We start from the raw sequence: 57671 nt of genomic DNA on the forward strand, positions 1-57671 counted from the left end.
GCATAGACCAGCAACGCGACCGTGAATGAGAAAATGTAAACGAGATAATTACGAACCGAGCCATTCATATAGGCTTCCGTCCATTTGCGTGCATAATGCTGAAGATTATCCAGCACAACATGGTACATATTGTTAATTGTTAATCCTTGTGGATAATGCTCATAAATATTCCTCCATCGTGGCAACAGCTTGTAGAGAGTGATTCCGAGAATTACAACTCCGATTGTCATGATTAGTTCCGGAGTCCATCCATGCCACAGGGAGAAATGTACATCGAAGCGCTCATTCCCATTCAAGAGGGATGGAAGCACAGCGGCCATTGCCGGTTCAATCAGTGATCCGGCCAGCAGATTCGGGAAGAGTCCGAATACAACGACAAGAACACCTAGAACAACAGGCGGAATGAGCATGCCAGCGGGCGCTTCGTGCAGCTTCTCGGCAGGGATCTCGCTTTGGCTACGACCGAGGAATGTTTTGAACACGATAATAAGCGCATAGATCAGGGTAAACACACTTGCAAGCCAAGCGAATACCGGCAATAGAACACTCCAGGACCCAAGTCCAAAGATTCGTAGATGCGTGACTCCCACCATCGCCTGGAAGAATAACTCCTTGCTCAGGAATCCGTTGAAGGGCGGGATACCCGCCATGGCAAGTGAGCCGATCAATGCCACGGTGAATGTGATTGGCATGAATGAAGCAAGTCCACCGAGCTTCCGTATGTCACGTGTACCCGTTTCATGATCAACAATCCCTACGACCATGAACAGAGCGGCCTTGAAGGTTGCATGATTAAACAGGTGAAGTAGCGCAGCGGTTATTGCAACAGTATACATCGCAGAGGATTCGCCATATCCGAAGTAGAGAGCAGCAGATCCAACCCCTAAGAGGGACATGATCAGACCAAGTTGAGAGATGGTCGAATAGGCAAGAATCGCTTTGAGATCGTTTTTTTTCACCGCCAGGAATGATCCATAACACAAAGTCAGAAGACCAACGCCGGTAACGAGCCAGAACCAGAGTCCCTGTCCACCGAAGATTGGTGTAAACCGTGCTACAACGTACAGTCCGGCCTTGACCATGGTGGCTGAGTGAAGATAGGCACTCACAGGTGTCGGAGCTTCCATGGCATCCGGCAACCAGATATGGAACGGGAACTGAGCTGACTTGGTGAAAGCTCCAATCAGGATCAAGATAAGTGCGGGTAGAAATAGTGCGCTTTCCTGAAACTGACCCAATCCTGTAATGGTTGCACGAATACTGAATGTTCCGGTAATGAGATACATCATCATGAATCCGGTAAGCATGGCGAAACCGCCAAATACCGTAATCAGGAATGATTTTTGTGCTCCTGAAGTCGAGGCTTTACGTTTGTAATGGAATGCAATCAACAGGAATGACGTAATACTGGTCAATTCCCAGAATCCGTAGAGCACGATCATATTATCAGACAGCACCACGCCCAACATGGCTCCCATGAACATCAACAGATACAGGTAGAAACGGTTCAGCGCTTCTTTCATATCCATGTAGAAGATGGAGTAGAGAACAACGAGGACACCGATTCCGGTGATTAGCAGTGTCAACATGAGGCTCAGACCGTCCAGATACAGATTAAATCCAATGTCCAGTGAAGGAATCCATGGGATATTTCCGGATACGGTATTGCGCTGTGACACAGCGGGTATGAGACTCGCAAAGTATACAAATAATAGTGCCGGGACAAGGAGAACCGGCCATCCCAAATGTAATTTACGGAAGAAACGATGCAGCATGGCAAGAAGAATGCCAGCGGCAAAAGGCAGAATAACAGCAACATGAAGCAGGCTCAACATAACACCCCCAATGTTTAGTATTTCTATTACTCTCTCTGTGACATACAGGCGCATGATCCTTTGAAGGATATGCTTGCTCTCTATATTCATAACCCAAGTATGTATATACAGAATCGTGTCTATTCTTTGAATGGAAGAAACACGGTGAAGATTTCAGTATAATATTGTATGGGCATGTATAATAAAAAAACACCCAAGTTCCGATAAATATGAAAACGATTAGGGCGTGTCTGAAACTCCGAAGAAGCAGATTTTGCCGAATTTTCGTTCCAAGCCAGGAAGTTTTCCGCAGGCGTGCCGGGGCACGTCAAGGGAAAGTGACGCAGCAGGGGGCGAAAAGGCGGTAAAAGATGCACTTCAGCGAGTTTTGAGACACGTCCGAGGTGACATTCCGTGTACTCTTTACAGCATAGTTATGTTGAGAAGCAAGATGGTTTCACCGTGTAATGGAGGAAGTAATGTCATTCAAAATTAGAACTGTGCTTACAGTCATCTTTGCTGTGTTATCCTTGCTGGTTACCCTGACGATTGGGTCTATTTTTAGCCAAAAGTCATTTGTTGCTGTAGAGACTGAGATTGGTCACTCGCTTACAGGCACGGCCTCACAGGCTTCGGACAAGCTGGATCGATTCATGTCCGCTCGTGCGGGTGAACTGGACCTGCTGGGCCAAATGGCTTCGTTGGAAGATGAATTCCAACCTGATGAGATTCAGATGCTGCTGGATCAGTTACAAGATAGCTTTCCCTCATTCTCATGGGTTGGATTCATGGACCCGAAGGGAAAAGTGTTAGCTGCTACGGATGGTATCTTGCTTGGGGAAAATTTATCAGAGCGACCTGTGTATCAGGAGGGAATCAAGGGTAAATTCATTGGAGATGTGCATAATGCAGTACTTCTTGCCAAGCTACTTCCGAATCCAACGGGAGAGCCGTTGCAATTTGTCGATATCAGTTTTCCGCTGAAGGATAGCAAAGGAATGATTCAAGGTGTGCTCGCTGCACATTTAAGCTGGGAATGGGCGAAGGAGGTCGAGGAATCTGTACTTGCCCCATTGGAAAGGGAAGAAAAGGACATTGAGTTTTTTATCGTTAGCAAAAAGGAACATACAGTGTTGCTGGGGCCGAAGGAATGGGTCGGTAAACCGTTGGTATTGCCTGGCATCGAAGAGGCCCAGCTCAACAAAAGCAGTTGGTCCATTGAGAAGTGGCCTGATGGTAATGAATATGTGACAGGGTTTGCCTACAGCCAGGGTCATCTGGATTATCCCGGATTAGGCTGGACCGTAGTCATTCGTCAAGTCAAGTCATCTGCTTTTGCGTCTGTGTTTGACCTGATGTGGTTTAATGTGTGGTCTGGACTCGCCGTTACCGTACTGTTTGCACTGATTGGCTGGGTTGTCTCACGTCTGATCTCTGCCCCGCTTGTGCGTCTTACCAGAGTAGCCAATCGACTGCGTGCAGGGGAAGAGCTTGAGATTCCTGCGATTAAGGGGATTAAGGAGATTGAAGTGTTGTCCCGTTCGCTTCGGGATATGCTGACCTCTCTTATGAATAAAAACTCAGAGCTGGTCGTGATGCAGAATCTGGCGCATTTTGATCAGTTAACTAGACTGCCGAATCGCACTGCCCTTGAAGTGTATCTGGAGGAGTCTTTGGAGACCGAAAGTGAAAATCACACGCTGACTTTTCTCTATCTGGATCTCGATGGATTCAAACGGGTCAACGATACACTTGGACATCAAACTGGAGATGTGCTTTTACAGAAAGTGGCGCAGCGACTGTCTGCTCTTGGTCAGGTGAAGGGTATAACAGTCCGATTGGGCGGAGATGAATTCTTGATTGTACTTCAGTCTGTTGGAAGTCATCCGAGGGAAGAAGCCATGGCTTATGCAGAAGCCATCATTCAAAGCTTGAACAAGCCGTTTATTATCGAATACGAGCGAATTCGAATTGGATGTAGCATCGGAGGTGCCGAATATCCAACCAACAGCGACAACCCAAGTGAGATTATTCGGATGGCGGACGAAGCTTTGTATGAGTCCAAACGTGCAGGCAAGAACAGAATGACATTTTATTCCGAGTTGAAGCAAGATCGTTAGCGTATAATAACATGAGCTGGGTTATCCCAATCACCTTTGTGCGAATGTGCGTATAAACAAGGAGGGGTGAAATGTCTGGAAAATATACATCTGTACCTTATGGTTATGAGCCACCGGCGGCCAGCCGCAAAGGCACACTGACTTTTTATGACTCGTTTGAACATGTGACTGATGAGCAACTCGAGCGCGCCGCTGCAACGGTAGATACCCGTTCATTCATACAGCTTGTGTTGTATCCTTTACACGAGAGCACGTTTAAACGAATGAGCAAGGATTCGATACAGGCATATTACAAAAGAGAAGACCGCCTGCATGATTGGCGGCGGGAACATCCAACTTCACGTATACGTGTGGAGGGGCTTGAGGGCAAGAGAAAGAAATATACACCTGTGGATAGCGCGCTGCGCCATATCACTGCGGAATATCCAGCCCCTCACTTTCTTTATTTGACGATAGAGATGGCGAATATGTTTGCTTCATTTGATTCCTTCAAGGATTGGATCAAAGAGCTGCGTCTCATCATTGACGGATCGTCCGAATACCTGCATCCGATGCTGGAGCAAAATCGTCATCGCTGGGAATGGGCGGAATGAGAACATAGATGTATGAAAAAGATCGGCCTGCTGATCATATTCAGACCCAAAAAAAGTTGTGTTGTACAAACCGGAATTCCGGTGTACAGCACAACTTTTTTAGTTATATTTTCTCTGCCAAGGATGAAGTCAGATCAAGTGATGTTACGGTTTTATTTTTACCTGTTCGTTTCGCGGCATACAGACAGGCATCCACTTCCTCGAACAATTTGTCTTTGGTTAGATTAGGGCTGTAGCTTTTGAGACCGATACTCACCGTGATGGAAGCTCCTTCAAGTTCCAGATGGCCCATCAGGGCAATCTTCTGACGAATCTGTTCCACCAAGGCATAAGCCTGCTTGAAAGATTGCTCAAACATCAATAAGGCGAACTCTTCGCCCCCGTACCGTGCTGCAATATCACTTGAGGTAATGGTTTCCTGAATGATCAGGGACACTTTCTCCAGAATAATGTCTCCAACCCGATGACCATACGTATCATTAATGGACTTGAAGTCATCAATATCGATCAGGGCCAGATGCAGACTCATGCCACTGTTGGCATACTCAAATGCTTTTTCATAATAATCCTTGAATGAACTTTGATTATAAAGGTTGGTTAAACCGTCTGTTTTGGACTGTTTGGTCATAATGGCATTTCGCACAATAAGGTCCTGCTTGGCAAGCATGCTGGCCTGAAGATCATCGAGCACCTCAACGCCGCTGGTTACGATAACCTGTGCTACATATGTACCTAGGATTAGAAAAGCAGGAATGGATACCATGTCAAATGAAGACAGGTACAACCGGTAGGCCGGATCGAACAAAACCAGAAAGTAACCAGTCATCTGCATCAGAAAGACAATCCAGACTCTTTTTTTACTGAAGAACAGCACCGAAGCAAAGATGGGCAACAGACAGATTGCTAATATAATCCGAATGTCATAATTGACATGAATAATCGTCCACGCGATAACCGTGCTGGCTATAGACATGGTGTAAAAGGAATATGAACTGAAGCGCCGATCAACCCAGCTTGCGAACAAAATGCATGAACTACTGACGGCCGTAGGCCAGAAGAGGACATTCATCAAGAAATCTGTAGGTGTGCGATCGTACTCCAGAAACAGGAAACAGCCAATCTGAATGGCGAAATGTGCAATCGTAACAACCCAGTAGGCATGAAGCATTTTTTGAATCCATTTGGAATGTTTGAACTCGTACTCTGTTGGAATGTGACTATTGTGCGTATGGAAACCTTTCATATATCACCGCTGACTGCATCATAATGGTACGACAGAATTACTCTCGTATATGATAATTATAAATCACAATGAACAAAACGCAAATGTATTTAACTGTTATGAGAGAACAAGACTCACAGAAGTTTCGAGTTGTCACAAACTTTTTATGGAGGACAAACAAAACTCAACAATACACTCATAGACTATATACATGGCTCCGTTCCATATGTAGGAAATCATTGATGAAGGGGAGGTGATCTTCATTCCTCTTGTCGTTCGTTCAACCGTTAATGCTACGGGAGCAATTACATTTACAGGAAATACGCTTGGACTGAGTCGTTCGGAAACAGCGGGAGTACCCGGAACACAGGATAGTATTGGAGGTTTTATCACAACCAACACCAGCCTCCAATACGGCACCTATCCACTGGGAACGACAAGCCTGTATCAGAGCAACAGTTCAGCAGCCATTCTTACACTACCTGCTGGAAGTACCGTTCTGTATGCAGAATTGATCTGGGGCGGAAGTTACATTAATGGTACAGTCAACCTGAGTGCTGCCATCAACAATCCGGTTACGTTTATTACACCGGCAGGGACTTCCAGTGTTACCCCTGATCCACTTACCTACAATCAATTCGATCTGGGGGGCGGTGCTGCTGGCTATGTACGTTCCGCTAATGTGACCACACTTGTACAAAATGGGGGAGCAGGTACATATATCACCGGAGCAGTGGTAGGGACTATTGTTATTACAAATGATTCCACGGCCAATCATGCGGGGTGGACACTTGGAGTCATTTATCAGAATCCCAATCTGCCTTTTCGCAACATGTCTTTGCGTGCAGGGGGCGTACTCGTTCAATCCACTTCACCACCTGTTGTTACCACACTGACTGGATTTGCAACGCCCCTTTCCGGTGTATTGGGAGGAAGAATACTGTTCAGTGCACAGGAGGGCGACGCGAACCGGACCGGTGACCAGGCATTATTCGGGCCTACCTCAGCTACATCGGTTGCTTTGTCTGGGCCCAATAATCTAGCTGCGAACTTTTTTGCCTCTCAGATTAACGGAGATACCGGAGCGCTTAATACAACAGGAACGTTTGGAACACGAAATCAGATCAACGGAGCTCCAGGTACAAATATTATCGGTGGACGTCAAGGCTGGGATATTACCAATGTGGATGTTTCAGCAAGACTGATCAATAACCAGTCATCTGCGGTGTTGACATTAACGACCTCGGGGGATGCCTACATTGTCAACGCCAATGCAATTCAAGTTGATATTAATGCACCAAAAATCACATTGGCTAAGGCAACGGTCGCCGCCGGTGCAGTTGCCGGGGATAGTATTCTATATTCGGTCACCGTCACCAATGCAGGCACTGCGAGTGCGGCCAGTGTTGTTTTATCCGATTCACTTCCTGCAGGTCTTACCTTTATTCCAGGTAGTGTCACGGTTGCAGGTGTATCCCGTCCAACACTTGATGTGACGGCAGGCATTCCGCTGGGTTCGTTAACTTTATCCAGCAGTGTTGTTGTAACCTATCGAGCACTCATCGGTCAGGATGCAAGCATCCTGCAACTGGTGAATTCGGCCAATGCAGCCTTTACATTTCAAAGTGTAGCAGGGGGGCCGGTCATTAACGGAGTTATTCCGTCCAACAACTCCACCCTTACGGTTTATTCGCCAAACCTGTCCATTGTGAAATCGGCGAGTACCACCAATGCCACGGTGGGTGACCTGGTAACCTATACACTGCAAGTGAACAACGGAGGGAATGTTGCTGCTAACGTTACATTGAGGGATAACATTCCAAGTGGTAGCTCATATGTAGCAGGCAGCTTTCGTCTGAATGGAAATGTGATTGCTGGCGCCAATCCGGTTACCGGCGTTAATCTGGGGAGCCTCGCGGCAGGAAGTGCCAATACCGTGACTTTTCAGGTACTTGTAACAAGCTTGCCGACACCGCCGACTCTTGTGGATCAGGCGACAGCTTCTTATTCCTTCAATTCACCTGATGGTCGGACGATCACGGGAAACATCGCCTCGAATACCTTAACGATTCCGGTAACATTGCCCAATGTGACCACGGTAAAATCAGCATCAGTCACCGATGTTGCTGTCGGGGAGACCTTCACGTACACCGTAGTTACTACCAACAGCGGTATTCAGGTGATTAACAATGTGGTACTTACAGATGCGCTCCCTGCTGGAATAACTTTTGTTCCCGGCAGTGCAACCGTAAGGGGAACTGTTGTACCGTCTGCGAATCCGAGCAGTGGTATCTCTATTGGGACATTGGCGGCCGGAAGTTCTGCGACGGTAACGTTTCAGGTGAATGTGCAGTCTTTGCCTGCTTCAGGTTCGTTAGTTAATCGAGCGGTAGTGTCCTATAGCTCTGGTTCGTTCACGGGCATTTCCAACTCCAATTCCATTACAACCCCTGTATACCAAGCTGTTGTTGGTATCAACAAGTCGGCAAGCCAAACCAATGCGACACTGGGGGATCAGATTGCATACACACTTGTGGTCACGAACAGTGGGAATATAGCGACTCAAGTGAATGTGACGGATACGATTCCAGCGGGGCTGACGTTTGTCCCGAATTCGGTAACTGTGAATGGTACTGCACGTCCTGGAACAAGCCCATTAACCGGAATAACACTGGGCAGCCTCCTGCCGGGAGTTGCGGCTACGGTGGTGTTTCGCGCTACACTCACCACACTTCCGACTCCCCCGACACTGGAGAATCAAGGGACAGCAAGTTATACGTACCAGCTTCCAAGTGGAAGGAATCTCTCAGGCAGCAGCTTATCCAATATCGTTCGTATATCTGCATCGGCTCCCAATATTTCTCTTAGTAAAACAGTAAACACACCAGATGCGACAGTTGGAGATGTGCTTACGTATACCGTTGTTGCAACAAACGCAGGAATTAGTGCAGTACAAAATCTGGTGATTTCGGATGCACCATCCGGCTCTGAATTTGTCCTGGGTAGTGTCACGATTAATGGATCTGCTGTTCCCAGCGCAAGCCCCGTTGCGGGAATCGCAGTGGGTTCATTGAATAGCTCAAGCAGCGTAACTGTGACCTATCAGACCCGAGTGAATTCCGTTCCATCTACGGGTTTGGTTAGTAACCAGGCCAATGCAGCATTTACATCAGGCAGTTTTAACGGTGTTTCTTCTTCTATATCAGTAAATACCCCCATATTTCTGCCAGTGATCCAAGTGGTGAAGTCAGCAAGTACAACAAGTTTGACTGTAGGCGATACGTTTAATTACACCATCCAAATTAACAATACAGGTAACATAGCTGCAACGGTTACCTTGACAGATCCCATTCCAGCAGGAGCAGTATTCAGCACAAATAGTGTCATTATTAATGGCGTACCTACACCTGGAGTCAGCCCGGAGTCGGGTATCAGTCTAGGAGAGATTGCTGCGGGCTCAGGTGCAACGGTCACCTTTGTTGCGACGGTTACCAGTTTGCCAGATGCAAGGCAGTTAATTAATCAGGCGGTTGCTTCATTTGCCTACACACTCCCAAGTGGGAGAACGATTGCCGGTCTCTCGTCATCAAACACCATCACTATTCCAGTGTCTCTGCCCAATGTTACGATTGTCAACAGTGACAATGTAGAGTACGGCGTAGTCGGAGATGTCATTCGATACACATCTGTTATTCGTAATAACGGCACAGTAGCCGTTAATAATGTGGTATATGTCAATCCTCTTCCTTCGAATACCCCATTTGTACCCGGAAGTGTCATTGTGAACGGGACTACGTTCCCGCTCTCCAATCCGACCGCCGGCATTCCAATCGGTACGTTGGCTCCAGGAGCCGAGGTTACCGTAACTTTTGAGGTGACGATTACCATGCCGATTCCTTCGCAGATTAACAATCAGTCGACGGTCAGCTTCACATCCGGTTCATTTTCAGGGTCATCATCGTCCAATACCACTCAGACTCCGGTCATACAACCGCAGATTTTACTTGTCAAATCAGCAAATACCGTAAATGCAACTGTAGGTGATACGGTTGTATACACGGTAACGGTCAGCAATGCTGGCAATCTGGAAGCAAATGTTACTCTCACAGACAACATTCCTTCTGCGACTACTTTTGTACCCAACAGTGTGGTTGTATCCGGTGTGCCAGAGCCGGGAGTAACACCAGGAACAGGTATTCCGGTAGGCATTGTAGCAGCGGGGGCGACGGCTGTTGTCACGTTTGCCGTTGTTGTGGATTCACTTCCATCCCCACAGCAGCTTAGCAATTTTGCTACATCATCCTTTACATTTACACCTCCAGATGGGCGGACGTTGACTGGCTCAGCCACTTCGAATACACTCACGTTCCCGGTCTCGTCACCAAACGTCGCTGTTGTCAAAAGCATAGCTTCCACTGCGGCTACGGTAGGCGATACGGTGACCTATTCCATTCTGGTGACCAACAGCGGAATTGCACCGGTGAACAATATTCAGTTTTCAGACCCGATTCCAGCTGGAGCCTCTTTTGTTACAGGGAGTGTCACAGTGAATGGGGTTGCGCAACCCGGAGCCAATCCGGCAGGTGGGGTACCCCTTGGTACATTGGGGCCCGGAACGTCCGCGACGGTCACATTCAGTATCCGTATCGACGCGATCCCGCCAAGTGATCAGTTGAGCAATCGCTCTACGGTCAGTTTTACCTCAGGTACATTCTCAAGCACAACCTTTTCAAATACCGTGGTCACTCCGGTGTACCAGCCTATTCTTTCAGCACAAAAAACAGCCAGTACACAAAATGCTACCGTTGGGGATACAGTCAGCTACACGATAACCGTGAGCAATCAGGGAAACTATGGAGCCCAGATTAACCTGACAGATAACCTTCCAGCCGGAACCATCCTTGTGCCAAATAGCGTTATTGTGAACGGTCAACCGCTGCCAGCAGGAAATCCAGCAACGGGCATCCCCGCAGGTAATGTGGCTCCCGGAGCTACGACCACCATTACCTTTTCAGTAGTTGTTGATACGCTGCCAAGTCCGCAACAACTGGTGAATCAGGCTTCGGTGGCTCTATCATATACATTGCCGGATGGGCGAAACATCACGGAGTCTGTTCTATCCAATGTGTTGACCATTACCGTATCGGCACCGGATGTTGATGTCGTCAAATCCACAACTTCAACGGCGGTATCCGTTGGTGATATCGTAACGTATAGCATCGCTGTAACCAATAACGGAATTGCAACGGTCAACAATGTGGTTTTCACGGATGCAGTGCCGACAAGTACCGTTCTTGCGCCAACCGGCGTGTTTGTCGATGGTGTTCTGCGCCCTGGTGCCAATCCTTCTACGGGAATAACGCTTGGTTCCATCGCACCTGGCGTTACGGTAACCGTTGTATTTAGTGTGCAGGTTACGGCGCTCCCGGCAAGTGCAGTGTTAAACAATCAGTCCACGGTCAGCTTTACATCAGGGGCTTTCTCAGCGACCACATTCTCCAATACGGTTACAACTCCGGTCTTTCAACCTATTCTGGCTGCAGTCAAAACGGGAGATCAGACGATAGCAACGGTAGGGGATACCGTTGTGTACAGCATCGCTATTTCCAATACCGGGAACTATGGGGCATCTGTCACGTTAACGGATACCATTCCGGCAGGAACAGAGTTTGTTCCAAATAGCGTTATTATTAACGGGGCTTCTGCACCAGGTGCAGATCCTGCTTCGGGTATTCCGCTTGGTGTCGTTTCCACAACAACTCTAGTTACCTTCTCCGTTGTGATTGTGACGTTACCTTTGAGCCAGTCCATTACCAATCAGGCTTCTGCGACATTTTCGTATACATTACCTGATGGAAGAACGCTTGGAGGCACGATTACGTCCAACTCACTCAACATTCAAGTATCTGCTCCGAATGTCAGCGTTGTGAAGACCACTCCGGTGATTGATGCTGTGGTGGGCGATACGATTGTATACGAGATGGTTGTGACCAATGAAGGAATTGACCCGGTAAACAACATTGTGATCACCGATCCGATTAACCCAGCCACCACATTTGTTACAGGCAGTGTTCTGGTGGACGGCGTCCCACGGGCCTTGGCAAACCCGGCGCTGGGCATAGCCCTTGGTAGTTTAGCCCCTGGAGCATCGATAGCGGTATCGTATGCAGTTCGGGTTAATACGCTTCCAACACCACCACAAGTGAGCAGTCAGTCTTCCGTAAGTTTCACATCGGGTGTTTTCTCGGGAGCAGCGTATTCCAATACGGTTGTAACACCAATCTATCAGCCGATTATTGCCGTAACCAAAACAGGGAGCACCTCCAATGCAACGATTGGTGACACCATCACCTATTCTTTTGCCATTAACAATAGCGGGAATCTTGATGCAAGTTTGACATTAACGGACAATATACCGAATGGAGCCGTACTGCTTCCCAACAGTGTTCTGATTGATGGTGTTCCACAGCCAGGTGCCAATCCAGAGACGGGTATCGTTGTGGGTACCATACCGTCCGGAGGTACGGTTATTGTAACGGTTACCCTCGAAGTGACTGTAGATACGTTGCCACAGGATCAGCAACTGGTTAACCAGGCGGTGGCCAACTATACATTTAGTCCACCCGATGGCCGTCTGTTGACGGGGACCGTATCTTCGAATGTTCTGGTTATCCCGGTATCTGCACCAAATGTTGTTGTTGCCAAAAGTACAAGTGCCATTGATGCTGTTGTTGGTGATGTAATCACCTATACGGTTGTAGTAACCAATAGCGGCATTGAAGTGGTTAATAATGTGGTCATGGTTGACCCGGTACCTGTCGGTACAGTATTTGTGCCAGGAAGTGTTACGGTGGATGGTGTGCCAAGACCAACAGGGAATCCGAATACAGGCATCACGCTTGGTTCGATTGCTGCGGGTGCTTCCGTTACGGTTACATTCAGAGTAGAGGTTGTGGTGATATGAGCCAATCTTCCGGTCCGTTGTCCCACTGGCTAAAGAATCAGTCCCTGGTTCGATTCAGCTCGGGTGCGACTGAACTGGAACAGGTATCCTATTCGAATACGGTTGTAACACCGTGGATCGGCCCCAGGCTTGAAGTCAGAAAAGTCTGCAATGTCACGGAGGCTGCCTTGGGGCAGTCTCTTATCTACCGTGTTGAAATTGTTAACACCGGAAATCTTACGGCCCTAGTGTACCTATTGGATCAGCTATCTGCAGAGACGGCACTGCTTCCCAACAGTGTACTGCGTGATGGTATTCCGTTACCGGGAGCATCACCGGAGAGAGGATTGCCTCCAGCTGAAATCGCGCCCGGAGCCACGTTGCGATACCACTTCCAAGTTGTAATCTTGCGTTTACCTGAGACACTGAAGCTGCTGAATCAGGCACAGGTTAACTATGAGTTTTTGACACCGGAAGGCAGAACGGTTACAGGTATGGAACAATCCAATATCGTGGAGGTCAATCTGGTCTCATCCCGGCTGGAGATCTCCTTTCAGGCGGATCACATCTATACCTTCTCAGGGGATATTGTCATGTACACCGTCATCGTGAGCAATCCGGGTTTTATTGCAGCCACCAATGCCCAAGTAACGATTTCTTTGCCACAGGGCATTGTTTTTATACCTGCGAGTGTCATCGTAGATGAAATGTTTGCGCCACAAGTAACGCCTGATACGGGCATACAACTTGGAGAGATTTTACCCGGAAGCTCAATTAGGATACAATATCGGGTTCAGGTTACGGGGGGAAGCGATGCAAACGGAATATCAAGTGTAGCTGTACTGTCATATATCTCGGCAGGACAGCAGGAGACGGTCTACTCCAATCAGGTTACTCTGGAAGTGATACAGCCCCAGGTCTCTGTGGTGAAAAGTGTGCTCCCGGTAACGGCCACATTGGGTGATGCCGTCCAATATAATATTACCGTCTCCAATGCAAGCAGTTATGCGGTGGATGGAACTCTCCTGGATGTACTGCCAACAGGTGTGACATTTGTCGAAGGCAGTCTGCGCTGGAATGGGGTTAAACGTCCCGGAACCAACCTGGCTAAAGGTCTTAATCTGGGGACGTTGACAGCCCGGTCGGTTCTGAATATTCAGTTCGAAGCGAAACTTCCAGATCGAGATGAATCGATACCTGATGCTTACAGGTATGTGAATCATGCTAGCCTGATGTATACATTTCGATTGCCAGATTCACGGTCAGTGCAGCGGATGATTACATCCAATGAAGCTGTGGTCGAATTGAAAGCGCCGATAATTCAGGCTTACGTTCAAGTGACACCCACATTGGTCGAGCAGGGAGGTACCGTCACTTTTCAGGTACGTGTGGGGAATACGGGTAATTTGCCGGCACGTGTACAACTTGGGAGCATTTTACCTGAGGGTGCCAGATGGCTTGGTCAAGCTACGGGTGAGCTTCAATTGAGCATATCAGAGTATTCCACACCACGGGTTCTGCATGTGGGCGTGATTGAGCCTGGAACGGAAAAGAACATCTCGTATGTAGCGAAGTTAGCTTCTGAGAAGGTGGGGACGCTGCAAGGAGACTTGATTGCCAGGTACACGTATGAATGGAATGGACAAAAACGGGCTGGCGAAACCCGATCGAATGAGTACAGCATCATTGTGGAGTATAGAGAAGAATAGGAGATATCACGGTTAACGGTAACTTGCCTGAGGAATTTGCTCATTCTGGTTGCCATGAGATTACACGAACGTAAATGAATGGTATACTAATTGAATATGAACTCGGCAATCAACCCGTGGAATCGGGACGTCGGAGTAGAGGAGGCAGCCACATTGGCAAAAGCAAAAGTAGCAAAAAGACCTACACGGGATGAGTTTGAACTCGAAGAGTTGGGAAACCAGCTGGTTGAAGCTTTTCGGGAACGTTCGGAAGTACTGTTGACGGTATGGGGCAAAGAAGATCAGGTGCAAGGAGTCATCGTCAAAATGGACTCCCGTACACGACTCGTGCATGTAGAGTATACCGAAGAAGAGTTCACAGCGAAGGTACCTTTTCTGGATATCATGCGTGTGCAATCTCCCCGGTACTGAACGAAAAAAACAGCAATCTGAATAATTAGGGCATCCGCCCTGTCAAAGTCGTTCTTCCTGCATAAGATAACCCATACCTGTTGCAGAGGAGGTACGGTCAATGAGCGAAGTATTAGGTGGAGAAACAAGAGGCTACGGATACGGAGGTTTCACTTCTGTAGGTGCCATTCTGGTTCTGTTCATCCTGTTGGTTATCATCTCCAAAGCGTTCTTGGTATAATTGCATATCTCTAAAGAATGAAAGAAGCTCTGCCATCGCGGCAGAGCTTTTTTGTTCGTTCAGTCCTTGGCGAATTTTGTAGAAAATCGGTGTAAGTCCTGCTTACGTTATGTTAGAATATAACCATCCCTAGAGAAAGAAAGAGGTGTTTTGATTATGAGCCAAACGTTAACAGAATCTTTAAATGAACAGATGAACTTTGAGTTTTATTCCGCTCATGTATATCTGGCTATGGCAGCCTATTGTTCCAGCAAAAGTCTGGATGGATTTGCGAACTTCTTCATCGTGCAAGCGGAAGAAGAGCGATTCCATGGCATGAAAATATACAAATTCCTGAATGATCGTGGGCAACGTGCCACACTTGAGGCTTTGCCAGAACCGAAGAATGAATATGCTTCGATGCTGGATGTGTTTGAGCATGGTTATGCTCATGAACAGCAAAACACGAAAAAATTCTACAATCTGGCTGACATCGCTCTGAATGAACGTGAACATGCAACGATGTATTTCCTGAAATGGTTCATTGATGAGCAGGTTGAAGAGGAAGCTTTGTTTGACAATATTATTCAGAAGCTGCGCCGCATTGAAAAAGACAGCAATGCCTTCTACATGCTGGATGCCGAGTTTGGCAAACGTTCGTTCACTGCTCCAACTGAATAAATTGCACGTAGGGAGTCGAGAAGATTCCAGCGTCAAAACACCATTTACATACAGCATGAGGTAATGATCCTGAAAGCAATGGGGGCAATCCCCTTGCAAGGGATGATGGTTTGATGCCGTATGCTGATTGAAGACAAAGAAGCCTGCACTTGTGCAGGTTTTTTTGCATGCAACGATATTTAATGATTGTATAGATTTACTTGAATTGGAGTAAAGGTCTATCAAAATTCTGAATGTGGGTAATAGAGGATATGTCACAATTGATCTATCCTGGTGGGATCTTATTTTGCGCAAATCTATCAAATTCGTATTAAATTTTAGGTTTATCTGACAAAAGTGTAACTCTACCGTAGCCTTTGGAGCGAGAACAGGAGCCACTATCTTTGATAGTATTAGGATTAATCGCCAAGGGATGAAGGTAGAAAAACATGGACACCCGGGGAAATATAACACACAAGGGAGACTTTTAATTATGCTACATATTCGTAAATCTATCATGGTCACACTTGCTATTTTATTAATCATTCCACTATTATTGCCGCAGTCGGTATCTGCCAAATCAGCTGCATCCAAGGATGGTGCAAGCAAAGCAAATTCCAAAATCATATACCTGACGTTTGATGATGGGCCAACCGCTCATACGGGTCAGTTACTGGATATTCTGGATCAATATCATGCGAAGGCAACGTTTTTTATGCTGGGACCTCAAATGGAGCAATTTCAGAAGGCTACCAAACGTATCGTAGCTGACGGGCATGGATTGGGTCTGCATGGTGTGACTCACGTTCCAGGCAAATTCTATAAATCTGCATATAGCGGATTGAAAGAGATGCAACAGGCCAATGCAAGTCTGAACAAGGTTGCCGGAGTTAAAACAAGTCTCGTTCGGACGCCATATGGTAGTAAACCTTATCTCAAACCGGCATTCCGTAATGTACTGCTGGGCCAGGGTGGATTCCATCTATGGGATTGGAATGTCGATTCGGAAGACTGGAAATACAAGAAGGATCACCAGAAAGTCTATAACAGTGTAATGAAGCAAATCCACAATGTGCAAAAGAGCGGAACAACACCTGTTGTGCTTATGCACGACCAGGAAGCAACGCTGAAAGTATTACCGCAAGTATTGAAAACATTGAAGGCAGAGGGGTATCGTTTTGAAGTATTAAGCAAAAAAGTGCAGCCGGTTAACTTCTGGAACGACAAGCGTTAATCTTTTGAATTTTTAGATTGGCTACAACGAAGGAGGTACACATCATGAAGAAACAGCCATTATGGATCACGATTCCAGTAACGACAGCGGTTTTACTTGCTCTGGCAGGATGTGGCGGACCGGATTCAAATACAGCATCATCAGAGAATAGTTCTTCACCAACGACAACAGTGGGGGAGCAGACCGAGACCGGCAGCGGTGGTGCTGATTTCTCTAATGAAAATGAAACAGGAACCAAAGAAAATGCGGGCACAACAGATAATGAAGACACATCAGGATCGAAGGCAAATGACAACCAAGTTGCCACTGGTCAATCAGGTGTGAATGATGTGATCAAGCAAGTTCGCAACCAGTTGAAGATGAAGGATGCAGCGTTACCCACTTCATTCACATTGGACAAGGGTACATCTTTGGGGGCGGCAATACTGTCCAATACTGCGGATGCATTTAAGGTAAACTTCTACGCTACCACTCAGTCTGTTGCCATTAATGATCAATCTTTATCTGCATCCGATAGTAAGATACCTGTACGGGCTTCCTATGAAGTGAAGACCTATAAGGACCCGAATCAGTCAGAAATTTTCCCTGAGACGGACCTGAAAGATATTCCAGCAGATATGGTTGTGGATCTGGGACATGGTATCAAAGGTATGAGTGAAGGTGCCGCAGGCAGTCAATATCTGACTTGGCAAGAAGGTAGATGGACGCTGGAAATTCGTTCGGTATCCGAAGATGAAATGAATAATCCGGGCATAGCGAAGAAAATGGTGGAGTACCTGGAGTCACATACCTTGCCAGTACCCAAAGATAAAGGGTATATCAAGGTTGAATATCCAAGTGGTGGAAAGTCTGTTCATGTAACGATCTCATGGCAGGACGGTAACCAAATTCATCAGCTTAAGACCGATCAAGTGCCGTTAGAAGCTCTTGGCATGGTTGTATCTGTGAAACCTTAAGTATTCTACGGTTATCCTGCAATGTAGAAGAAATGAGCGTGGGATTGTTACGATACACCTAAAAAAGCTTGGCCCAGGAAGAAATTGCTGGGCCAAGCTTTTTATTTTGAGCATGTTATCGCAGCTTATGCAGCCGGGGTACATGCTTATTTTTGTTTCAATGGGTTAAAGCGGTACTTTCATTTAAACCACCCTTTTTCCTTGGAGCGAGTGATGGCCTCAATGCGGTTACTGGCATTTAACTTGTTGAGAATAATGGAGATGTAGTTACGCACCGTTCCCGTTGTAATGAACAGATGCCCGGCGATTTCCTTGGTGTTTTTCCCATCTGCCATGAGGCCTAGTACAGCGTTCTCCCGTTCTGTCAGTGGGTTTTCTTCTACATAAGCTTCATCTACCAAGTCGGGAGCGAAGATGCGTCTGCCATTCATAACTTGGCGGATCGACTCGGCAAGTTCTTCAATTGGACTGTCTTTGAGCAGGTAACCACGGACACCTCCCTTTAGGGCACGTTCGAAATATCCGGTCCGGGCAAAAGTGGTCAGGATAATGACCTTACAGCTCATTCCTTTGAGTTCTTCTGCAGCTTCAAGGCCGCTTTTCACGGGCATTTCTATATCCATCAGACAGATGTCTGGTGCAAGCTCCTGGACAAGGGCAAGGGCTTCCTGGCCGTTGCTGGCACGTCCGACGACTTCCATATCTTCCTCCAGATTGAGGAGGGAGGACAAGGCGCCGAGCATCATGCGCTGATCTTCCGCGATTACAATTCTAATCATGATTCTGCCTCCTTTATCGGTTTGCGAACGAGTTTAGGAACATGAATAATGATCGCTGTACCCGGGATGTCTGTCGCAGAGCGAATATCCAGACAACCGTTCACAAATTCAAGTCGTTCCTTCATGCCCAAAATTCCTGTTCCGCGCCGATCCTGTTTGCGAGTTCGTTCTATTCCAACACCGTTATCTTGAACGGTTACTACATTATCCGCTAGTGTTTCCTTAATGATGATAGTACAGGTTGTTGCCTGACTGTGTTTGACGACATTCGTGACAGCTTCTTTCAAGCACATACCGAGCACATTTTCATTCAATTGTGACGTATCCTGTAACTTCGGATTACCTTCCAGCACAAATTCAATCGAAGCGGCCTTCAGAATCTGCTCCGCCCGGAACAGTTCATCGACCAATTGTGTACCACGCATGGTGGTGACCATTTCCCGGACTTCCTTCAGAGCTGTACTTGCCGTTTGTCTGAGGTCGTTCAATTCAATCTCGGCCTGATCGGGATTATTGCGGAGCAGCCGTCTCGCCAGATCGGTTTTCAGACCGATCAGAGAGAGCTTCTGTCCAAGTGTATCGTGCAGGTCACGAGCGATACGCTGGCGTTCTTCCATTTTTACGAGATCATCAAGTCGCTTGTTCGCATTCTCCAATTGGCCTTCCAAATGTTCAGTTTTGTTTTTGTTATACGTACTGATTGGAAGCAGGATGGAGGCCATTAAGCTGATGAATACAAACGGGAGTTGGCTCACCAACAGAGAACTCTGATTAATGAAACCGTAATTAATGGTTACGAAACTGGCTCCCAGGTTCACCGAGTAGAGAGTGAAGAAACCGGCTTTATTTTTAATATTCCCAATAAAGAAAGCAAGAAACAATGAGAAGTAGGCATAATCATAGGCGATCGTCATCGTAATGGATATGGCAATAAGCATTCCAATCCACATGTACACCTGCCAGCCCTTGGTGATGAAGGCGAGCAGGTAACAGACGAAGAAAACGAGGATAATGATGATGCCGGTTACCATCGTCCATAATTTAGAATATTGCGATATAAAATAGAATGGCAGGATGAAAAAGGCGAGCCATACATAAAGGTTCAACCCTGTTTTTTTATAAAAATTTTGCATCCACTTTTGAATGGAATTCTCCTCCTCAAACTTGTACTCAACTTTAGCATGACTGTAGCATGACTATGGCTTGAACACAAGAAAACGAATCCGACAGAGTTAAGGCTTCTCTGTCAGACCCGCTGGATTGGTTACTCGGATAGGCGGTTGAACATACGGCTTGCGGGATAGCTTTTTGAGCTGTCTGAAGCTAATAAACTGTTTAGAATCTTCATCCCACAGACGGAAGCGCAGGGCAACCAGACTGGAACGTAGTGTAATAGTCGTTGCTTTTTGCAAAGGTGGTGTTGCGTTATGTGCTTCTTCCAAGAAATAGTTAGGTACACGTGGGCTCAAGTGATGCACATGGTGAAACCCGATATTACCACTGATCCATTGCAATAATTTTGGCAATTTGTAATAAGAACTGCCTTCAACAGCTGCTTTTACATAACTCCACTCATCTTCATGTTCAAAATACGTCTCTTCGAACTGATGTTGAACGTAGAACAGCCAGATACCAAAGAAACCGGAGAAGAAGAAGATAGGTGCTTGCACCATTACAAAAGCCTGCCATCCGACTAACCAGGACATGAATGCATAGAGCACAACGATCAATACGGTAGTCAGGTGTGTATTGATACGTTCTTTACGTCTAGCACCTTTGCGGTTAAAACGGTAAGCCAACAGAAACACGTAAATGGGTCCGATACAAAACAATACAAACGGGTTACGATAAATCCGATAGAAGAGACGACCCCAAGGAGAAGCTTCTTTATATTCGTCAACTGTCATAACCCAGATATCACCTACACCACGTTTGTCAAGATTACTGCTTGTTGCGTGATGGATAGAATGCTCGTTTTTCCACTGCTGATAGGGTGTCACTGTTAATACACCAGTAATGGTACCGAGAATATCATTGGCGCGTTTGCTCTTGAAGAATGAACCATGACAGCAGTCATGGAAAATAATAAAGGTCCGAAGTACAAATCCGGATGCCACCAAGGCAATCGGGAAGGTCAGCCAGTAGGAAACCGATAAGCTAAAGTAAGCTGCAGCCCATAACAAGAAGAGCGGGAGCAATGTATTGATTAACTGGCGGATACTTAGTCTGAGATCATTTTTTTCGTAAGGGGTAACTTCTTTTTTTAAGGCCATTTCTTTTGATCTGTTCATAAAATTGTGTCCTCCTTCAATCGTTATAACTGTAATCAGCTACAACTTGGCGTTTCCCGCTAGACTTTCCTGTAGGAAGCGTTTTTATCATTGTAAAACAATCCGAACATGACAGTAAGTCATAAACGTCAGCCTTCTGTAATGATGAATATCAATGACGGACCATGACATTTGTCATGGGTGTATGATACTCAATAGCTATGCAGAAGACAGAAGAGCAGGTTTTACAAATTCCTTTGCACAAATTACGCAACAATTTGTATTATGTATACAAATTTTGTTGAGAGCATGGTAAAATCTATCCTTGAGTGGTTATGACAACTTATGAGACGGGTCGATTAGGTTGATTTCTGATGGATTGGATGGAATGCATAATGAAGAAACGAATTACGGATATCCTATTTATTATGGCAGGTGCATTTCTGTTTGCACTGGCGGTGAACCTGTTTGTCATCCCGAACGATTTGGCTGAAGGCGGCGTCACGGGTATCACGATTATTTTGTATTACCTGTTTGAATGGTCCCCTGGACTGATGAACTTGATCCTGAACGGTATTTTGTTAATTGTGGGATATCGGTTTCTTGATAAAACGACTACGGTATATACGATTATTGCAGTGGTATTCAATTCGTTGTTCCTGCATCTGACGGAGAGTTGGACGATTGCATCGGATGAACTCTGGATCAATACCATTTTTGCCGGATTATTTGCCGGTCTTGGTATTGGCTTGATTGTTAGAGTGGGAGGCACAACGGCGGGGACAGTGATCCTGGCCCGACTTGCCAACAAATATCTGGATTGGAATATCAGTTACGGACTTCTGTTCTTCGATCTGATTGTGGCTTTCTCCTCATACTTCATCATTGGACCACAAGGATTAATGTGTACAATTGTCTTGCTGTTTGTCGGAACCAAAACAATGGAGTTCATTATTGAAGGGCTCAATCCGAAAAAAGCAGTCATGATTATCTCTTCCAAACAGGATGAAATCGCAAAGCAAGTCATTGAGAAGATGGATCGCGGAGTAACCGTCCTGTCCGGTCATGGCTATTACACAAAAAATAAGAAAGAAATTCTATACATTGTGATTAGCAAGCAGGAAGTTTCTATGCTCAAGAAGATTGTACGAGCAGAAGATGAGATTGCTTTTATCACCATTCATGACGTGCGTGATGTTTTCGGTGAAGGATTTATTGAACTCTCTAAAACTTGATGAATATATGTATATAAGGAAGAAAGGAGTTGCGGTGAAATATCACCGCAACTTTTTTGATAGGTTAATGGTATCCGGTATTAATCTAGTTCAATAAGAAAGAACCCTTCTCCGAAGAGAAGGGCAAAAGAGTATTAGTAATGTCTTCTTTTTTTGACTCCACAATATTCAACAGTGACATGACAGTGTTTTTTACACTTTGTAGGGACATATTTCACTTTGGTAACACAAGTTTTCGTAATTTTTTTGTAAAAACACTTTGGTCTTGGATGATGACATTTATGATGTTTTCTATACATATTAAAACCTCCCTGATCGTGATAAGGTATTCTATGAGCGTGTCACTGTTTCGGAAATGTATAAACGTCTATTATTGTATAATAATTCCTTTATTAGGCTTTTGTGTTACAGGTGAAGGTTGGTTCTTTCTAGTAAAACTTTCTACTAAAAGAGTGCAATGACAAAAAGCTGTACACCTACCAAACACGATGATATATTGAATTTAATCAATTTGTTAATAAACCTAACTAACTATAAGAGGAGGCGATAACATGGCTGGCACACCGCAGTATATCCGCAATCTGAATGAAAATCTCATTATGGATGCCCTCATAACTCAGGGAACCATGTCGAGAGCGGAAATCAGCCGTCAGACCGGACTCAGTAAACCAACAGTATCTTTGGCAGTCGAACATCTGATTGACCGTAATCTGGTGAGGGAAATGGGGCCAGCTGACAACGCTCAGGGTCGAAAAGCAACCCTCATTCGTTTCAACGAAACGGCTTATTATGTCTGTGGTATAGATATCGGCGCAACACGTATTCGGATTGCATTATCCGATCTGAATGGAGAGATCATTGCCTATCGAACATATCCCATGGTTGTTCAAGAAGCTTATGAGCGAGCAGAAGCGACGATGTTGGAGCTTCTTCGAAGCCATATGAACGAACTGCTTGATGAGAATCATCTGAACTGGGATCAGATTCAGTGCATCGGGTTTGGTATACCAGGCGTAGTGCTGCCTGAATCAGGGCGTATCCATCGTATTGTGGACCCGTTAGCGGGTCTGGAAGAAGCTTTCTCTCTAGAATCGTTGTCAGGAACTTTTCCCTGTGAAGTAATTCTGGAAAATGATGTGAATCTTGCAGCGCTTGGGGAGTATCGGAGTGGTGCAGCAGCAGGATATCCCTTGTTTGTTTTTTTCTCCATCGGTACAGGGACAGGCGCTGGCATCATGGTACATGGCCAACTGCTTCGAGGTTTAGGTGGCTTAACTGGAGAGATCGCGGAGATACTGGTGGACGATGGCCGACGTCTGGAGGAAGTGCTGTCCGCTGATGGTCTGATGCAACTGGCGAAAGATTATCTAGATCAGCATGATGAACTATTGGAAGTTGCTGATTCGGGTGCAGATGATCTTCACAGACACCTGACTCCCGAGAAGTTATTTGAAGCTGCGCGCAGTGGAGAAGTAGAGGCGTTAGACATTCTACAACAATACAGCCAGAAGATTGCTTCCGCTCTGCGTCAGATTAGCGTTGTGCTTGCTCCAGATCTCATTGTGCTTGGCGGAGGTGTAGGAGGGAACGGTGATGTGTTATTGCCTTTACTGAGGCAGATCATCTCTGAGCAATTCCCCGTGCAACCACAGTTAATCTGTTCCAAGCTTGGTGAGCAGGCTGTTGTCACTGGCGCGGTACAGGTAGCCATACAACAAACGATGCTGAACCTTCAGCAGGAAGCCATGGAATAAGAGATTGGATATACAACATGTGAGGAGGGAAAAGGCATGACAGAATTCGTGAAAAACGTAAGTAATAATTATCAGACCAATCAGGATGGTACGGTTGGAGGTGATCCATCCGGCTGGATTGCAGGTATTGACATTGGAGGCACCAAAACATTAATGCTATTGTCATCACAACAGGCTGGAAATGAAGTTCATGAACGGATCTTGCCTACGCTTGCCAGTGATCAGCCGGATGAGTTCTTCCGATGGTTATTCGCTGAACTGGAAACATTCTGCCGCGAAGTTGGATGCAGTCTGGATCAACTTAAAGGTGCAGGCTTGGGATTCCCTGGTGTGATTCTGCAAGAGGAGGGGATACTGCGAAATGCTCCCGCTTTTCAGTGGCCTGAGCTAGATATTCGCCCTGTTATTGCGAAGTATTACAGCGGGAATATCATGTTGGATAATGATGTGAATATGGCGGCAATGGGAGAATATGATCAAGGGGCAGCACAGGGACATCAACACTGTGTAATGGTCACGGTTGGAACAGGCATTGGATCTGCTCTTATCCTGAATGGACAGCTCTATAGCGGCCAGAATGGAGCAGCAGGTGAGATTGGGCATTTCATTGCAGGAGACGAAGGGCTTTATACCGGTTACGTTGCGGATGCGGATTCCTTTGGCGTATTTGAGCAAGTGACTTCAGGTACGGGAATTACCGAACAGGCGAGGCGTTATTTTGCTGCTGGAAAGGGAAGTTCCTTATCCCTGATCATGAGTCTGGCAGGAGGGGAAGCGGAACAGATTGAAGCCAGGCATGTATTCAAAGCAGCGGAGTCGGGTGATCTTGCTGCCCTGGAGATTCTGGAACTACCCATGCGTTATATGGCGAGAGGTCTGGCGAATATTACGGCTTTACTCAATCCTTCCATTATAGTGATCGGTGGTGGCGTGGCTGCATCCAACCCATCCTATTATCTAAACGAAGTGCGCACACGCCTCCAACGTTACACTGTTCTGCCTACACTTTTAGCTGTAGCTGAACTGGGGAACAAAGCAGGAGCAATCGGGGCATTGGCTGCAATCAAGTCCAGTCTGACACGCACTTAAAAATAGAGAATAGGCGAAGCAACTACAGAAATAAAGGATGGAGATCCGGATGAGAAGTAGACATATGAAGGCTTACACAGAGAAAATAAAAGCCGATTCCAATGATGCAAAACGTGTTTTACTCCAATTACAGGGCCTATATCTGTTTATGGGGCTTGCCGGGGGGATGTTTAACCCGTACATTAATCCCATATTGGTAGCACAAGGGTTTTCCAGTAAAGAAACCGGATTTATTATGGCGTTTGGCACACTTGTATCTATTATCCTTCAACCTATATGGGGAATTCTGGTAGATAAGTTTAAAAAGACACGGTTCGTACTCGTGATAAGCCTGCTTGTTCCTGCATCGTTAGCGTATTTCTACAATATTCAAGTGTACTTTATATTAATATTGATTTATACTTTATGCACTATATTCCAAGTGACTCAAATACCCGTGGCTGACTCCTATGCGGTTACCGCCGCGAGAGCAGCCAATACCTCATATGGCATGATCCGACTCTTCGGCAGCATAGGAACGGGAGTTGGTGGATTTGCCGCAGGGATGTATCTCTCCCAGTTTTCCATTCACATGTTATGGCTGCCATTTCTCCTGTTTAACATTCTGAGCGCTATACTGGCAAGTACACTTCCCCGGCAGACGAGTATATCCTCGTCCTCGGTAACCTTCTCCGTAGGTTTGGCAAGATTGCTCCGAAACCGGACATTCCTTCTATTTCTAACAGGTTGTTTCCTGGTTAACCAAACGCTCACTGCGTTTAACTCCTTTTTTGTTATTTCATTTCAGATGGCTGGCGGTTCTGTGACCATGACAGGTACGGCGTTGTTGCTTGCGTCGATTACCAATGTTCCATCCATGTTGGCAGCGGCATTCATACTCCGAAAATGGGGGCATGAACGCACGATGCTGCTTGCAGCGGGGGCGTATATGTTACGTTGGGGGATACAATGGCTATCGCCGACACCTGAGGTCATGATTGGCGTTCAGGTGCTGCATGGGTTATCCTTCGGATTCTTTTATATCGCAGCAGTGGAATATGTGGCTTCGGTTACGGGACGGGAAATGCAGGCCACAGGACAAAGTTTATTTAACATGGTGTTTGCTGGCCTGGGCGGAATTGTTGGTAATATGCTTAACGGATATTTACTCGATTCCGGCGGTCCATCACTGATGTATCTGGCTTGCACGATCAGTGCGGCACTAGGATCAGTGATTCTGTATATCGTCAGCAGGCAGGCCAAAGAACAGAGAAGAGCATACTCATTAGAATAGAGATGGAAGGAGTTGGAGCCTATGAAAGTAAATCTGAAGCGGAATTGGCACACCAAGTTGATGTATTCGTATTTTCCTATTTTTCTGCTTACGATTTCCATTCTGATCTTTCTCTCCTTCCTGATTGTCAACGAACTCTCACGTAACGAAACACAAAAAGCCGACATGATCTCCACCCGCTATATCGTGGATACACTGGAGCGCTCGCTAAGCGACATTGAACTTCGGTTGCTTGAAGACATTGGTGCAAACAAAACATATAGTCGCTTTCTGGAAGCTGGACAGGGACAATTATCGAGTCAGTTCATCTATGATGCGGCAAGTGGGCTGGGACGTATGCTGGATCAGCAGGATATGATTCAATCCATTTATCTCTATCGCATGTCCGATTCCCAGATTCTTACGCCCAGAGGCATGATGCGTTTGGAAGATTTCGAAGATCATGCCTATATTGAGCAAGCCTTGAAAGATCGGGAGAACCTCGGTTGGAACCTGCCACGTGATTATAAGGAACGTTCCTTCGACGTACCTTCACAGGTGATTAGCATGAATAAGTGGCTTCCGTTACCGTGGGGCGGGGAAGGACTGCTCGTCATTACCATCCGCATGTATGCAGTGGAACGGCAGATTGATAACATGACCAATGAAAAGTTATCTGTTCTTCAGGTTCGGGATAAGAGCGACAATCTGATCTATACCGCGCATCAAATGGACCCTTCAGCAGGTGAAATCCTTAATCGTGTGACTGCGGACAAGCTTGGTCTGGTCTTCGAGAGTGGTATTCAATCCGGACAGCTGTATTCATGGGTATCCCTTGTTTCTTATGTGTGGATCGGTATTGGTTTATTAACGATTGTTGGTGCGGTGGCGGGACTAATCTACATTACTCGCAGAAATACACGCCCCATCCAGCTGATCATGAATCGAATTCAGGCGTTACAGCCACGTGCCGAGGAGAATGAAGCAACTCCATCCGTCAAAGATGAACTGGCACTCATCGACCGTGCGCTGGAACATCTGATTGCTCAAACGGTTGACTATGAGAAACAACATCATGAAAACCTGTTGATTCATCGCAGACAGTTGCTTGTTGATCTGATGGAAGGGGAGCGAATGGATTCGTTCCGTCAGCGACTTCGCCATCTGCAACCGCTAGAGGAACGATTCATGGAACCGAAGAGTGTTGCAGTCCTCATTGCGGAGATGAATGGTGACGATCTCTCGACCAATCAGAATATTCTGAAGATTGCACTTATGAACGTAGTGGAAGAACTTGTGCAGAATGAGACCCAGTTCGGCGGTTGGGCTGAATGGTTTGGGAACCGCAGGCTTATTGTGGTGATTGCATCGGATGAGCAGGAAGGACTGGACCGTGAATTACTTATGGATCTGGCTAAGCAGATGCATATGTGGATTGCGGAAAACTTCCGCCTACGGTTTACGTTCGGAATTGGACGAACCGTATCGGGCTGGGAGGAGATTACTCGTTCCTATGCGAGTGCAGATGCGGGTTTGCAACATAGACTTACCCTTGGTAAAGATGCGATCGTTCTCAGTGAGCAACTGCCGGATCGTATTGAGCTGCAATCGTACAAGTATTTGCAGATGCTCGCGGACTTTGTCCGTGAATTCAGACTAACCGGCGATGGTTGGCGAACGCAGCTGGATCAGATGTTTGTTGCGTTTAATGAAGATCAGATTACAGATAACGATATTCGCATGTTGCTGCAGGCGTTAATCCAGATGTTGTCCCGTGAATTCGGGGAGCTGTCTGAGCGGTTGCAAAGCCAATTTGCCGAGGAAATCCTGACTCGTCTTCGCAGTGATATCCAGCAGGTGGAGACACTCGAGGGCATTCAAGAGATTTTGCAGGAGTGGCTTAAAGAAGTTTATCGCAATTATGTATCTGTGAATGAAACGAAAAGTCATCGCGCGATGATCAACGAGCTGCGGATATATATTGAAGAGCATTTTGATGATCCGGATCTGTCGCTGAAACATTTGAGTGATCGGTTCCAAATCTCGGGCAAATATGTGAGTTATTTGTTCAAGGAAGAGTTTGAGATGAAGTTTGTTGATTTTCTGGTGAAACTGAGGGTCGAAAAGGCCTGTCGTCTGTTGTCTGCATCCGATATGGCTGTTCAGGATATTGCTCTTCAAGTGGGATACGCCAATGCAATTTCCTTCGGCAGAGTATTTAAACGGATTATGGGCGTGACACCAGGAGACTACCGCAAGCAGGGTGGAAAACAAGGGGATCAATAACGGAATTGCACGTGTTAGAACATCCGAGTATCGGGTGAAATCCAATAATCTTAGAGATATCAATGAAATCTCCTGTATGAGGCAATAAGGTTTTGTCCCTTATCGTCCTTAACAGGAGATTTTTTGGGTGTATAACCACGATCTTAGGCTAGTGTAGCCGGTATGTTGTTAAGGAATTTTACGAATGTCCTATACTAGCATTATGACAATTCATAGATTAATAGGGCAGGAGTTGAAGATGGTGTACAAATATGGACAGCAAGTGTGGGGATCGGTAGATATCAGTAAACGGGTTACCATTACAGCAAGCAACAACACATTTACATTTCATGTAGATGACTCGTCATATACGATAACTATACCTGTTGGTACCTACACGACAAGTCAACAAAGGCATGAATCCGAACTTATTCAGGCCATTTCGAAGGCAGGGGCAGCTCAGAACATTCCAGTACGATTTATTTTGGGCGGAATGCATTATGATGAGAAGTATAATGTGTTGATTTTGGAACATACGGACACGACCAACGAACATGTCATCGATCAATTTGCGGGAAATGCCATCGATACGTTGTTTGGTCAAATGAAGTTTAATCTTCCGCCGAGGAATTAGTCGTGGAATCGTTCTACACGTGTTGCTAAACAAGGAGATCACATAAGATGTGGTCTCTTTTTCATTTTTTGAAGAGAGATTTAATGGAAAAAAGATTATTGCAAGATGGGTGATGCCAGATTGTCTATGAGAAATCAAAATGAATGCAACATAATATGTTATTATAGTTAACATTAAAGGTGTGAAAATTGTATATTGTCAGGAAATATGTTTATACATCGCGGTATTTAACGTAAAAAACGTGAATTTCACATGTTGAAAATAGTTTATTGTCTAAACATCAGATCGTATGTAATGATTAGTGACATTCACAGGTGCAACAAAATGGGATGAACAAAGTGGAGTGGCAATCATGTGAATCCATTCAGAGAGTGTGCGAAAGGGGAAAGGTCAAATGAGATTATTTCAAAGACGTAAGGCAGGCAAGGCAAGTTCAATCCTCGCAGTGGTAACAGCATTCACTCTATTATTATCTGCATGTTCGTCAGGAAGCGAATCAACATCTTCATCAGGAGAGACGGGTTCGGGGGAAAAAACGACTTTGAAAGTAGAAATCTTCGACCGGGGAAACACACCGGCGGGCTACACCATTTCGGACAGTTATCTGACTCGCTTCATTCAAGAGAAGTTTGGTGATCCAAACAACATCGATGTTCAGTTTGTTCCGGTACCACGCTCGGAGGAAGTACAGAAACTTAACGTTCTGATGGCGAGTGGCTCTGAAGTACCTGATATCGTCTTTACCTACGATTCGGGAACATTCAACCGGTATGCAGAGCAAGGAGGTCTGACTGAACTTACGGATCTGATCAATCAAAGTGGTCCTAACCTGAAGAAGTTCCTGGGAGATGAAACGCTGGCCTACGGTCAATACGATGGACAACAGTTCGCGGTTCCAGGTAAACGTCTTGTACTTGGCAAGTACGCATCCTATGTTCGTCAGGACTGGCTGGATGCACTTGGATTGCCTTCCCCTGAGACAGCTGAGGAGCTGCATACAACACTGAAGGCCTTCAAGGAAAAAGATCCGGGTAAGGTTGGCACAGGACTTATTCCTATGGGGATGTCCATTGCCTCGGCTCAATATGAACCACTGATCTGGTCATTCATTGAACCGCTGACGGAAGAACAGAAATATACATTAACGCAACAACTGGGTTCTAATGACTATCCAACGTTGTTGCCTGGTTTCAAGGAAGCCCTAAAATATATGAACACACTTTATAATGAAGGATTAATGAGCAAGGACTTTGGACTCGACAAAGACAAGAAAAAGCTGTGGGAAGATGTATCTAACGGCAAAGTTGGATTCTACACCGAGGATGCAGGGGAGATTTATATCTCCGGTACGTACAAAAACCTGCAAACCAATCAACAGGGTGCAGTGATGACACCGATTGATGCATTCAAAAACTCCGAAGGCAAATTCGCCAAACCGGCTTATGCACCCAATGCGATGTATGTCATGATTCCGAAGTCAAGCAACAATGCGGAAGCAGCGATGAAGTATCTGGATTGGATGGCTTCGGGCAACAACCTGTTCGATCTGCAATTCGGTGTTGAAAACGAGAACTATGAGCTCGTGGATGGAGTTCCACTGATCAAAGATGATGCTTCTCCTGAAATCGCAGGTCGTATCTATAATTCCGGTGACATTGCCATTATCGTCAATGGTAAATACGTTGGAGATGACAAGAAAAATGAAGAGGCTTATGTCGTACAGGTAGAGTCGAAGTATCGGGATGATATGCGCAAGTCGGTAGCGATCTCTAACACGGACACCATTCAACCGATACGTTTCTCCAAACCGATTGACGCAGAAGCACGTTACGGTAACGGCTTGAAAGACAAGTTTATGGAGTTTTTCGTGAAAACAACCATTTCCAAACCCGCTGATTTTGAAGCTACGTATGACAGCATGATGAAGGACTACATGGCGAGCGGTGGTCAAGCAATCCTGGATGAACGTACAGAAGCTTACAAAGCGATGAAATAAGTAGAGTAGAGATCACATCTAATGTGTATGACAACAAAGAACAGGGATTTCATTAGGGCGATGGCAACATCGCCTTGATGAAGAATCCTGAATGACATGGGGGGAAGGTATATGAAAACAAGCATCTATTTCCGCAGAAACTGGCAACTATATGCGTTGCTCCTACTGCCCATGATCTACTTCATTATTTTCAAGTATGGGCCAATGTATGGCGTGCAGATTGCGTTCAAGGACTTTAACTTCTTTCAAGGGATCGCCGGTAGTGAGTGGATTGGCTTGGATGCATTCAGAGAAGTGTTTCAAAATCAGGGATTCTACACGGCATTACGCAACACGTTAGTGCTTAACATGCTGGATCTACTGGTCTCCTTCCCGGCACCACTTATATTAGCCATCTTATTGTTCGAGCTGAAGAAGGCCTGGTTCAAAAAGTTGGCACAGACTTTACTGTACATTCCTCACTTTATTTCGTGGGTCATTATTGGAGGGATCGTACTTCAGGTATTCGGTACACAATCCGGTTTTATTAACAATATCTTGATGAGCATGGGATTTGATCCATTACCTTTCCTTTCAGACAAAAACTATTGGCTCTTTACGTATCTTGCGGTAGGCGTGTGGCAGAGTGCAGGCTGGGGTACGATTCTGTATCTGGCATCTCTCACGGGCATTAACCGGGAACTCTACGAAGCCGCAGAAGTGGATGGAGCAAGTCGGCTACGCAGAATCTGGCACATCTCCTTGCCAGGCATCAAAACAACGATTGTTACCTTATTGATCATCAATGTCGGCAACATGATCTCTATCGGCTTCGACCGACCGTTTATAATCGGTAACGTGGCTGTACGTGAATACTCGGATGTGCTCAGCACATTTGTCTATCGTGTCGGTTTACAGTCTGGTCAAGTTACGCTCGCAACAGCTGTAGGTTTGTTCCAGGCATTAGTTGGACTTGTCTTCATACTCGGAGCAAATTATACGTCCAAGAAATTAACCGATGAGAGCATTATGTAGTGGATTGATTCACATATGATCTGTAAGGAGTGAGTGAGATGTCTGAAAACACGGCGAATCGAATATTCAACACGGTAAACGTCATTCTTATTATCATTACGATGGTGGTGTGTCTTGCACCATTCATTCATATTATTGCGATCTCGCTCAGCTCAAACCGGTCGATCGGTTCAGGAGAAGTTTCCTTTTTCCCCAAAGAGTTATCGTTTGAGGCGTATACCAAGGTATTTGCAGATGGATCAATGATTCGTTCCCTCATCTATACCATTTGGCTGACCGTCCTGAGTACGGTGCTAAGCATGGTGATGACCATTGCAGCAGCTTATCCACTGGCGAAGAGCAATCTGAAAGGGCGCAAGTGGTTCATGCTTGTCATTGTGGTGACGATGTTCTTCAGTGGCGGCATTATCCCCGAGTACATTCTGATCAAAAATCTACATCTACTCGATAGCACATGGGGACTTATTCTGCCTGGATTGATTAGTCCGTTTTATATGATTATCCTCATTACCTTCTTCAGAGGTATTCCCGAAAGTCTAGAAGAAGCAGCAGGCATTGATGGAAGCAGCCACTTTGGAACACTTATGCGCATTATTTTGCCACTATCCCTTCCGGTTATGGCGACACTGAGCTTATTCTACGCGGTAGGACGATGGAATGGTTTCCAGGATGCACTCATGTATATTACGAAGCCTGAACTATACCCTTTGCAATTGAAATTGTATCAGATGATTCAGCAAAACCAGATTACAGAACTGATGCAGAACGAAGGTATTGGTGCTGTTCAAGTCCTGCCTGAGAGTCTGAAAGCAGCCAGCGTTATATTCTCCACGTTACCGATCCTGCTTGTGTATCCGTGGTTGCAGCGGTACTTTATCAGTGGCGTAATGGTAGGTGCTGTAAAAGGTTAATAGAGGTTGTTCAAAAAGTTCACTTTTGATTACGAATGATGCCTAGTGGCATCATCAGCATCGAATATGAAATTTAGCCGAAATGTCCGTTGCTCACGTAGTTGTCCTACGCTCCGCTACTCCATTTCTAGCTTAATTCCATCTTCTTGGTACTGAAAACTGATCTTTTTGAACACACACCTATAGTCTCGGGAGGTCACATGACATGACACAACGAATGGTAGAGAAGATGTCGAAAGAGCAAAAGTATCTTATAAATCAGTCCATGTTGATGATGGATAGCTTTTATGACGAGAAAGTGGATCTGCTTCGTAGTTTCGAAGAAGAGGATTCATCGCAGCACAGCACACGAGCCAGTGCACATTATGCGCTCGGGTTGTTGATTCGAAATGAGCCTGGTGATGTGAAACGCGCGATACGAGTGTTCCACAAGGTGCTCGATGTTCAATATGACGCTCCGGATGAGATCTATCACGGAACCTTCGCGACCCGACCAACTGATGTGCATCCACCAGCGGGTCACTATGCTTGGAAATCTTTTGCGCCAGGCACGGCCTATTTCCTGGAACGCACCTTTGAGAAGGTGTCTGCGCAGTTTATCCATAAACTACTGGACGAGGGTTCTCTGCTCACAGAGGCCGCAGATCCCAAGCAACTGAAGCACCTGTTTCATTCGGCAGTGAATCAGGTTCTGCCACCGGTCTGGATCAGTTATGATCCCAACTGGCGCGAGTTTATCGCTTGTGTCTGTGTGGTCGTAACTGCCGAATTCGCCGAACTTATGCCGGAGACACTCATGAAACGGATGGACCATGCGATGGAACTGGCTGTTCAAGGGTCAATAGAACGCAGGTTATCCGACGTAATTCCAATGAACACGAATATTGAGTTGATGCATATTTTCATTACCCACTACTACGGCCATCGCTTGAACCGAACAGATTGGATTCAGCATTCGGATGAACAGGCGGAGGGGTTGATGAAGGAGTTCGAACAATACGACGGTACATTCGCCGAGTTCAATACGACAACGTATTACGGAGTGGATCTGTCCGTGCTTGGCATGTATCGAAAGTATGGACTCACGGAACGTTTGATCGAAATTGGACACCGGATTGAAAATGGGCTGTGGAATAACATTGCGCTATATTATAATGCCAACTTGGAGAATCTCTCCGGCCCGTTCTCTCGGGCGTACGACATGGAGATGCGAGAGCATAGTTCGATCGGTGTTTTTATCTATCTCTTGCTTGGAGAAGGGTATGAATATCTAGCAGGAATCAACTGTGAGTCAGGCCATGATCCACTGATTGCGCTCCTTGGGGTGGATGTGCCCGCTGAAGCCGTGCCGTATTTCAAGGCTCATCAAGAAGATCGGCTTGTGCAGAAACAGTTCGTGGAACTGTGTGAGCGCAATGATCCAACGTCCAATCGGAATTTGTGTACAGCCAAAGCCTGGATTGGTGAGGATCGGATGATCGGGGCCATGTCGGGAAGTGTGAATACGAATGGACAGATGCATCCAGCCACGATCCACTGGCAGACAGAGACGGGGGAGCGTTATTATCTTCGCTTGATCCGCCGTGAGGTAGGCGAGGGGTGGAACAGCCATCTGCGCGGAATAACGTTTGATGCGGACCTCACGCCAGATTCGTTAACCATTGATGTGGAGCTGGATACGGCGGAAGAGATCGACGTTTATTTTGAAATCAGAGGGCCATCCCTTCGTCAGCAGGACATTACACCAGTGTTATGGCAGTTCCCTGGACTTGCGTGTACCGTGAAGGCTGAAGCACCTGAACCATTCGTGTTAATGTACGTGAATCATGCGGAGATCATCTATCGTTATGTGCCTGGGAAGACGGCAAACAAGATGAGATTTGAATTGACTTTTCGTGAAGACAACGGTTTGAGGAATAAATAGGTATATAAGATGAACTGAACATTTACACGAGAACGAAGAGTGCAGAACCGATCTGAAGAAGCGGAGCGTTCGCCTGAAAGCTTTCTGCAAGAAAGCTGCATCGGAAGCATAAGCTATCACCGGATTTTTCCCTTTGGAGAAGGGGATCAAAAAAATCTGGGGATAACAGCGATCAGAAGATGGTACTGCAATTGGAGTGATCTAGTATAAAGTGTATTGGTTCAACTTATATAGATAGAGATAAATGGAATATGAATGGGCGATAGAATGAGAGACAGGAGGACCAATGATGTATACGGACAAACAGGAATATTCATTCTCAACATGTTGGAATATCAAACGTCATACGACCGGACAAGGCATGATCGAGGAGATCAAGTCTCTTGGATTCAAACAAGTTGAGCTGAATTATAACGTTACGGAAGAGATGCTGCAGACGATAGAACCGATGATTGAACGGGGCGAGATCGGTGTATCCAGTGTGCATAATACATTCCCGCATGTGGCTGACCCTGATTACGGGACGGATTCCGTCCTGCTTGGATTCGATGATGAGCCGCGCCGCAAACGGGCGATTGAACTGTTACTTCGCTCAGCCGAGTACGCACATCGTTATGGTGCCAAGGCTGTTGTTGTACATCCCGGTGAGGTTCCGTTTGAATACAATATAGATGAAGCGTTGAAAAAGATATACCACGATCAAGGACCGGATTCACCGGCATATCAATCTTTATGGCAAGAGATGCTGGAGAAACGGGAAGATGGCAGCGCACATTACCTGAGCCGGATTCAGGAGAGTCTGGAAGAGGTATGTGACTTGTCGGAGCAGCGAGGATACGGGGTGAATTTCGGTATTGAGACCCGTTCACGCTGTTATCAGATGCCGACTTTGCACGAAGCAGGAACGATTATTGGACAAATGAAGGGCGCACCGCTTGGTCTCTGGTACGATATTGGTCACGGCATGATGATGGATCGAATGGGGCTGTACGATAATGTACGACAGGCTAACGCGTTGATTGATCACGTGGTTGGCGTGCATATTCATGAAACTGTAGGGTTGGCAGATCATTGGTGTCCATACATTCATAGTAAAGACATGACCTTTTTTGATTCATTTTTGGATATCATTGATCGTTCGCCAGTGAAAGTATATGAGCTGAAAGCCGCGTGTACACCGGAAGAAATCGATGAGAGTCATGGAATAATCACGGCTCGTATTGCTGAACGTCATGCGGCGCGTCAGCGCGGATAGGGAGCACACGCATCAAGCATGAATGCACCTTATAGAAAAGTTAACCAACAGATAGAGCGGTTCAGAACAAACCTCAGGTTGTATTACAGGGTGTTCTGCCGCTCTTTTGTTGTTCTTTTAAACGGGTACATGTTTTTACCGTTTCTCAGGGAGTGTTACGTCACCGAGAATCCCTGCCTGATAGCCTTTGACTACAGCACCAATTCTGGACTTCACACCAAATTTCTGCGTAATAGAGGTTATATGATACTCCACTGTACGTTGACTGATCGCCAGATCCTGTGCGATCTCCTTGTTGGTCATCTCCAGTGCAATGCGGTTAAGCACTTCCCGTTCAGTTGCTGTGAGTGATTCCTCCAGATTAGGGGATAACATGGTCTCTGGAATAAGAACATGTCCCAACATACTTTGGTGAATGGCGTTGATAATCTGTCCATACGTTGCTTGTTTCGACAAGTAGGCATGGACGCCCAGATCATAAGCTTTTAACTGGAATTCGTGATAGTTGTATCCGGATAACAATATAATTTTGACGGATAACCCGTATTGAACTTTCAATCTTCTAACAACCTCGAACCCGTCAAGCTGGGGCATGCGGATATCCATCACAACAACATCTGGTCGCAACACCTCTACTTCGGATAAAAAAAGAAATGGGTCGCTGAATGTCTTCACTACCTGTATGCCGGGTTCGCGGTTTAAGCGGTTGTTGAGACCTTCCATGACCAGGGGGTGATCATCAAGTAGTACGACTGTAATGGGTTCGCTCATTGTTCAGTTGCTCCTTTGGTTAAAGGCAAACGGATGTTGATTGAGGTTCCTTTGCCAAGGCTGGAATGTATGGTGAATTCTCCACCGAGATGTTGAATGCTGCTCTGTATGGATATCAAACCGAAGTGCCCTGTTGCAGTATCAAATGTGGTATGAACATTAAATCCCAAGCCATCATCCTCTACTTGGAGAATCAAGTCAGTATCCCTTGTATGTACCTGAATATAGCAAAACGACGCCTGTGCGTGCTTCATCACATTCATGATAAGTTCGCGGATCGTCCGAAAGACGGTGGACTTCAGAGGTTCGTGCTTCAACTCTTCAGAGAGGGCGTTGTAGTTTAGTTCCATTCTGATGCCACTTTGCATTTGAAGTGTACGGATGAGCCATTGCAACGCTTCCTCAAGATCACTTCGATCCATAATATGAGGGTAGAGATCATCACACAATTGGCGTATATCTCTTTGGGAAGCATACAGGCACTCCAGCCAAACAGCCGTTTGATCCTTATGCGTCTCTCCGGTATCGTGTAATTCCTCCAAATCACGAGACAGGAAAATCAGATTTTGAAGCAGTTGATCATGAAGGAAATAAGAGGTTTTCATACGCTCTGCCTGTTGGGCTTCCATCATAATATCATTGAACTGCCGATGACGGCGTATCTGGTGTTCATGAAGAGCTGTCTGGTCTACACGGTATTCATATCGCTTCTGCAGATCGGATAAGAGTCTGCCATTGACGAGCATTCGAATTGCTTCCAGCCTGCCTTTATCAATGATATCCTGTTCCTCTGCTGAAAAAAGGGTGCGATTTTTTTTGTGACCAATGCCCAGAAATCCTATCGTCTCCGTAGTGGGTTCACCTGACAGCTCCCAAACCTGTGCCAAATCAACTTTCTGTCGTAAAACTTCAATATCCAACGCCTGGTTATCTATATTCTGAATGGAAGTAAAAATCCCTGTACCTTCCTGAGAATATCTGTGTTTATCATCAATCCATATGACAATTACACCTTCAATATCCAGCATCTTGTGGAACATCTCGGTAAACACGTGAATCATGTCCCGCATGTTTTGCTGCTCAGCCATTCGCACAGTCAACCGCAGTTGCTGGTGTTCCAGCCAGTCTTTGTTAAGTTTGTTTTTCTTGCGTGAGCGTGTGAGCGTGTACTGATACACCCAAGTGATCAGCAAAAACGAGACAAACAGCAAGCTGATATGAATTAACGAATGCAGGTGAGAAGCAGCCAGAAACAGTAAAAATACGATTAAAGCATATAGTCCATGAATCATCAATCTTGGCATAACCAGTTTGAAGTCAAGCATACTCCGTTGTACAAGTACATAAGTGAACATCCATGATAAAGGCAGAAATCCAATTAATGTGTACTCTACAGGCAATAATGGTTCACCTTGAAGCAGGGTTGGAATAGCAAAACATATGATGAAGGGAATCAGGCTAACAAGTATTCCTGTTAACATGAGCAATAGCTGGTTCTGCTCCTTGCGATTGTAGCTTTTACGATAAACCCATGTCATCCAGATTAAGATCAGAAGGGTTGCACAAAGAATAAAGTTAAGCAGATTGGTTGGACCAGACGGTGCAACAGGAGTACTGACGGTAGTAATGCCTTGATTGAACTGAACATCGGTCATCATCCACTGCTTGATGTACAGAAAGGCAAGGCCGGTAGAGTAGGCAACGGCAATACATCTGCTGATGATTAATAACCATCGGAAACGATGCAGACGGGTACGGAATACAAAAGACACATAAAAAGCAGTTAGACAGTAAGGTAACCATGCCGCACAAAAGGCCAGAATATAATTAGATAAAGGCAACTGGGATGTGTATATCGTCAGTATACATATGGCCATGGACAGGTTAAGGAGGTAGAACAGACGCATCACTCGTGAACCGGGTTGGTTAAAGAAGGCATAGGTTCCGGTCAGCAACAGCAATAATTCTACAATGGATGAGAAGCCGATGTTAAACCATTCACGTGGTCCAGGCTTCATGGTATGTTCGGATGCCTGACCGCGAGAAGTCTCAACGCCGATGGTGTAGGCTTCAGTCACTAAGAATACACCTTTTTGATGGAGTAACTGGACTTCTCTTTTGGGTTCCAGCGAGATAATGGTGTCACCCGATCTTATTCCGGATGTATAAGCTAACCCTTGCGGATCTACATCATGTACTACCCAAGAATTGGAGGCATTTGGCGTTAACGAAAGTCCGATATAAGGATTCATAAAAGAAGAGATATGGATATACGTGGCAGTCAGTATAAAGCACAACATCGTTACAAACCACACGAAATTAAATTTAGTTTTCATGAATCTATGTAATGAGAGTTTTAGTCGCATGGTACAATCATCCGTTCTTATAAAATGCATCATTGGTAAAATGAAGTGGAAAAACAAGCCATGTAGCAATGACATGGCTTGCCGAGCATCACTCTATGTTAATGTAGCAGAGTGCCTAACATTTTGTACATCAAAACGGATGATTCCTGCCTGAGCATAGGCTGCTTTGATCTATAATCCACAGCACCGGTGCTGGATATGGATACTTCCGGACCGTAGAGACCTAGAGCAACCACAAACTGGACACCTTCTTCAGCCCAACGATCCTGTGAACCGATGAGATCGGCAGTTACGACAGGTGCGCCAAGGAGTTGTTGTGCCGTTCTTGATATGATCATCGCGGCCTCTTGCCTTGTTATGGCTTGGTCAGGATGGAACAATCCACGGGTATTACCTTGCACAATACCCAGTTCAAGCGCTGTTTGAATGTAGGGGGCATAGGGACTTGATTGGGTATCTTTAAATTTTGGAGATTGAGCTGAAATGGACATTCCGCTTACGCCCACAACCTGTGCTACAAACTCCCCACGACTAACCGGCTTCTCTGGTTCAAATAGGGATTGATTCTGTGGATACAGGCCAATCTGTGTTAAGCGATAGATGTACGGAGCATAGGGATGGTTTTCTGGCACATCTTCATAAGGTCTGGCTTCTGGTAATTTCTCGGACCAGCTATCTGACTTGTTGTAATAGAAATACGTGATTTCACCTGACTGATTTTTTTTGAAACCAGCAAGCTTGCCGTCCTCATCCATGAACAGCATGTCCTTAACGGGGGTTAAGGTGTGAGTGCCATAAGCATCTATAACCTGAAGACCTTTCTCTGTTGCTGAAATATCATACAACCATGCGGGCAAGCGGATATCCCGATATAGTCCCTCATAGGTACGAAGTGAAGACTTGGGTACGCTATAATCACTATAATGCGTCTTGTTGTTTGGATAAAAATGATCCATAAATGCTTGGAAAAGCGCTTCTCGCACATCTGGTCCATCACTGTTGGAGACGATAAATAGTCCAGTCTTCTCGTTAGGTAACAGCCACAGATTGGAGTGGAATCCGTCAAGATCGCCTGCTTTACTCACGACTTTACGTCCATGATTATACTGCGAATAGGTGGATTCGAATCCGTAACCTGTTCCAGGTATATCCGGGTGTATGGAGACATCCAACGTTTGCATCGCTTGGACGGATGACGGTTCTAGTATACGTGCACCCTGGTACGAACCTTGATTGAGCTGCGCAAGCATAAAGTGAGCCATATCTCGTCCAGTTGTAATGAATCCGCCCTCAGGGGAGCTGTCCGGTACATTGGGATATTGCGGAAGTTCTTGTCCTTCAGCGCCATAAGGAGTTGCGAGTTTACTCAGCGTGTCTTTGCTTAGTGTAAAATGGCTATCCGACATATCAAGAGGGTTGAATATATGCTGTTGTACATAAGTCTCAAACGGAAGTTTGGACTGTTTCTGAACAATGTAGCCCAAGAGTGTATAGCCGTAATTGTCGTAACGGAAAACTTCTCCTGGATTGCGAACAACGGACGGTTTGTTGTCCTGGATGAATTGCTCAAGCGGATAAGAACTTTCCAGTTCTCTGTCTGTAGCTGCTACATCTGTGAAATCAAACCCGCTGGTGTGGGTCATCAGATGTTCCAATGTTAACGCTGTTCCGGTATGGTTGGTCAGATGTAAACCGTCTGTGTATGCGCTGATATCCTGATCAAGCTTTACGTTACCTTGCTCCGCCAATTGCATAATAGCGGTTGCTGTCAGCGTTTTGGAGATGGAGGCTACACGGAATAGAGTGGAGTCGGCGTCGACTGGGATTTGTTTTTCCACATTGGCATAACCGTATCCTTTATTAAACACAATCTGTTGATTGTGAACAACGGTGACTACCGCACCTTTCAGAGCAGACTTCACTTCAGGTTGGGCGAAGAATTGATTGATGAACGATTCAGTTTCCTGAGGGCTTACCTGAAGAAGAGGGAGACTGCTCTCTGCCGATACACTGGTTATTGCGGTGAAACTCAGAGATGCAATCAGGAGGATGTTGACTACAGCACGTTTCCAATTAGGATTTGATTTGTAGTTGTGTTGTTGTTGTCGAGTTGGACATGTTGCTACGTGAGATTTCATGAAATTCTCCTTTGGAGTTCAGATATGTTCGTTCTCTTACATTTAAGTACATCTATAATCTATCAGTTCGAATGTAATGGCGATTCCGTAGTACGCACTTATTATGGCAGGACTTCCGCAAACCTTTTTGCGTGATCCCGCAATTGTGGAGGATGAAGAGTGAGTTTGGAATGATCTTAAATATATGAAAAGAGGTATTTGTCATGATGGACCCAACGGGGATCTCGACAAATACCTCTTTTTGTTTCGTCTTTTTATTTTCCATGCAAAGCGACATAGTGCAAAGGAATTGGGACGTAGATTTTATAAAACTACGCGTACATCCGTCGTTCAAGTTCAGCATAGGCAATCGCAGGATCATCACTGGAATTATCAATATAAGCGACGGATGAAGCAGGGAGCGGCCAGGCTATTTCTTTACGGACGAGAGAAGCTGTGAAGGCATCCCAGTTGGCTAACTTCCATTCATCTAGTGGGGATTGTCTTGCAGAGATCCGTTTGTGGTACAATGCTTCATTCTCCAGATAAATATAGGCCACCCGCACATCCGTATCTTCCAAGGAACGTCCAATTCGTGCAAGTTCCTGAGCAATCCAATCGGGAGTTCCAATTTCTTTGGTGAATGGCCCCACAACGATCGTATCGATACCCAACTGTACGTTATCCAGAGCGGCGTCCATCGTAATGCGATACCCAAGATCACGGCACAGCCGTTTGTATTCAGGCGAATCTCGGTCGGAAGGATCAAGTCCCTGAAGGGTCATGATTGCCTCAGCCGCGGGACGAAGCAGAATATCCATATCGAAGAAAGCCGCTTTATGTTTACGGGAAAGGGCTTTGGCAAGTGTGGTCTTGCCACTTCCGGCCCCACCGAGAAAGAAAATTAGTTTGCTCATGAATGTAATGCCTCCTTAGTATGGTGCAAGTGCGTGTAAGATGTGAGCTAATATCATTTGCTTATTTTAGCACAATCCATAACAATCTCACTTCATCACCTGCGAAGGAAACCAGATATGACGCAGGTTCACCCAGCCCTGGCTGTTGAAAGATAGACCACGCACGGAAGGCAGATAAGCAGTTTCTACTGGTTTTTCGGATAAATGGAACAGTAAATTCTGATCAACCAAAAATTGCTCAATGCGGTCTAATTCACGAGTTCGATCCGCAGCGATGGGAGAGGCGACGATGGTTTGCAAGATCTCATGGATCGTTATACGAGTAGAATCTTCCAGATGCTCAGACAACGTGGAGTAAAGATCATACCTGCGCAGTTCTTCGTCCCTGTCCCGAATGAGAGAGAAGAGAATCAGATCAGATTCCAACCTCAAGTTTCCTTTGAACTGCTCCATCGTAGCAGTACGGACGGTACAGGAGAAACCGCACAGCTCCAGTATGGACGCCAGATGTTGGGCATCCCTGCGATACTGTGGGATGGTCGCAATTTGCAGTGAGATGGGAGTAGACGAAGTAAGTCGTTTAGTAATATCTCTTAATCCCTCCGGGTCAACCATCCCGGTATTCACCGCACTAAAATCAGTCTCCATGACTTCAGAGTCATCTGCATGTCCGTCATCTCTATACATTCCAGCAAGGCATGACTGAAGGTGTGCTCTTACTTCCGGATCGTTTAACGGTCCGGTTTTTTGTGTATTACACGTGAGTAATTTATGAACCATTACACCTGCACTAATCTGTGTCCAGTCTGCACCCGCAGACGAAGACGGATTATGAACAAGATGAAAAAACGGAGTTTCGATATCTTGGCTATCGTCCATTTTTGCCGAGGCACTCCACGGAATTTGCAGGATATCTACCCGGTCCATATGTGCTCTACCCTGAAAATACGATGAAAAGGCTTCAAGTCTGCACAAGTGATCATCCCAGGCGGTGACCTTGAACGGTCCCGTCCCAACAGGTTTTTGCATCCCATGTACATCACCCGAATGCTTCATCTTATGTTCGTTTGTTCCTGGTGAGGGTACAATCGCCGCACGACTTGTTGTCAGGAAGGACAAAAACAATTCATGAGGATCTTTAAGCTGGAAACACACGGTTAAGGAATCGACCGCTTCAATAGATAGAATCTGTTTACTTACATCACGGTACAGTGTCCGGCGATCTGTAGATTGCAGCCGTTCAAACGTATGAACAATATCATGGGCTGTCAACAACTGACCATCGTGAAATGTAATACCTTTTCGCAAATAAAAGATCCAGGTCTTTCGGTCTGCACTGACATCCCAGGTATGAGCGAGACATGGGAGGATCTCTCCCTGTTCACCCCGCTGAACCAACCCGTCAAAGACATGGCTGGTAACAAAGGATTCAGCTAATAGATTAATGAACAGCGGATCAAGGGCATGAAGCTGTTGGCGCAGGGGCAACCGAAGCGTATCAATCTGCTCATTATTGGTGCCGGCTTCCGTATGATGTCCTGAATACCCAAGCAACCACTGGTTTAGATGATCCTGCATGATTGTTGAACTGGAGAATGCGCTCACCTGCTCGGCAGCTTCCTGTAACTCCCGGCGATTCATGGCCTGCATCATATATTCTGCGGCGATTTGATCAGCCGGAACAAGCAAGGTCAGTGAAGAACGCCGACCCCGGCCACGCTGGGAAACCCAACGAATCCAATCATGGGCAACCATCTTTTTGACAATCGTTAACGTATTGCGGTGTGTACAATTTAGCAACTCAGCGAGATCGGCGAGTGTAAGTTCATGTTCTGTATGGTGACCGTAATGACGATGTAACAGCAGATATTGCTGATGTAATTTCAAGTGTTGATTCCCTCCTGGAGGTGAACTCTGACGTATTCCTCTAAAATAAGAAGTTTTGTCGATTTTAATTTCTATTTATATTCCTATTTTATCATCTAGAATATAGCATAGAAAGGTTAATGGAGGTTTTTCCCATGATTGATAAAATAATGGCTTCACCGCAACGCGCTCTAATCACGCTACTGTCTGCATGGATGCTGGCGATCATTCACCAGTATTTATTCTATGGTAATGAGATTGGCGTATCGTATCCTATCTTTGTAATTCTCTTTTATGTGTTCATGTATCTGTTTGCACGGGATCGCATGAGGTCTTTCAAGTTCATTGATGCTTTTGTAGCGGCTGTAGTGCTATTGTTGTCGCTAACGTTTCTGTTATACGACAATGAACTGCTGTATGTTCTTAATTTTCTGGTCATACCTGGCGTAGTTATCTTACATATGACGTATCTGATGGGCAGAAAACAGAAGCAGTGGTGGGAGATTGGTTTGATTGGTACGGCTATTGACCACATGCTGCCTCAAGCCATACGTCATTGGGGGACTGTTGCTGCCATTGCTGTGAGAGCAGGTGGGCGTGGCATGGGCAAATCCCAGAAAACAGTTGTTTTCAAAGTACTCATTGGTCTTGTGGCGTCCTTGCCTATCCTCATTGTAGTCGTTGCATTACTTTCCTCCGCTGACGGGGTCTTTAATCAGTATTTAGCCGGTTTTCCGGAGTGGCTGAATCAATTGGCTTTTACTCCAGGGATACCAAGAATCATCTGGATTGTCATCGCAGGTATATTGCTGTTTGGTTATGTATGGGGATTTGTACAGCCAATGCAATATGAGGCAGAGAAGAGAGCGAACGCACATTGGAAAAATGGAGTAGTATCCACGGTTGATAAGCGTGATCAGACCTATATATTCTCTCCTGTGGACCCGGCCACTGAAGTTCAGGTTACCAATAAGATTACACCCGAGCCCGAACGCACTCCGGTTCAGCGGGAACCATTCAGATTGGACCCCATCATTGTGGGGACGATGCTGATTGTCATTAACTGTGTGTACGTTTTGTTTGTACTTGTACAGTTTTCGTATCTGTTTGGTGCAGGAGAGGGGCATCTTCCGGTAGATCTGTCTTACGCAGACTATGCAAGAAGTGGATTCGCAGAGTTAATTCTCGTCACAGGTATTAACTTCTTTATTCTTATTGTTGCTTTGCAGTATACCCGTTCGAGTGGCAAAGCGGGTTCCATCGTACATCAGGTACTTCTCCTGATTCTGGTCAGTTGTTCAGCAATTATGTTGTATTCCGCGTTTATGCGCCTAAATCTGTATGAGCAGGCATATGGATATACGTACATCCGCTTCCTGGTACACGCATTCATGATCTTCCTCGCACTCCTGTTGCTGATTGCTGGCCTTCGTATACGGTACACGTCAATACCGCTGATCCGCTGGTATATTGTGCTTGCGCTCACTGCATATGTTGCTATCAATTATGTGGGCATGGATAAACGGATTGCCGAGCTGAATATTGAACGTTATCATCAGACTGGCAATATTGATGCAACCTATCTGGCAAGTCTGTCGGCAGATGCAGTTCCGTTACTTCGAGAGTTTGCTCAGGAAGAGTATCCGGATCTTAAGAGGGAAATGCTGGAACGTCAAGCCTACCTGGACGAGGATGCATCAGATCGTTCATGGCCTTCTTATAACGTGGCGAGACACCGAGCTGAGCTAGAAATGTCCAAATTGAGAACGGAATAGCTGAATAGTAGTTGTTTTCACGTACGGATTTATGCAAAAACAATATGTAAGTGTTATAATATAAAAACTAACCTATAAAGGGGGTGAATCCCTTGTTTGAACTGCAGGAGTTATTACCATATTTATTCTCGATTGGACTCATCTTCACCGTCAGTTATGCCTATATTGCCCATCTTCATTGTGGCATGACAGAGTACTGGATGGAAGGTGGCGCCGGTGGTGGACTTGAACCTGTACTTCCCGCCCTGTGTTTGGACAGACAGCACAGACAGGAAGACTGGAGCCGCATGATTAGACGAAGAGAAGCGCCCGATGAAGATGAACCAGATTGTCATTCCTCGTTGAACGATTGGTCAACAAATCAACGAGGAGGATATATATGGAACATAAGACTAACAAGGGATTCACTTTTAGATCGGGCAAGGGACGGATCTATGGCCTGATTGTCATTTTGTTTGCAGTCATGCTGCTTGCCGGATGCAGCAACAACGTGTCGGAGATTACTTCATCGACACCGGGATTTTTTAATCACTACATTGTATTTCCACTGTCGTATCTGATTCAGCATATTGCTACCATATTTAACGGAAGCTACGGGGTCGCGATTATCGTGATTACGCTGGTCATTCGTTTAGCACTGTTGCCCTTGATGATGCGTCAAGCCAAGTCCCAGCAGGGAACACGAGTCATCATGAACGCCATGAAACCCGAGATGGATGCGCTCAAGAAAAAATATGAAGGCAAAAATGATCCTGCTGATAAGCAAAAGCTGTCTCAGGAAACGATGGAGCTATACAAGAAACATAAGTTCAATCCGCTGAATATTGGTTGCTTGCCGATGCTCATTCAGTTGCCTATACTTTCAGGTATTTACACAGCCATCCGACTTACACCGGAGTTGTCCTCCCACTCGTTCCTGTGGTTCAAACTGGGAGCGCCGGACTACGTACTCGCTGTGGTGGTTGCGGTCATATATCTGATTCAAGCCAAGGTATCACAAGCCAATATGGCGCCTGAGCAGCGAAAACAGTTCGCCATTATGGGTTATCTCTCCCCATTGATGATGGCATTCTTTTCTCTTACAGCTCCGGCAGCGATGCCGCTCTACTGGACAGTTGGGGGTTCATTCCTGGTACTACAGACATTATTGTTCCGCAAAATGTACCCGGTGGAGCACCCACAGGAGCCTGTGGTTGTGGAAGTAAGTAAGAAAAAGAATAAAAAATCCAGCTCCGCCAAACCTTCTCGGAAACCTGCAAAGTCTTAATAAATTTGGTCGCAGGTGACAAGAGAAACATGGTGACTACGTAATCTTGTTAAATACAATAAAAATCATGAAGAAGCCTGATCCATATGGATCAGGCTTCTTTTTTGTACTATCAGGTGTTCCTTTTTAGTTTTTTACGAAAGCGGATGGAAAGCATAACGTCCACTGCCTGTTTCCCAATATCACTTAATGATATATACTTACCTGATCAAATGTGATATTGATAATCAATATCAATTATTAAGTGATGTATACATTGGAAAAAGTGAAACGAGGAGTGCGGGTAGATGCAAGAGGAAGAAGCAAGACAGGGATTTACACCAGAGATGATTGATATGATGGCCAGTATCTGGACACGTTCGATCATTACATTAATAGATGTACGCTTTCAGAATGTAGCGTCACAATACCCGTTGGAGCAATATAAAATGCCTAGTAGCATGTTTATCTATGCATATGGGGGTGAAGCGCAAATCCAACTGAATGAAACCACATTTGCAATGGAACGCTTCGGTTTAGTTCACGGCGGGAAGGGGAGCCTGCTCAGTATTACGCCTAAAGAGGAGATGGTGAAGACCTTTATGGTGTTTTATAGAGCAGAATCACCTCTCTTTTTCAAGAAACATCTGCAACAATTACTGGAGCAAGTAAATCCATTTGTTCAACAGTTTGGTTATACGCCAAGTAATCCCATCTTGCTACGTGATTGGTTCCAACGAATGATGAATGGCTGGAAACGTGGCAAAGCGATGGATCAGCTACAGGCCAAAAGTTTTCTATATCAATTGATTCATGAGGTGTACAGGGATTTGGAGGGTGGTGAGATTCGGTATCTCCAGCCAGATCCAGCCTGTTCTGCCAAGGTATATCTCGATAAACATTACAGGGAGCCGATTATGTTTCAACAAATTGCCGATATGTTTGGGATCAGTGGTGGACAATTGACGCGTTTGTTCAAAAAAAGGGAAGGGATGAACTTACAGGAGTATCTCATTCAGAGAAGGATTGAAGCTGCCTGTCATGACTTGAAACATACAGAAGCGACAGTTAAAGAAATCGCAACAGGAGCTGGTTTCACAGATGAGAAAAACCTGTTCCGCATGTTTAAGAAGCATTACAAGATGACACCAAGTGATTATCGGAAAATAAACGCACTATCCATGCAGGTTGATGGTATTGATAATGATTCTCATCTCCCTTACGATGAGAGGGAACTAGCGAGTCTAGTCAAGTCTTATAGAGATGGGGAATCAACGATGTTTGGAACATTAAGAAGTAAAGAAATGATTTTGGCGGCGGCGATAAGCATGATGCTCTTATTGACGGCATGTACGTCGGGGACGCCAGCGAATAATGGGGGAACGGCAAATACAACACCTGCGCAGACACAGCAGGCGACACAACAAGAAGGGTCGGAGACAAAAGCTTCAGAAGCAGTCTCGCAGACCAGAACGATATCCACAGTTAAGGGTGATGTTGAGGTACCTAACAATCCTCAGCGAGTTGTAGTCGATTATTTGGTTGGTGATGTGGTAGCCCTAGGTGTAACTCCTTTAGGTGTTGCTAGAGCTGCACGGGGAGAGACAGAGCCTGTTTATGCTAACCAGATTACAGACTCCATAAAAGTAGCCATGGAGCCGGAAGATATCATGACGCTTGAGCCGGATCTTATCATTTTGGCATGGAGCGATGAGTCGTATGATGATTTATCCAAAATTGCCCCCACCATTTATGTTCCCTATGGTGATATGACTACAGAAGAGCGGATACAATTTATTAGCGATGTTTTGAACAAACAGGAAGAGGCTAAGGATGTTTTGAATGCTTATACCGGAAAAATTGAAGAAGCAAAGCTAGCTTTTCAGAATGCGGGCCTATCCGATGTAACCATTACGGTTGGAGAATTCAGTGATAAAAGTAACTACATAGCTGGAGCCAAGCATGCCGTTGGCGAGCTTGTTTACGATGAACTTCAATTGCAGGCACCTTCAAAAGTCCAAACGGATATTATCGATGCAGATAAATATTGGGGCGATGTCTCCATGGAAGTATTACCCGCTTACTCGGGGGATTATATGATCTTCTTAGGAGATGGAACAGTTGCTGCTGATAATGCAGTGTGGAATGCCATACCTGCTGTTCAACATGATCGGATCGTAAAGGTAGATTCTTCGCTATCTTGGTCCACCGACGTAATGACTTCCAGTGCATTGATTGATTATATTGTTAGTCAATTGCTAGCATTAGCTAAATAAGAGTTAGAACGAAATTTTAATTGAGCACTCCAAATTTTCAAACATGACCAGTCGAATTTATGGACGTTAATATCCATATTCGTTTGGATTGTAAATAGGTGATGAAAGGGAAACGAGATGAAAAGCAAGCCTGAACAAAAACGCCGTGGGGCGATGAACTTCACCATGTACATGGTAATAGGGCTTGGATTAACGGTTCTCATGTCGGCGGCATCCATTATGTTTGGTGCTGCTGATATGAGGTTAGCAACGGTATGGGAGGCTATTTTCCGATTTGATCCAATGCTCACTGAACATCAAATTATTCAAACCATGCGTCTCCCGCGTACCGTAGCTGATCTGATCGTTGGGTGCAGCCTTGCGGTATGTGGCGCTATCATGCAGGGGACAACGCGTAATCCGCTGGCCGACTCCGGGCTGATGGGGATTAGCTCTGGCGCAGCATTTGCAATTGCACTATGCCTGGCCTTTCTGCCGGGTTATTCGTATTGGCAGATGATGTTGTTCGCTTGTCTGGGAGCAGCGATCGCCACCGGTATGACTTACTTTACCGCGTCACTGGGCAATCGCGGAATGACGCCTCAGCGGCTTGTACTGGCAGGTCTGTCTATTTCAATGTTGTTTGGCGCACTCAGTCAGTACTTGGCAATCAATTATGATTTGGGGCGAGCATTGACATTCTGGACGGCGGGTAGCACAGCGGGGGTCAAATGGGGAGAATTGCTGATTATCTCACCGCTCTTTGTTGGGGGTATACTGCTGGCACTGGCGCTGTCCCCTTCCGTTACATTGCTCAGTTTGGGAGATGATGTGGCAAGTGGACTCGGCATTCGTAGCGGACTGGTCAAGATTTTGTCGACAATTATTGTACTTGTGCTGACTGGATTGGCTGTTGTTGTCGTTGGCCCTGTTGGTTTTGTGGGTCTGATCACCCCGCATATTGTGCGATATATGGTAGGTGTCGACTATCGATACATTATTCCGGCAGCGGCTTTATATGGTGCGTTGCTGACCGTATCGGCTGATTTGGCTGGACGTTTGATCAATAAACCGTTCGAAACGCCGATTGCCATTATATTTTCTATCATTGGTGTGCCGTATTTTCTCTTCTTGGCTCGAAGACAAAGGAGGGAATATGAATGATCAAGCGGCGTTATACGATGAAACGAGGCATTATCATCAATGTAGTGCTTATGGTGCTCATACTTGTGTTTGCGATCATTAGCATGAATTCTGGCAAAATGAATCTTTCACCGCTAGAAGTGCTGAACGTTCTCATAGGAAACGGTACCGATAAGCAAAATCTGATTGTTTTTGATTTTCGTTTGCCACGAATTGTACTTTCGATCTTGGTAGGTCTGGGAATGGGAGCGGCGGGTGTCGTGATGCAGAGTTTGCTGCGTAATGACATGGCTAGTCCGGGGACACTGGGTATTAGTTCGGGATCGGGTTTGTTTGTCCTGTTCTTCGTTGTATTCATTGCATCCACAGGCAAGAGTTCCTTTATTGCTCTGCCTCTGTTGGCTTTTGTTGGCGGACTATTGGCGGCGGGGTTGATCTTCTTATTATCGTATCGCCGCGGACGAGACATCTCGCCAATCGGTTTGATTTTGACCGGGGTCGCGCTAGGAAGCGGGTACGGGGCGCTGACGACCTTCTTGACACTCAAGCTGGATGATTCGCAGATGAACTTCATGCTGTATTGGCTGGCGGGAAGCCTATGGGGCGATGATTGGGGTTATATTTCCATACTGACACCATGGGTCTTGATCTTACTCGGCTATATTTTTTACAAGGCTCGCATACTGAATGCCCTCCATTTGGGCAATCAGACAGCACAGGGGCTTGGTGTTTCCGTGAAGCGACAGTTCTTGGGGTTGTCAATCGCTGCTGTTGCTTTATCCTCTGGCAGTGTAGCTGTGGGAGGCAGCTTCTTTTTCGTTGGATTGATCGCTCCGCATATGGCCAGAAAACTGGTCGGTCCCGATCACAAATTGCTCATTCCGGCTGCCAGCTTGGCTGGGGGACTAGTCGTGGTGTTGGCTGACACGATTACGCGCACGGTTAGCCTCGTAGGAGATGTGCCAACAGGAATCGTTATTACAGTTATTAGTGTTCCATATTTTCTTTATTTACTAGCAAAAGCCAAATAACACAATCAATAATATAGTCGGAATTTTTTGTGGAAAACGGTTTGGCAGGACTGTGCGCTGCATTTTAAAGCAGAATGCACGATATCAAAAGTTCAAACATCGAAGTTACCCTGTATTACCGCTATGCTTTTTAAACAATAGCTATAGAAAAAGATGCCATTACGAGGATATCGTATTGGCATCTTTTGATTTTTTCTCATTTGATAGTTAATTTGATACTGGAGAATTATTCAAGATTTATATGGCAGATTCATCCGACAGCTGAAAACGGGAAACGAAATACCAGATGAGCTCGCGACGTGAGGATACCTTGGTTTTGGCGAAAATGGATTTTAAATGATCCTGAACCGTGTAGACGGAAATATGCATCGCAGCAGCAATTTCCTTGGACGAATAGCTGCGTAGCACATATCCGAGCAGTTCCCGCTCTCGACTGGATAATCCATGGCTTTCAGCGAGCAAGGGCAGTAAATCCTGTGGCATCGCCTGCTCCAAACGGATAGCAATCTGATTCGGCCCTGTAAGCTGTTGCATGAGACTAGCATGAAGTATGAGGTAACGCCCATCCGGAAGTTGGATGCAAACTTTGGAGGGTGATTCGGGAGCGATCTGAGTATCCACGACCAGTTCTGCCCGATTCTTGCGCTGCAGGTGGGAACTCACTGCACGTACCGGACGGGGCAGAACATCAGGCCCTACATGTTCCAGCATGCGCAATTGGGACAGCCAATATTGAGCGGAGGCGTTCAGGGATAAGAGCTGGAACGTGTCTGAGGTGATCAAAATTCCGGGTTCCTCAGGACTGCCACTCGTGATCTCATCGATCAGTGTCAAGCTCGTGGACCGCAGCATCGATGCAATAGAAGCGGTCCAGGACTGAATCATCAACCGCTCCCCCTCTGTAAAGACAGCACTTTCTGTCTTACGATATAGGGTCAGATATCCCCAGCAAGAGTCTCCACTAACCAATACAGCACGTAGTTCATCACCGAACCCCGCTGGCTGAAGAATGTTGATATATCGAGGGCTTTGTTCAAGCTGTAAGTTGGACGTATGAAGTGTAGCTGTATGCTCACCGCTGCGAATTAATTCAGCGTATTTATGTATATCTTCTTCCATGTATTCATTGATGAATAACCGATCATGAATGGCCTCAATGCCATCTTCTGTCACGGCTCCTGTGGAGAGAAGAGTCAGAGGATCAACGGTAGTAAAACAGTATGCGTCGTAATGTACAACCGTATGGATCTGCTTGAGAACAGCTTCCCGATAGGTATGTGAGGTCCAGGTTCCTTTTTCAAGAGAAGTGATAAGTCTGTGGTTCCGATCAATACGTGATGTCAACAAGATTACTCCTCTCTCTGTGCGCATATCCCAATGTTCTGGGATTGTAGGCTCGCCGTATCCTTCTATAATGAAATTAGACGAACAACGAGTCAAGTCTAACTTCAATTCAAGAGGAGTGCGGTGTCCATGAATCACAATCTATCACCGATGAGCTGGGAAACAGCAGATGTTCATCGTTACGAACAATCGATAGCCCTGAAAATTCCGGGTTATTCTCATATGCATGATCTAATGGAACGGCTGCTTTCAGCATCTTTCGCGAATAACAACGATATTCATATCCTTGTTGCCGGTGCGGGAGGGGGAAAAGAGATTGCTCTGCTCGGATCACGTCATGCCGGTTGGACATTGACTGGAGTAGATCCATCACAGCCCATGCTGCAACTTGCTGAGAAACGAGTCACGGAAGCGGGCATCGGTTCCAGAGTGAAACTGCAACCTGTCACGGTTGAAGAATTGCCGGAGGATATTGTATATGATGGGGCGACAAGCATGCTCATGTTACATTTCCTTCAGGGGATGGAGGCCAAGAGAACGTTTCTGACCAGCCTCGCAGCTAGACTTAAACCGGGTGCACCACTGATCATTGCGGCTGTAAATGCCGATCTTCGTTCACCTGCACATCCAATCATGATGCAAGCTTGGAAGGATCATATGTTGAGTGTGGGCGTCCTTCCTGAAGAGTGGGAGCGCTTTGCTGCTTCCCTGGGCCGTGAATCCGATCCAATATCCTCTGAAGAGATGACTCAGCTACTGACCGAATGCGGTTTCTCACATATTACACGTTACTTCGGGGCGTTCTGGGTGGAGGGGTATTATGCAATTCGAAACTAGCGTGAACCCTATGAAAGATCAGATCTGGGTGGTTGGTGGTTATGGTCAAGTGGGGCAGATGATATGTACTCAACTGGGGAAATTGTTCCCGGGTAAAGTATGGGCTGCGGGTACACGCATGAACCGTGCGGAAGAGTTCAGCAGGTCTACAGGTGGTGCTGTGCTACCGCTTCAACTGGATGTAACAAAACCTGTGGAGCCTTCAATGTTACGGTCTGTGAAGTTGGTAATCATGTGTGTGGATCAGAGCGATACCCGGTTTGTTGAAGCCTGCGCACAAGCCGGAACCGACTATATTGATATTTCTGCAAAATATGATTTTCTCGCTCAGGTTGAACAGTTGCACACCAAAATGCAACGTTCCCAATCGACCGCGATCCTCAGCGTTGGATTATCACCCGGAGTGACTAATTTGCTTGTGCGCGAAGCGACCATGCATATGGATCAGGTGGAGGAAGCAGACATTACCGTAATGCTGGGACTTGGTGAGAAGCACGGAAAAGCTGCCGTGGAGTGGACCGTTGATCAGATGAATGCCACCTACCAAGTGATGCAAAAGGGCAAACCTGCTGAGGTACAAAGTTTCGGAGATGGCAAACGTATTGATTTTGGAGCAAAACTTGGGCAGCGGAAGGCCTATCGATTTAACTTTTCGGATCAGCATGTGGTTGCTCGGACGTTACGTATTCCAACCGTATCTACCAGACTCTGTCTGGACTCCCGCTGGATCACAAGATCTATGGCAATCTCCAAACGTGCAGGGTTGTTTTCGTTACTGCGTATCCCGTCTATTCGGAATGGAACGGTTAAGGCATTTGGCCTTATTCCTGGGGGAGAACCGATGTATGCAGTCAAGGTCGATGCCGTAGGATGGGAAAATGGTGAGCAAATCCGCGTCGAACAACTACTGGTCGGTGCAAAGGAAGCCGATGCAACAGCAGCTGTAGCTGCAGCCGTGGCAGAACGTGTGTATAAAACAGAGTTGCCACATGGTGTGTTTCATATTGAACAGTGTCTCTCTTTGCAAGACATTCAGGATGCACTTCATACGCCACTAAAGGTGACGACCAAGATCACCTAGTTTCATGTTCTTTTGCTGAGAACCTCCGATCTGCTATGATGGAACAATAATCATGGCATGAATGGAGGGAGATCATGAACTGCGTTGCTGTATTACCTTATTACAAAGTACAGAGAGAAGTGACGGGTCTCGCCCAAGAGATTGAGATGAATGCCCGCTCCATGATTCTGTATTCAGATAAAATCGTGACCAAATACCGCGAGTTCAACATCACGGAAGTGTTTGATATGTCATTTCGCCGTATGGGTGATGAAGGTGGATTTTTCTATTTGCACACAAGCACAGGAGTATATCCATATATGGTCGAAATCGACCCGAAACCGTTTATACAACATTTCAGAAAGATGACGATCCAAAAATTAAAATGACTTGACCTTGCCGTTACGTGAAGGCTTACCCTCGGATATGGCAAGAACCATAACCAATTCAGAGGAGCCGTGAATGTAATGAGTATACTGATTCAGCAAGCTACGATCCTAACGATGAAAGATGCCGATGCCCCCTTTACGGGGGATATTCGTGTTGAGGGTGATCGCATTACTCATATTGCTGATCACATTGTGCCTCACCCCCAAGATGAGATTATCGATGGACGCAATAAGGTTGCCATGCCAGGACTGATTAATGCCCACCAACATACACCGATGAGTCTGCTCCGGGGATTCTCGGATGATCTGAAGCTGATGGACTGGCTCGAACGCAAAATGCTGCCTGCTGAAGCACGGATGAACCCGGAAGACATCTATTGGGGTGCCAAGTTATCCATCGCCGAGATGATCCGTTCGGGTACCACTGCGTTTGCGGATATGTACATTCATATGAATGAGATTGCAGAAGCGGTTAAGCAAACGGGTATGCGGGCATCGCTTACACGTGGGATGGTATTCATGGAGGATGATGGGGGACGCAGGTTGCAGGAAGCGATCGATCTTGTGCAACGCTGGTCTGGAGCGGCCGATGGGCGGATTACAACCATGTATGGACCCCACTCACCCTACACTTGTCCCATGGAGCCACTACGTGAAGTCATTGCTCTGGCTGTCAAGGAGGATATCCCGCTACATATTCATCTGGCTGAGACAAAGGAAGAAGTTGTGAAGATTCGTGAGCGCTATGGCTTGACTCCGACGGAGTATTTGGAAGAGGCGGGTATGTTCGAACAGGCACATGTGTTGCTTGCGCATGGTGTACACCTCAATCGCAGGGACATCGGCAGATTGAAGGGCATGCGCGGCGGTGTAGCACACAATCCAGTCAGCAATCTGAAGCTGGGCTGTGGAATTGCTCCAATTACCGAGATGTTGGCTCAGGGAATTAACGTTGGAATCGGAACGGATGGAGCGGGAAGTGCCACAACCGTGGATATGTTCGAGGAGATCAAAGCCGCGACCTGGCTGCAAAAGCTGGATTATGGCGACCCAACTCGCTTGCCAGCCAAGGACGTACTAAGCATGGCTACACGCGGAAGTGCTAGTCTACTTGGTCTACAGGATGAAGTGGGGATGCTTGAGGTGGGGTGCAAAGCTGATCTGATCCTGATCGATCTGGCGAAACCACATCTTCAACCGGTACATGAGGTAGAATCGTTACTGGCTTACAGCGTAAATGGGGCGGACGTGGACACCACGATTGTGAATGGTCAGATCCTCATGAGAGGCAGAAAGCTGCTCACGATCGATGAGGATGAACTTTACCGTGAGGTGAAGGTTAGAGCCAAACGGATTGTTGAGGGAATTTAATTTTAGGTGAATATGATCCGAACTGGAAAATGATTTGTGTTCAAAACGCTATGGAGGCATACTCCATGGCGTTTTTTGTCGAATTACAACTGGAAATAGTTCCATGGTCCTGTTCAGAATCGGTTCAGAATGACTCGTTATACTGAGCATGTAGTTGTTCAAATTTGAAATGTACACGAGGAGGAACATGAATTGAAGGGGAAACAAAACAAAAAACGGCTTAAGCCGATATTGAAAAAAAGCATGTTGACTGCACTCGGGTTGGGCATTGCATTGCCTATAGGTGGAACGCTTTCTCAAGCTAACGCAGGAGCAATTGGTCCGGTAATAAACATTTCACGACCTGTTCTTAACGATGGTATCCATTGGTTAAATTATTCATCAGAACAAAACGATCCTTCTTTTGTGTCCGGTGTACCCATCGAGGTAACGAACAATATAGTTAGAATCAATTTAAGTACACATTTTCGATCCGATGAGTTTAATATGCTCACAGCCAGTTCAGGTGATAGCAGTATAGCTGAGGTGTATGTAGAAACAAGACAAGATGAAAATATGCCAACACCTACAAGTACATTGGTGGTTATTCCTTACAAGAGCGGCAAAATCAATATCGAATTGAAAGCTAAATATACAGTATCTGATGTACCAGAAACGGTTACGGATAACTTTGAACTTCACATTAGTAAAAAAGGGGATGTAAATGCAGACGGAAAAGTGAATTCTGCGGATGCAGCAGACCTTTTGGAATATCTTCGTAACATGCTAAGTCGCCGCGGCTTTACCTACGTAGAGATGAACCGAATGGACGTGGATCGTAATGCGGAACCCTCTTTGGGGGATATGAATGCGTTGTTAAACGGATATGCCAACAAAACACTTGGCGCGAAAAACAATGACTATGTGTTGACCTTCCAACAAGTGGACGATGCGCCTTATGTGTT

42 protein-coding genes (2 of these 42 running past the window's edge) are annotated in these 57671 nt (G+C 45.9%); 31 read left to right on the forward strand and 11 right to left on the reverse strand.

From position 1 onward, the window contains the following. Positions 1-1832: the 5' portion of a Na+/H+ antiporter subunit A gene (locus V6668_RS13135; protein ID WP_338708940.1), read on the reverse strand. Its footprint begins 1123 nt before the window's first position; the window shows 1832 of its 2955 coding nt (coding positions 1-1832); the start codon lies at positions 1830-1832; the stop codon falls past the left edge of the window. Between the two features lie 461 nt (positions 1833-2293). Here V6668_RS13135 and V6668_RS13140 point away from each other — a divergent pair, with 461 nt between their 5' ends. Further along, a complete protein-coding gene (locus tag V6668_RS13140) occupies positions 2294-3934 on the forward strand; it encodes a sensor domain-containing diguanylate cyclase (RefSeq protein ID WP_338708636.1) in 1641 nt (546 codons plus the stop codon). A gap of 71 nt (positions 3935-4005) precedes the next feature. Continuing rightward, positions 4006-4527 carry a hypothetical protein gene (locus V6668_RS13145; protein ID WP_036608711.1) on the forward strand — a complete coding sequence of 174 codons (522 nt, stop codon included), beginning with the start codon at positions 4006-4008 and terminating at the stop codon, positions 4525-4527. A gap of 103 nt (positions 4528-4630) precedes the next feature. Here the strand turns inward: V6668_RS13145 and V6668_RS13150 are convergent, their stop codons facing one another. After that, entirely contained in the window at positions 4631-5770 is a 1140-nt protein-coding gene (locus tag V6668_RS13150; RefSeq protein ID WP_047842681.1) for a GGDEF domain-containing protein, read from the reverse strand. Between the two features lie 232 nt (positions 5771-6002). Between V6668_RS13150 and V6668_RS13155 the strand changes: the two genes are divergently transcribed. The 7 genes from V6668_RS13155 (at position 6003) to V6668_RS13185 (ending at position 17861) form a co-directional block, all read left to right on the forward strand. Further along, entirely contained in the window at positions 6003-12713 is a 6711-nt protein-coding gene (locus tag V6668_RS13155; RefSeq protein ID WP_338708637.1) for a DUF7507 domain-containing protein, read from the forward strand. Continuing rightward, positions 12710-14401 (forward strand): DUF11 domain-containing protein, encoded by a 1692-nt coding sequence (locus V6668_RS13160; RefSeq protein ID WP_338708638.1) that lies wholly within the window; start codon positions 12710-12712, stop codon positions 14399-14401. The genes V6668_RS13155 and V6668_RS13160 overlap by 4 nt, the downstream gene beginning before the upstream one ends. 153 nt (positions 14402-14554) lie before the next feature. Beyond that, positions 14555-14812, forward strand: coding sequence for a YolD-like family protein (locus V6668_RS13165; RefSeq protein ID WP_036608707.1), 258 nt, complete (start codon positions 14555-14557; stop codon positions 14810-14812). 100 nt (positions 14813-14912) lie between these two features. Continuing rightward, positions 14913-15032: a hypothetical protein gene (locus tag V6668_RS13170; RefSeq protein ID WP_017688846.1), complete on the forward strand. Its 120-nt coding sequence runs from the start codon at positions 14913-14915 to the stop codon at positions 15030-15032. A 156-nt stretch (positions 15033-15188) separates the two neighbouring features. Then, entirely contained in the window at positions 15189-15692 is a 504-nt protein-coding gene (locus V6668_RS13175) for a ferritin (protein WP_047842684.1), read from the forward strand. 472 nt (positions 15693-16164) lie between these two features. Beyond that, complete coding sequence (locus tag V6668_RS13180; RefSeq protein ID WP_074094795.1) at positions 16165-16905, forward strand: polysaccharide deacetylase family protein; 741 nt, start codon at positions 16165-16167, stop codon at positions 16903-16905. Between the two features lie 44 nt (positions 16906-16949). Next, the gene (locus V6668_RS13185; protein ID WP_338708639.1) at positions 16950-17861 is read left to right on the forward strand and encodes a hypothetical protein; all 912 of its coding nucleotides are present in this window, start codon (positions 16950-16952) and stop codon (positions 17859-17861) included. 179 nt (positions 17862-18040) lie between these two features. Here V6668_RS13185 and V6668_RS13190 read toward each other — a convergent pair whose 3' ends face one another. The 3 genes from V6668_RS13190 to V6668_RS13200 all read right to left on the reverse strand — a co-directional run bounded on the left by V6668_RS13190 (position 18041) and on the right by V6668_RS13200 (position 20931). Further along, on the reverse strand, positions 18041-18640 hold the full coding sequence (locus tag V6668_RS13190; protein ID WP_036608692.1) for a response regulator transcription factor: 600 nt from the start codon (positions 18638-18640) through the stop codon (positions 18041-18043). Continuing rightward, positions 18637-19785, reverse strand: a complete 1149-nt coding sequence (locus tag V6668_RS13195) for a sensor histidine kinase (protein ID WP_036608689.1) — start codon at positions 19783-19785, stop codon at positions 18637-18639. The genes V6668_RS13190 and V6668_RS13195 overlap by 4 nt, the downstream gene beginning before the upstream one ends. 87 nt (positions 19786-19872) lie before the next feature. Continuing rightward, entirely contained in the window at positions 19873-20931 is a 1059-nt protein-coding gene (locus V6668_RS13200) for a fatty acid desaturase (RefSeq protein WP_036608678.1), read from the reverse strand. Between the two features lie 374 nt (positions 20932-21305). Here V6668_RS13200 and V6668_RS13205 point away from each other — a divergent pair, with 374 nt between their 5' ends. The 11 genes from V6668_RS13205 to V6668_RS13255 all read left to right on the forward strand — a co-directional run bounded on the left by V6668_RS13205 (position 21306) and on the right by V6668_RS13255 (position 36239). Then, a complete protein-coding gene (locus V6668_RS13205; protein ID WP_017688839.1) occupies positions 21306-22145 on the forward strand; it encodes a YitT family protein in 840 nt (279 codons plus the stop codon). A gap of 551 nt (positions 22146-22696) precedes the next feature. Beyond that, positions 22697-23899 (forward strand): ROK family transcriptional regulator, encoded by a 1203-nt coding sequence (locus tag V6668_RS13210; RefSeq protein ID WP_338708640.1) that lies wholly within the window; start codon positions 22697-22699, stop codon positions 23897-23899. Positions 23900-23935: 36 nt separating this feature from the next. Then, a complete protein-coding gene (locus tag V6668_RS13215) occupies positions 23936-24988 on the forward strand; it encodes an ROK family protein (RefSeq protein ID WP_338708641.1) in 1053 nt (350 codons plus the stop codon). A gap of 49 nt (positions 24989-25037) precedes the next feature. Further along, positions 25038-26261, forward strand: a complete 1224-nt coding sequence (locus V6668_RS13220) for an MFS transporter (RefSeq protein ID WP_338708642.1) — start codon at positions 25038-25040, stop codon at positions 26259-26261. 21 nt (positions 26262-26282) lie between these two features. After that, on the forward strand, positions 26283-28526 hold the full coding sequence (locus V6668_RS13225) for a helix-turn-helix domain-containing protein (protein ID WP_338708643.1): 2244 nt from the start codon (positions 26283-26285) through the stop codon (positions 28524-28526). Between the two features lie 202 nt (positions 28527-28728). After that, complete coding sequence (locus V6668_RS13230; protein ID WP_338708644.1) at positions 28729-29139, forward strand: hypothetical protein; 411 nt, start codon at positions 28729-28731, stop codon at positions 29137-29139. Between the two features lie 394 nt (positions 29140-29533). Beyond that, positions 29534-31135: an extracellular solute-binding protein gene (locus V6668_RS13235; protein ID WP_338708645.1), complete on the forward strand. Its 1602-nt coding sequence runs from the start codon at positions 29534-29536 to the stop codon at positions 31133-31135. Positions 31136-31246: 111 nt separating this feature from the next. Then, the gene (locus V6668_RS13240) at positions 31247-32149 is read left to right on the forward strand and encodes an ABC transporter permease (RefSeq protein ID WP_017688833.1); all 903 of its coding nucleotides are present in this window, start codon (positions 31247-31249) and stop codon (positions 32147-32149) included. A 38-nt stretch (positions 32150-32187) separates the two neighbouring features. Further along, positions 32188-33060 (forward strand): carbohydrate ABC transporter permease, encoded by an 873-nt coding sequence (locus V6668_RS13245; RefSeq protein WP_338708646.1) that lies wholly within the window; start codon positions 32188-32190, stop codon positions 33058-33060. A 205-nt stretch (positions 33061-33265) separates the two neighbouring features. Beyond that, a complete protein-coding gene (locus V6668_RS13250) occupies positions 33266-34984 on the forward strand; it encodes a hypothetical protein (protein ID WP_338708647.1) in 1719 nt (572 codons plus the stop codon). A gap of 289 nt (positions 34985-35273) precedes the next feature. After that, positions 35274-36239, forward strand: a complete 966-nt coding sequence (locus V6668_RS13255) for a sugar phosphate isomerase/epimerase family protein (protein WP_076318098.1) — start codon at positions 35274-35276, stop codon at positions 36237-36239. A gap of 135 nt (positions 36240-36374) precedes the next feature. On the opposite strand, the gene V6668_RS13260 is transcribed toward V6668_RS13255, so the two are convergent. The 5 genes from V6668_RS13260 to V6668_RS13280 all read right to left on the reverse strand — a co-directional run bounded on the left by V6668_RS13260 (position 36375) and on the right by V6668_RS13280 (position 44297). Beyond that, entirely contained in the window at positions 36375-37010 is a 636-nt protein-coding gene (locus V6668_RS13260; RefSeq protein WP_076318097.1) for a response regulator, read from the reverse strand. Next, positions 37007-39346, reverse strand: a complete 2340-nt coding sequence (locus V6668_RS13265; RefSeq protein WP_338708648.1) for a sensor histidine kinase — start codon at positions 39344-39346, stop codon at positions 37007-37009. Before V6668_RS13265 ends, V6668_RS13260 begins: the two co-directional genes overlap by 4 nt. A 128-nt stretch (positions 39347-39474) precedes the next feature. Next, positions 39475-41514 carry a serine hydrolase gene (locus V6668_RS13270; protein ID WP_338708649.1) on the reverse strand — a complete coding sequence of 680 codons (2040 nt, stop codon included), beginning with the start codon at positions 41512-41514 and terminating at the stop codon, positions 39475-39477. Positions 41515-41825: 311 nt separating this feature from the next. Beyond that, entirely contained in the window at positions 41826-42410 is a 585-nt protein-coding gene (locus V6668_RS13275; protein WP_076318095.1) for an AAA family ATPase, read from the reverse strand. Between the two features lie 87 nt (positions 42411-42497). Next, positions 42498-44297 (reverse strand): ABC transporter substrate-binding protein, encoded by a 1800-nt coding sequence (locus V6668_RS13280; RefSeq protein ID WP_338708650.1) that lies wholly within the window; start codon positions 44295-44297, stop codon positions 42498-42500. Between the two features lie 134 nt (positions 44298-44431). On the opposite strand from V6668_RS13280, the gene V6668_RS13285 reads away from it, so the two are divergent. From V6668_RS13285 to V6668_RS13310, 6 genes are all read left to right on the forward strand, one after another. Next, the gene (locus tag V6668_RS13285) at positions 44432-46051 is read left to right on the forward strand and encodes a DUF4173 domain-containing protein (RefSeq protein WP_338708651.1); all 1620 of its coding nucleotides are present in this window, start codon (positions 44432-44434) and stop codon (positions 46049-46051) included. Between the two features lie 92 nt (positions 46052-46143). After that, positions 46144-46494 carry a hypothetical protein gene (locus V6668_RS13290; protein ID WP_176872672.1) on the forward strand — a complete coding sequence of 117 codons (351 nt, stop codon included), beginning with the start codon at positions 46144-46146 and terminating at the stop codon, positions 46492-46494. Further along, complete coding sequence (gene yidC, locus V6668_RS13295; RefSeq protein WP_076318090.1) at positions 46431-47318, forward strand: membrane protein insertase YidC; 888 nt, start codon at positions 46431-46433, stop codon at positions 47316-47318. The genes V6668_RS13290 and yidC overlap by 64 nt, the downstream gene beginning before the upstream one ends. 287 nt (positions 47319-47605) lie before the next feature. Further along, a complete protein-coding gene (locus tag V6668_RS13300) occupies positions 47606-49573 on the forward strand; it encodes an AraC family transcriptional regulator (protein ID WP_338708652.1) in 1968 nt (655 codons plus the stop codon). A 117-nt stretch (positions 49574-49690) separates the two neighbouring features. Then, the gene (locus tag V6668_RS13305) at positions 49691-50716 is read left to right on the forward strand and encodes a FecCD family ABC transporter permease (RefSeq protein ID WP_051447083.1); all 1026 of its coding nucleotides are present in this window, start codon (positions 49691-49693) and stop codon (positions 50714-50716) included. Continuing rightward, positions 50713-51726: a FecCD family ABC transporter permease gene (locus V6668_RS13310; protein WP_017688818.1), complete on the forward strand. Its 1014-nt coding sequence runs from the start codon at positions 50713-50715 to the stop codon at positions 51724-51726. Before V6668_RS13305 ends, V6668_RS13310 begins: the two co-directional genes overlap by 4 nt. Before the next feature lie 237 nt (positions 51727-51963). Here V6668_RS13310 and V6668_RS13315 read toward each other — a convergent pair whose 3' ends face one another. Then, positions 51964-53070, reverse strand: coding sequence for a helix-turn-helix transcriptional regulator (locus V6668_RS13315; RefSeq protein WP_338708653.1), 1107 nt, complete (start codon positions 53068-53070; stop codon positions 51964-51966). Positions 53071-53199: 129 nt separating this feature from the next. Between V6668_RS13315 and V6668_RS13320 the strand changes: the two genes are divergently transcribed. From V6668_RS13320 to V6668_RS13340, 5 genes are all read left to right on the forward strand, one after another. Then, positions 53200-53907, forward strand: a complete 708-nt coding sequence (locus tag V6668_RS13320; protein ID WP_036608640.1) for a class I SAM-dependent methyltransferase — start codon at positions 53200-53202, stop codon at positions 53905-53907. A gap of 10 nt (positions 53908-53917) precedes the next feature. After that, complete coding sequence (locus V6668_RS13325; protein WP_338708654.1) at positions 53918-54988, forward strand: saccharopine dehydrogenase family protein; 1071 nt, start codon at positions 53918-53920, stop codon at positions 54986-54988. Positions 54989-55062: 74 nt separating this feature from the next. Further along, entirely contained in the window at positions 55063-55356 is a 294-nt protein-coding gene (locus V6668_RS13330; protein ID WP_036608638.1) for a hypothetical protein, read from the forward strand. A 78-nt stretch (positions 55357-55434) separates the two neighbouring features. Beyond that, positions 55435-56727, forward strand: coding sequence for an amidohydrolase (locus V6668_RS13335; protein ID WP_076318086.1), 1293 nt, complete (start codon positions 55435-55437; stop codon positions 56725-56727). A gap of 192 nt (positions 56728-56919) precedes the next feature. Continuing rightward, positions 56920-57671: the 5' portion of a hypothetical protein gene (locus V6668_RS13340; RefSeq protein ID WP_076318085.1), read on the forward strand. 295 nt of this gene lie beyond the right edge of the window; only the first 752 of its 1047 coding nucleotides appear in the window; the start codon lies at positions 56920-56922; its stop codon lies beyond the right edge, outside the window.

Origin of the sequence: Paenibacillus amylolyticus (assembly GCF_036894225.1) — a bacterium.
Taxonomy (GTDB): domain Bacteria; phylum Bacillota; class Bacilli; order Paenibacillales; family Paenibacillaceae; genus Paenibacillus; species Paenibacillus amylolyticus.

Coding starts and splice junctions, on each gene's coding strand:
- V6668_RS13140 (WP_338708636.1), top strand. CDS start 2,294: ATGTCATTCAAAATTAGAACTGTGCTTACAGTCATCTTTGCTGTGTTA.
- V6668_RS13145 (WP_036608711.1), top strand. CDS start 4,006: ATGTCTGGAAAATATACATCTGTACCTTATGGTTATGAGCCACCGGCG.
- V6668_RS13150 (WP_047842681.1), bottom strand. CDS start 5,770: ATGAAAGGTTTCCATACGCACAATAGTCACATTCCAACAGAGTACGAG.
- V6668_RS13160 (WP_338708638.1), top strand. CDS start 12,710: ATGAGCCAATCTTCCGGTCCGTTGTCCCACTGGCTAAAGAATCAGTCC.
- V6668_RS13170 (WP_017688846.1), top strand. CDS start 14,913: ATGAGCGAAGTATTAGGTGGAGAAACAAGAGGCTACGGATACGGAGGT.
- V6668_RS13175 (WP_047842684.1), top strand. CDS start 15,189: ATGAGCCAAACGTTAACAGAATCTTTAAATGAACAGATGAACTTTGAG.
- V6668_RS13180 (WP_074094795.1), top strand. CDS start 16,165: ATGCTACATATTCGTAAATCTATCATGGTCACACTTGCTATTTTATTA.
- V6668_RS13185 (WP_338708639.1), top strand. CDS start 16,950: ATGAAGAAACAGCCATTATGGATCACGATTCCAGTAACGACAGCGGTT.
- V6668_RS13190 (WP_036608692.1), bottom strand. CDS start 18,640: ATGATTAGAATTGTAATCGCGGAAGATCAGCGCATGATGCTCGGCGCC.
- V6668_RS13200 (WP_036608678.1), bottom strand. CDS start 20,931: ATGAACAGATCAAAAGAAATGGCCTTAAAAAAAGAAGTTACCCCTTAC.
- V6668_RS13205 (WP_017688839.1), top strand. CDS start 21,306: ATGAAGAAACGAATTACGGATATCCTATTTATTATGGCAGGTGCATTT.
- V6668_RS13210 (WP_338708640.1), top strand. CDS start 22,697: ATGGCTGGCACACCGCAGTATATCCGCAATCTGAATGAAAATCTCATT.
- V6668_RS13215 (WP_338708641.1), top strand. CDS start 23,936: ATGACAGAATTCGTGAAAAACGTAAGTAATAATTATCAGACCAATCAG.
- V6668_RS13220 (WP_338708642.1), top strand. CDS start 25,038: ATGAGAAGTAGACATATGAAGGCTTACACAGAGAAAATAAAAGCCGAT.
- V6668_RS13225 (WP_338708643.1), top strand. CDS start 26,283: ATGAAAGTAAATCTGAAGCGGAATTGGCACACCAAGTTGATGTATTCG.
- V6668_RS13230 (WP_338708644.1), top strand. CDS start 28,729: ATGACAATTCATAGATTAATAGGGCAGGAGTTGAAGATGGTGTACAAA.
- V6668_RS13235 (WP_338708645.1), top strand. CDS start 29,534: ATGAGATTATTTCAAAGACGTAAGGCAGGCAAGGCAAGTTCAATCCTC.
- V6668_RS13240 (WP_017688833.1), top strand. CDS start 31,247: ATGAAAACAAGCATCTATTTCCGCAGAAACTGGCAACTATATGCGTTG.
- V6668_RS13245 (WP_338708646.1), top strand. CDS start 32,188: ATGTCTGAAAACACGGCGAATCGAATATTCAACACGGTAAACGTCATT.
- V6668_RS13250 (WP_338708647.1), top strand. CDS start 33,266: ATGACACAACGAATGGTAGAGAAGATGTCGAAAGAGCAAAAGTATCTT.
- V6668_RS13255 (WP_076318098.1), top strand. CDS start 35,274: ATGTATACGGACAAACAGGAATATTCATTCTCAACATGTTGGAATATC.
- V6668_RS13260 (WP_076318097.1), bottom strand. CDS start 37,010: ATGAGCGAACCCATTACAGTCGTACTACTTGATGATCACCCCCTGGTC.
- V6668_RS13265 (WP_338708648.1), bottom strand. CDS start 39,346: ATGAAAACTAAATTTAATTTCGTGTGGTTTGTAACGATGTTGTGCTTT.
- V6668_RS13270 (WP_338708649.1), bottom strand. CDS start 41,514: ATGAAATCTCACGTAGCAACATGTCCAACTCGACAACAACAACACAAC.
- V6668_RS13275 (WP_076318095.1), bottom strand. CDS start 42,410: ATGAGCAAACTAATTTTCTTTCTCGGTGGGGCCGGAAGTGGCAAGACC.
- V6668_RS13285 (WP_338708651.1), top strand. CDS start 44,432: ATGATTGATAAAATAATGGCTTCACCGCAACGCGCTCTAATCACGCTA.
- yidC (WP_076318090.1), top strand. CDS start 46,431: ATGGAACATAAGACTAACAAGGGATTCACTTTTAGATCGGGCAAGGGA.
- V6668_RS13300 (WP_338708652.1), top strand. CDS start 47,606: ATGCAAGAGGAAGAAGCAAGACAGGGATTTACACCAGAGATGATTGAT.
- V6668_RS13305 (WP_051447083.1), top strand. CDS start 49,691: ATGAAAAGCAAGCCTGAACAAAAACGCCGTGGGGCGATGAACTTCACC.
- V6668_RS13310 (WP_017688818.1), top strand. CDS start 50,713: ATGATCAAGCGGCGTTATACGATGAAACGAGGCATTATCATCAATGTA.
- V6668_RS13320 (WP_036608640.1), top strand. CDS start 53,200: ATGAATCACAATCTATCACCGATGAGCTGGGAAACAGCAGATGTTCAT.
- V6668_RS13325 (WP_338708654.1), top strand. CDS start 53,918: ATGAAAGATCAGATCTGGGTGGTTGGTGGTTATGGTCAAGTGGGGCAG.
- V6668_RS13330 (WP_036608638.1), top strand. CDS start 55,063: ATGAACTGCGTTGCTGTATTACCTTATTACAAAGTACAGAGAGAAGTG.
- V6668_RS13335 (WP_076318086.1), top strand. CDS start 55,435: ATGAGTATACTGATTCAGCAAGCTACGATCCTAACGATGAAAGATGCC.